We start from the raw sequence: 54,659 nt of genomic DNA, 5'->3' as shown, positions 1-54,659 counted from the left end.
GGTTGTTGTCGTCCATCACGATGATGTAGTCGAAATGTTCGGCATCGCTGGGTTTGATTTTGCTGCTGGTAAAGCCTGACGGGTCGATGCCGTGTTGCTTGAGTGCGCGGCGCGTGCCTTCGTGCATGTCTTCTCCGTCGTGCCAGCCTGATGTGCCTGCGCTGGCTGTAATGACGGCATTACCCATGCCTGCTTCGCGGGCGCGGTGGCGCAGGACGTATTCGGCCATGGGGGAGCGGCAGATGTTGCCGAGGCAGACGAAAAGGATTTTGTGGGTTTTCATATGCGTGAAAATGAGCGGTAAGGTTTGAAAATAAATGCAACACGCTAAACCGTTTTCAGACGGCCTTGGCGTGTTGCATTTTCAATTTAGTTTACATTGCTGAAGAAAGGATTATGGCCTTCCAGTTTCAAAGCTTGGGCATAAGTAGGGATGTTCTCGTTTTCGCCCAATGGGTTGTGCAGCAGGTAGAGGTGCTCGATTCGGCATTCGGCCATCAGGTCGAGGAAGTTTTGCTGAACGATGGCGATATTGTCGGTTGAGGCCAGCTCCCATGTGAAGGTCTGCGGAACGATTTCAAACGCGCTGTCTGTCGCGTTGAAGCTGAACTGGAGCTTGCCGCCCGCTTTTGCTGCGGCAACAACGCCGACACGCGGGCTTTGCATACGGATGGCGCGGATAGCGTTGGTAGCAAAAACGTCCATGGCCATGCGTTGGCGGGTGTGGCTGCCGTCGGTAAGCGCGTCAAGCGGCGTATTGGGCGAGAGCGGGTTGGTAAAGAGAGTAACGCCGTCAAGGGCGAGATGCTCTTGCCAAACCTGCATCAATGGCAGGCCTGCCTGTTGCAGGTTGAGGCCCAAGGCCGTCTGAATGTCTTTATTGCCGTAGCCCAGCGCGTAAACAACATGGACGGATTGACCTTCGGGCAGCGTCAATGGTTTGTATTCGAATTTTTGCAGGAATGCGCCTGCCGCTTCATCGTTTTGTTTGGCTTGGAACCACTCGCCCGGGGTAACGCTGCTCAAGTCGGTAGATTGGACGAGGTAAGGCAGCCATTGCGTGTTTTGCGTGAGGGCGCGCAGGTTAGGGTAGTTTTGCAGGCAGGCGAAGAGGGCTTCGGTAGGCAGCGTGAGCGGCAGGGTTTGTTCTTTTTTGCAACCGGCGACCAAAACGACAGGCAGGGCAAACCATTGGGCTTCGTTATCGTTTTCCGCCTTCAGGACTTCGCCCACGCTTTGAATCAGGCTGGTGTAAGTGCCGACATCGGGCGCCATGGTCATCGCCAATGAAAGGTTGATGTAATGGTTTTGGCTGAGCATGGTGCGGATTTCGGTTTGCAGTTGGCCGGCCGAAAGTTTGCGTGATGCGGAGGAGGAGTTGTGCGCCAGCTGATAGGCATTGAGCAGAAGGTAGTTTTTGATAGGGCTCTGCGGATAAGGGCGGGTATCTGGAAGAACAAAGGTTTTCATGACGGTTTGAAGTGTTGTGTTGTAAGTGTGGCGATTATAGCAATTTAGTCAGTCGGTGTGCTTGTTAATCAATTAAATTCAACTGGCGATAGGGGATACGCTTCATTTTTGCACGGTTTAAGTATCGGCATTTTCTAAGTTGAGGAGGGTAAATACCCGATGTGTTATAATCCATGACCAAACATAATTCAGAAAGGAACAAAATCATGCGCTTGCTTCATACTATGCTGCGTGTCGGCAATCTCGAACGTTCTTTGGATTTCTATCAAAACGTATTGAACATGCAACTGCTGCGCCGCCGTGATTATCCTGAAGGCCGTTTTACTTTGGCTTTTGTCGGTTATGGCGATGAGGCGGACCATACTGTTTTGGAACTGACCCACAACTGGGATACCGAATCTTACGATTTAGGCGATGCTTACGGCCATATCGCGATTGAAGTCGATGATGCTTACGCCGCGTGCGAACGTGTCAAAGAAATGGGCGGTAAAGTGGTACGCGAAGCCGGCCCGATGAAACACGGTACGACTGTGATTGCATTTGTCGAAGATCCGGACGGCTACAAAATTGAATTTATTCAAAAGAAAAGCGGTAGCGATTCGGTGCAATATTCATCTTAATCAGTGGATCATATTTTACCTCAAGTTGAATTTAAACGGATTCCTGGCTTTGATAAATTACCAAAACATGTTTAGAACGAATTAATGAATCATCCTAAGAATTTGCAACCTTTACCAAAATACTTAAATTCTTCAAAAGGATCTAAAATAGAAACTGGTACTTCTGGTTGGGCGCACTATGTTAAGGAAGGGAAAGATATTTCGCCTAACTACAGAAAATTCCTTGCTCGAAGACAAGAAATGATGCGAGATTTAGTTAATAAGAAAATTAAGGAAATAAGCAAAGGGAAATAGATATGAAGTTTTTCAATAAAGATGATTTAGAAAAACATTTTACTTATGTTTTTTATAGTTTTAAAAATATTGAACATGATAAATTAAACATAGACGATATTACTCGAGAGTATGATGGGCTTAATTTTTTAAATTCAGGAGAGGTTAATAGTAAATTAATATCCTCTTTTAAAAATATCATGCCAATGACATGTAAATATTTAACTAAAGGGAAATTCTTTTATGCAATAGAAAAATCAGAAATTCCAGTTATGGATGATATTACACAATTTGGCATCATTATTAATGATGTGGTGTACTATATTAAATATAACCCATATCATGATAGAGGTTTAGAGGAAGTAGCCTTTATTCCTCAGGAAATCCTTGATTCATGGCTATACCTTAGTAGTAGATGGTGTAGTGCAGAAAGTATTGTTCCTAATATTTATAAGAGCAATCTTCCGTCACTTCTCTTGATGCCTCTTCATTCAATTATAGAAGGTTTTGAAGATAGCCATGGCGTTGCTCTTCCTGAATATACTGAATTTTTAGAGCAGAAATTTCATCATGCTTTTAGACAAAGCTATGACGATGATAAATTCAATGATAGCGAAAAATATTTTGAATTAAGATGTTTACTAGATACCCGTTCCAATGACGATTGGAGTAAAACAGGATATCAATTATTTGTGTCTTCACATAATGATGAGCGTAATGTTTATGTGATACCAAGAGCGGATGTGATGGGTATTAAAAAGTTAACGAATCCAGCAGAGGTAATAGATCGTTATGCCGCTCATTTATTCTCACGTGCTGAGGGCGAATTTGACTTTATGCAATATGCAGAAGATTTTTAGTTATTTGTAGCTAAACTGATTGAAAGTGCGGTTAAAAATTATCCCGTTTTTAACCGCACTTTATTTTCAGCAGACATAAGATAATGGAAAAGGCCGTCTGAACATTCAGACGGCCTTTTTTGATCAGCCCAACTGTTTTTGCTTTTCTCTCAACAGGGCGTGTACGTGAAGCGCGGTCGCGTAGCGGTCTTCTCCCGCTTCAATCGGATCGAGGAAATGCAGCTCGACCGTACTGGAAGGCTGGCTGATGACCATGCAGATGGATTGCCAGAGGCTGATGTCGCCGTAGTAGGCAGTGTGCGGATTGGGGCTGCTGCCGTCCGAATTCGGGTAGCGGCAGAGTGCCGGAATAATCGGTACGCCTGCATCATAGGCCGTCTGAAAAAAGCTGGGTTTGAACGGCAGGATTTCACGGCCTTCGGTACTGGTGCCTTCGGGGAAAATGGTGACGGTATCGCCGTTTTTCAGTGCTTCGGTCACGCCTGCAATTTTGGCGGTGTTACCTTTGATGCCGCGGTTGCGCGAGACGTAAACTGTTTGCGCCTGTGTGGCGAGATAACCGACCACCGGCCATTTGGCCACATCGTCTTTAGCTACAAAACGGCCGGGAAATGCGCCGTTGACCGCCATGATGTCCAACCATGAAATATGGTTGCTGATAATTAGCTGACCACGATCTTCTTGCGGTGGCGTGCCGAAAGTTTGCAGTTTCATGCCGCAGGAAGCAAGCACGCGCAGCGACCATAATTGGATTGCGCGCAGTTTGCGTTTGCTGCTGTAAAAGGGAAACAGAAAAAACATTTCGGCCATGCCGTACAAAAGGCAGCCGGCAATACAGAGAAGACGGAAGATAAAACGGATTTTGGCGGTCATTGTGTGTGTTTTTTTTTATAAAGATTAGGCAGGCCGTCTGAAGTTTCAGACGGCCTTTTATTATGAATCGGTTTTAGGGGCAAAACGCTGCAAGTAGCGGTCGGAAAGGTGGCTGATGTCCATCATGATCAGCACATCCGCGCAGTTGAATGCTTCATCGACGCAAGGCTCGCCGCAGAACCACGCGCCTGCTTTGAGATAGCCTTTGATCAGTGCGGGTACAGGCGGATTTTCAGACGGCGTGATGCTGTCCCATTTGAGCGGGTTGAGCGGTTTGACGCGCCATTGTTCCGGAGCGAGGTATTTGTCTTTCAAAGCATGATACAGGCCCGCCGCATCGTTGCCGCCGTCGCGCATTTCGATACTGCCACAACCAATCATAAAGCGCAGGTTTTCGTCTTTCATGAATTTGACCAAACCGGTCCACAACAGCATAACCAAGCCGCCGTTGCGGTAGTCCGGATGGGTACAGGCGCGGCCGAGTTCGACGGTTTGCGGTAGAATGTTTTTCAAAGGCTCAAGATCAAATTCATGCTCGCTATACCAGCCGCCAACTTTTTTTGCGGTTTCTTCGGTAATCAGGCGGTAGCAGCCGATTACCTCGCCGGTTGCATCGTCGAAGGCAAGCAGGTGGTGGCAATGTTCATCATAAGGATCGACATCGCGGCCGTCATCGCTTTCGATTTCCGCACCCAATTCTTGGGCAAAAACCTGATAGCGCAATCTTTGGGCGGCTTCGATTTCAGCTTGGGTTTCTGCAAGGCGTACGCTCAGGCCGATTTTGGGGCCCGTTTGATTGAAACGGCTGGGGGACATGATGTTTCCTGTTTGAAGAAAATGGCTGATTATAGCGGATATACGGACAGATTTATATTGATTTGCTTTGCGGTAGGGCAAATTATGTCGGGTTGTTGGAAAAAGGCTTCAGGCCGTCTGAATTTGGCATGAGAAGCGGTAGAAGCGTAAAATCAACGTTTTTGCCGCTTTTTTATTATGGAAACCTCTTTCCTGCTTGCCGGAAAAATTACCGAGCTGACGCTGATTGTTTTGATGGGCGTGGCCTTGGTGAAGGCAGGGCTGTTGAAATCGGAAAACAGCTACACGCTCTCCGTTATCGCGCTTTACCTGATCAGCCCATCCGTCATGATTCACGCCTTTCAGATGGACAATACGCCGCAGATTATCGAAGGGCTGAAGCTTTCCGTCATGCTGGCGGTGTTTTTCCATGTGGTGTTGATTGTTTTGGGCAGGTTGTTTAAACACTTGTTCAAACTCGATGCGCTCGAACACGCGGCGACGGTGTACAGTAATTCGGGCAACCTGATTATCCCTTTGGTGATGTCGGTCTTTGGTGCGGAATGGGTGATTTACACCAGCGGTTTTATTATGGTGCAGACGTTTTTGTTTTGGACGCATCTGCGCCTGTTGATTTGCGGCCGCGGCAATGTGGCTTGGAAAACCATTTTTACCAATATCAACATTTTATCCATGCTGGTCGGGCTGCTGATGTTTACCTTTCAAATCAAGCTGCCGCATATTGTCGATAATACTTTGGCAACGGTGGGCGGCATGATTGGCCCAGTTGCCATGTTGGTAGCGGGCATGCTTTTGGCTTCTTTGCCGCTGCGCTCGATTATGTGGACGCCGAGGCTTTATCTTGTTGCTTTTTTAAGGCTGATTTTGATTCCAGTATTATTGCTTTTTGCCGTTAAAGTTTGTGGTTTTGCCCATCAGGATGCGCATGCGGATACGGTTGTTTTAATCAGCTTTTTGGCAACGACTTCGCCTGCCGCAGCGACAGTTACCCAAATGGCGGTTGTTTACGGTAAAAATGCCCAAAAAGCCAGCGCGATTTATGGGCTGACGACCTTGCTTTGTGTGGTAACCATGCCGGTGATGATTGCGTTATATCGTTGGATTATTTAAGAAAAGGGCAGGCCGTCTGAAACGTTGGCATTATGTTTCAGACGGCCTGTTTGTTATTTTAAATTTGAAAATAACTTTTATTATCAATTAATTAAACAATTAAAAAACTATACAAAGCTGATTGCTGCGTGTATCCTTACGCCTAACATTCATTCAATATAAATCTTTAAAGGAACACAGCCATGACCGACTTTACCCTTTGGGAAACCGCGCCTTTCAATTCTACGATTGACCATATCCTGCAACGTTATCACAACGTTCACCGCGCCCAGTTTGAAGAGTTGGTACCGCTGGCGCAAAAAGTGGCGCAGGTTCATGCCGATACTTTCCCTGCCGAAGTGGCCGATTTGTTGGCATATATGCAAAACGAGCTGTTGATGCACATGATGAAAGAGGAGCGCATGTTGTTCCCGATGATTAATCAAGGCGTGGGCCGTGGTGCGGCAATGCCCATCAGCGTGATGATGCACGAACATGAAGAACATGACCAAGCCATCGCGCGTCTGGAAGAGTTAACCAACAATTTTGAGCTTCCCGAAGGCGCTTGCGGCAGCTGGACTCGTTTGTACACATTGGCCAAAGAGATGGTGGACGATTTGAAAGACCATATCCACTTAGAAAATGAAATTTTCTTCCCCCGCGTTTTGGCTTCTTAAAATTTGCGGTTAATCAAGGCCGTCTGAATGTTCAGACGGCCTGTTCTTTAATCCCTTGCTAAGTTAGTACAATAGTTCTAAAATTTTAATAAAGAAGAAACAAAATTAGGCAGTAAAGGCACACATCCGTTCTTTTGTTTACTTAAGAAGGAGTTTATGAATGAAACATTCTAAAGTTTTACTATCGGGTATTCTGTTTGCCGCTGTGACTGCGTGCGCCCAAACGACGGGCGGTGACTGGAGCGCTCTGCAGGATGCGAAAACAGGCGTGCAGTCGCGGCCTTATTATGAATTTGGCAGTGTACTGCAGAAGATTTCTTTTAAGAAAACCGGTAATCCGGAAAATGGTCTGAAAAAGCCTGTCTTGACGGTGTATCGTCAGGGCAAGCTGTTGGGCGAAGCATATAATTTGGAAGCCTATCATGGCACCCCCTTGTTGCCAACCCTGTTTTTGGTAAACGGCAAGTCATTAAATATCAATGACGGCAACGATAGAAAACTGTTGGCTTCTGCGAAGAGAATCGATTTTTACGATTTCGGGCGTAGCCGGATCGGCCATGCAGTCTTTACCGCGCCTAACGGCATCTGTCAGGATATGAAACACGGCAAAGGCGTTTCCTATAAGCTGGTTACCAACTATATTGATTTTCCGGATTATCCTTCTCCTGAAAATATCTTGATTATTACTGCGCAAGGCAAATATGAGCAAGACGGTTTCATATTAGATTCTACCGAGTCAAGGGTGACCAGTGCCAATAAAGAATTTGCCAGAAAATATGGCGAAGCCCTGAAATCTAAGAATGGCCCTGAGACCAGACAGGTAAACATGGCTAATGCAGCCAGTGCGGAAAAAGGCAGACTGTTGGCTGATTATGTATGTAGGTGATGAGATCAAAGGCCGTCTGAAATTCAGACGGCCTTTTTTTAATCATGAATGCATCTCTTGTTCAAACGACAGCAGAATGTGTTTCACTTCATCCGCTTCTTTGACGGCGCGGATGCGGTCAAACAATACCTGCGCCTGTTCAAACTCTTTTTTCATCATGCCCAGCCACTGTTTCAAACGGGCAACCGGATATTTGTTGTTGGCTTCTTTGGCAAGGCACAAGTCGAAGAATTGGACTATCCATGAAGAGACTTCGGCAAAGTCGGTATCTTTGACTGTTTCGCCGTTTTCATATTGCTTGATCTGCCGCGCTAAGTCAGGACGGATAACGGCGCCGCGCCCGAGCATCACGCTGTCGCAGCCGCTGATGGTTTTAATATCGAGATAGTCTTGAAGGCTGAACACATCGCCGTTGGCGGTAACGGGAATACTGACTGCATCGCGGATTTTGCGAACCCATTCCCAATGTGCCGGCGGTTCGTAGCCTTCGACTTTGGTGCGCGCATGGACGGTTAACGCGCATACGCCGCCGTTTTCAATCGCGGAAGCGCATTCCAATGCCAGATTTTTGTCTTCATAACCGAGTCGCATCTTTGCCGTCAGCGGAATGTGTTGCGGCAGGCGTTGGCGCAGGGTGTGGACGATGTGGTAAATCAAGTCCGGCTCTTTGAGCAAGACCGCACCGCCTTTGTGTTTATTGACCGTCGGCGCGGGGCAGCCGAAGTTGAGGTCGATTTTGTCCGCACCGAAACGCACGGCTTCCAAAGCATTGACGGCCATGTTTTTCGCATCGCTGCCCAAAAGCTGGACAGTACAGGGCGTGCCGGCCGGCGTGCGGTTGGCATGGGCGATTTCGGGAACATATTTAAGCCAAGTGGCGCGTGAGTGAACCGTGTGCGTAATGCGGATAAATTCGCTGACGCATTCGTCAAATCCGCCAATACGCGTCAACAGGTCGCGCATCACATCGTCCACCAGCCCCTGCATGGGGGCAAGAATAAGCTGCATGAGTCAGGTCGTCTGAAAAAAGGAGGACATATTGTAGCGGTATATCGGTTAAAATACAGCTTCCTTTTTCAGACGGCCTTTTTTATGATGCACACAATTCCGGCAACCGCCGCCATGTTGGTAAAAAATTCAGAACGTTATCTTTCAGAAGTTTTGAGTGCGTTGAAAGACTTTGACGAAGTCCTGTTGTTGGACAACGGCTCGACCGACCGTACTTTTGAAATTGCCAAGGGCTTTTCCAATGTCAGCTATTACAAGCATGACTTTATCGGATTTGGCCCGATGAAAAATCTTGCGGCCAGACTGGCGCAAAATGATTGGATTTTCAGCATAGACAGCGATGAAGTGGCGGATGAGACTTTAATCGAATCGATTCGTACGGCCGTTTTGGAAAATGAGAAGGAACATATTTTTTCGCTTTCCCGTCTGAACCATTACCACGGCAGACTGGTTAAAGGCTGCGGTTGGTATCCGGATATTATTCCGCGCCTTTATCATCGAAGATTTACCCGTTTTTCCGACCGTCAGGTGCATGAGTCTTTAGTGTTGCCTCAGGAAGCCAAAGTCAGACAACTTGATGGCCGTCTGAAACATTATTCTTTTGAAAACGCCGAAGGGCTGATTCAGAAAATGCAGCAGTACAGCTCGCTGTATGCGGAAGAAAACCGCTTCAAGAAAGACAGTTCGCCGTTTAAGGCTTTGCTGCATGGCGGCGTATCGTTTATGAAAAATTACCTGCTCAAGCGCGGTTTTGCCTATGGGGCGGACGGGCTGACGATTTCGGTGTCCAATGCACAAGGTTCGTATTACAAATATGTCAAACTCTACGAGCGCAACCGCACGATAACCGTCTCCCTCATCATCACCACTTACAACCGCCCCGATGCTTTGGAGCTGGTGTTGAAATCGGCTTTATCGCAAACCCGTCTGCCGGATGAGATTATTGTTGCGGATGACGGCTCAAGGCAGGGAACCGCCGAAGTGGTTGATTTTATCCGCCGCAGGACAAGCATTCCTGTTAAGCATTCATGGCAGCCGGATAGGGGTTTTCGTGCCGCCGAATCGCGCAACCGTGCGCTGGCGCAGGCGAAAAGCGATTATATTGTGTTGATTGACGGCGATATGGTTTTGGATCCGTCTTTTATCGCCGATCATTTGAAGATTGCCCGCAAAGGCCGTCTGATACAGGGTTCCCGCGTGATTTTGACCGAAGAAAAAACGCAGGATATTTTAGACGAAGGCGATTTACCTGCCTTGTCTATGTTCAGCTCGGGAATAGAAAAACGGCTTTCCGCTCTGCGCTGCCGTTGTTTAGCCAAATTGGCAGGCCGAAAAGGCAACCGCAAACACAAAGGCATCAAAACCTGCAATATGGGCTTTTTCCGCAGCGATGCGCTTGCCGTCAATGGGTTTGACAATAGCTTTGTCGGTTGGGGCAGGGAAGACAGCGAATTTGTCGCCCGTTGCTATCATAACGGTATGAAACGCCATAATTTGAAATTTGCCGGCATTGCGTATCATCTCTGGCACAATGAGGCAGAACGCGATTCCTTGCCGCAAAACGATGCCTTGTTGGAGGCAACTTTGTCGGAACGCAAAATCCGCTGTGTTCATGGCGTATCGGATTTTATAAAAGATGAAGAAGTAGCCGGAAAATAGCCTTATCATCTTTTTAAGTCATAGAGGCCGTCTGAAAATTTTCAGACGGCCTTTTTTGTATTTTTAAAAGCTTAGCAGTTAAATGAGAATATTATTTATTTGATATAAATCAGTATGTATAGTTCGGTAAAGTATGGTTAGGAAAGAGGGTTTGCTCTATAATTCGAACGTTTGTAATTTTATTTCGGTCAAGGCCGGATTTTGGGAGTTGTGATGTCAACTATGTTTTTTATCCAGTTTGCCGTTGTGCTGCTGTGTATCCTGATTGGTGCGCAGGTTGGCGGTATTGGTTTGGGCGTGCTCGGCGGTATCGGCTTGGCCGTATTGTCTTTTGGTTTCCATCTTCAGCCGACCAGCCCTCCGATTGATGTGATGCTGATGATTATGGCGGTAGTATCTGCCGCCGCGGCCATGCAGGCTAGCGGTGGTTTGGACTATATGATTAAGATTGCCACGCGCGTGTTGCACCGCAACCCGAAATACATCACCTTTATCGCGCCGGCGGTAACGTACACCTTCACCGTGTTGGCAGGTACGGGCCATGTGGCTTACTCGGTCTTACCCGTGATTGCCGAAGTCAGCCGCCGCAATGGCATCCGTCCTTCCCGTCCTTTGACAATGGCGGTTATCGCTTCCCAATTTGCGATTGTCGCCAGCCCGATTGCCGCCGCCGTTGTTGCCTGCGTCTCCATGCTTGAGCCGCAACACATCACGATGGCGGATGTGTTGAAAGTGACCGTTCCGTCCACGATTTTGGGTATCGGTTTGGCTTGCGTGTTCGTAAACAAACTGGGCAAAGAATTGAAAGACGATCCGCATTATCAGGCTTTGTTGAAAGACCCGAACTATGTGAAAGAATACATCGATGTGGAGGAGCAAAAAACCGATGTCGCCATTTCGCCGAAAGCCAAATTGTCGGTCGGTATTTTCTTGACTGCGGCATTGCTGGTGGTTGTGATGGGTGCGCTGCCTGAGCTGCGTCCTGCTTTCGAACACGATGGCGCGATCAAGCCTATGGGTATGGCGCATACGATTGAAATCGTGATGTTGTCTGCTTCTGCACTGATTATTTTGGCGTGTAAACCCAATGGCGATGCGATTACCCGAGGCTCGGTATTCCACGCCGGTATGCGTGCCGTGATTGCAGTGTTTGGCGTGGCTTGGTTGGGCGATACTTTGATGAACGGCCACTTGGCAGAAGTGGAATCGACCGTCAGCCATTTGGTCGAATCTGCACCATGGACTTTTGCCTTTGCCCTGTTTGTCTTGTCGGTATTGGTCAACAGCCAAGGCGCGACAGTGGCAACGCTGTTCCCAATCGCCATCAAACTGGGTATTCCTGCGCCCATCATTATCGGCACATTTGTTGCGGTAAACGGCTATTTCTTCATTCCGAACTACGGTCCGATTATTGCCGCTATCGACTTCGATACAACCGGCTCGACCAAAATCGGCAAATTTATCTTCAACCACAGCTTCATGATTCCGGGCCTGTTGAGCATGGCATTCAGCTTAGCCATCGGTTTGTTGTTGGTTCAGGTGTATTATTGATAGGCTGAAAAAATAAGGCCGTCTGAAATTAAATTTCAGACGGCCTTTTTGATATTGTTATTCGTGAGCTTAATTGCAGTATTTATTAACGTCGTTTTGGTATTGTTTAATTAGGCTGTCGCGATTGGCCAAGCGTGCGCTTTCGGCGACTTGGCGGTTGATTTTGGCGATTTTGCAGTTTTCCAGCTTGTTTTGGCGGTTTTGCTCTTCGATTTTTTTATTGCGCTCTTCGATTTGTTTGTTTTGTTCTGCAACCTGTTCGTTGGGCTGCTCGGCAACCGGCTCAGATGCCGCAACGGCAGGCGCAACGGCAGGTTTGACGTTGTGCGTGCGGATGTTGACCACACCGGAACGCTTCGGTTGCAGACGGTTTGGCGTATCGGAATAGCTGTTGCCCGATGTGCTTTTCCAAGTGTAAACCTCGGCCGCGCCGGTCAGAGCGGCGGAAGAGAGAAGGGCTGCTGTCAGACAGGTTTTGAGTACGGAAGATTTCATGGGTTTCCCTTATGTAAATGATGTTCTCATCCAATCTATTTTACTTGAAACTGCAATGCGTTGGCATATTTTTGTACCGCAGATCAAATCATGTAAAAAAATAACGTTAAAACGTGTATTGCCAATGTTAGCATCAAGCCGGTGTGATATAATGCCGTGCATCTTGCACAAACTGAAAGACCGAGCATCATGCGTATTGTAGAAAAAGCCTATACTTTCGACGACGTTTTGTTGGTTCCAGCGCACTCAAACGTGCTGCCTCGAGATGTCAAACTTCAAACCAAACTCACCCGCGATATCACGCTCAACCTCCCTCTACTTTCTGCTGCAATGGATACCGTTACCGAAGCGCGTCTGGCCATTTCTATGGCTCAAGAAGGCGGCATCGGCATTATCCATAAAAACATGACGCCGGAGTTGCAAGCGCGTGCTGTTTCCAAAGTGAAGCGCCATGAGAGCGGCGTGGTGAAAGATCCCGTTACCGTTGCGCCGACCGCATTGATCCGCGAAGTCTTGGAAATGCGCGCACAACGCAAACACAAAATGTCCGGTCTGCCTGTTGTTGAAAACGGCAAAGTGGTCGGTATCGTGACCAACCGCGACCTGCGTTTTGAAAACCGTGTCGATCTGCCGGTTTCTGCCATCATGACCCCCCGCGATCGTTTGGTTACCGTTCCTGAAGGTACCAGCATCGATGAAGCCCGCGAAATCATGCATGCGCACAAAGTTGAGCGTGTTTTGGTATTGAACGACCAAGATGAACTCAAAGGTCTGATTACAGTTAAAGATATTCTGAAAACAACCGAATTCCCTAATGCCAACAAAGATGCCGAAGGCCGCCTGCGCGTCGGTGCCGCGGTAGGTACCGGCGGCGATACCGAAGAGCGCGTCAAAGCATTGGTGGAAGCCGGTGTGGACGTGATTGTGGTCGATACTGCCCACGGCCATAGCCAAGGCGTTATCGATCGCGTGCGCTGGGTCAAAGAAACTTATCCGCACATCCAAGTCATCGGCGGCAACATCGCGACTGCCAAAGCCGCCTTGGATTTGGTCGCTGCAGGTGCGGATGCCGTTAAAGTCGGTATCGGCCCGGGCTCGATTTGTACGACCCGTATCGTGGCCGGCGTGGGCGTGCCTCAACTGACTGCGATTCACAATGTTTCCGAAGCCTTGAAAGGTACCGGCGTTCCCCTGATTGCCGACGGCGGTATCCGCTTCTCCGGCGATATTGCCAAAGCTCTGGCAGCAGGTGCATACAGCGTCATGCTCGGCGGTATGTTTGCCGGTACGGAAGAAGCACCGGGCGAAATCGAACTCTACCAAGGCCGCTCTTACAAGTCTTACCGCGGCATGGGTTCGTTGGGTGCGATGAGCCAAGGTTCTGCCGACCGCTATTTCCAAGACAAAACCGACAGCACAGACAAATATGTTCCTGAAGGCATCGAAGGCCGCGTGCCTTACAAAGGCCCGATTGTGAACATCATCCACCAGCTGACCGGCGGTCTGCGCTCCAGCATGGGTTACTTGGGTTGCGCCAATATTGCTGAAATGCACGAGAAAGCAGAATTTGTGGAAATCACTTCTGCCGGTATGAGCGAATCTCACGTTCACGACGTACAAATCACTAAAGAAGCACCTAACTACCATCGTTAAACCAGTATAAAAAGGTCGTCTGAAAATATTTCAGACGGCCTTTCTGTTTTTATAAGGTTTTAAAAATGAAGCAAATATTGCTTGCAGCTGTTTGGTCTGATGTTTCAGGTTGGGTATTTGCAGAACTTGCCGAATAAATTGGGAAGACAAACGTTTCATGCGCTGAAATGACATGTATCAACCAGTACGTTTTGAGCTGAGCGATTAAACCGAGTTTCAGACGGCCTTTTAAAAATCGTATTACAATAAGCCAAAATTAAAAACACATTCCATTATGTCCAAAAAAATCCTGATTATTACCCCAAGCTGGATTGGCGACTGCGTCATGACCCAACCGCTTTATCGCCGTTTGCATGAGCTGCATCCCGGCTGCACCATTGATGCTTTTGCACCCAAATGGTCGATGGCCGTATTTGAGCGTATGCCTGAAATCAACCGTGTGATGGAAAATCCGTTTGGACATGGTGCGTTGGAATTGAAAAAACGCTGGCGTATCGGGCGTGAATTGGGAAAAGAAGGCTATGATCAAGTGATTGTTTTGCCCGGTTCGCTCAAATCCGCCATTATTGCCTTGGCTACGGGCATTAAGCAGCGTACGGGCTACGTCGGCGAGTCGCGCTATTTTTTACTGAACGATATCCGCAAGTTGGATAAGGCAGCATTGCCTCTGATGGTTGACCGCTATACTGCGCTGGCGCATCCGACCCAAGCGGATTTTAACGGGCATTCAGATAATCCCTGTTTCACGATTGATCCCGAAAGCCGTCAAGCCGCTTTGGCAAAACATGGTTTGACGACGGATAAACCGATTTTGGCATTTTGTCCCGGTGCGGAATATGGCCCGGCCAAGCGTTGGCCTGCGCGTCATTTTGCCGAACTCGGCCGCCGATATTTGGCCGAGGGTTGGCAGGTTTGGCTGTTTGGTTCGCAAAAAGATTTTGATATTGCAGATGAAATCAACCGACTTTCAGACGGCCTGTGTACCAATCTTTGCGGCAAAACCAATCTTCCGGAGGCGATTGATCTGTTGTCTTGCGCCGATACGGTCGTGTGCAACGACAGCGGTCTGATGCACCTTGCGGCCGCGCTTGATCGGAAATTGGTTGCGGTTTACGGCTCATCCAGCCCTGACCATACGCCGCCTCTAAGCCAAAAGGCAAAAATCGTCAGCTTGAATTTGGATTGCTCGCCTTGTTTCAAACGCGAATGTCCGTTGGGGCATACGGATTGTTTGAACAAACTGACGCCGGATATTGTGCAAAAAGCGGCGGAAGAGCTGGCTCGTTCTTAGATGGAAAGCAGCAAAGGGCGGATTTGAATCTGCCCTTTTAATTTTTATTACTTCGATTTATTAACAAAAGGCCGTCTGAAAATCATATTTCAGACGGCCTTTTTTTGTCAGTTGGAATCAATACATCTGATTATTTTTGATGCAGATTATAAACGTATTCCACTTCTTCGCGGCTGCCCATGAATACGGCAACACGTTGGTGCAGGCCAGTAGGTTGGATGTCGAGCATGGCTTCGATGGCGTTGTTTGATGCGCCGCCGGCCTGTTCCATAAGCAGGCTCATCGGGTTGGCTTCGTACATCAGGCGCAGTTTGCCCGGTTTGGATGGATCGCGTTTGTCTTGCGGATACATGAATACGCCGCCGCGCATCAGGATGCGATGGATTTCGGCAACCATGCTGGCTACCCAGCGCATATTGTAGTTTTTGCCGCGTACGCCGGTTTCGCCTGCCAGCAATTCGTCAATGTATTGTTGAACAGGGGCAAACCAGTGTCTTTGGTTGGACATATTGATGGCGAATTCTTTAGTGGATTCAGGAACGCGCGGATTTTCTTTGGTCAACAGGAATTGGTTGGCATCGTCCAGAGTGAAGACAAATACGCCGTGACCGACAGTCAGTACCAGTTGGGTTTGCGGACCGTATAAAACATAACCTGCAGCCACTTGGTCGCGGCCTTTTTGTAGGAAGGACTCGGTAGTCAATGCGCCTTCAGGTTTTGCCAAAATGGAGAAAATGGTGCCGACGGAGATGTTGACGTCGATATTGGAAGAGCCGTCCAGCGGATCAAACAATACCAAATAGTCGCCGTTTTCGTGTGTGGCGACATAGGTGTCTTCTTCTTCGCTGGCAAGGCCTGCGATGTTAGCATTGGCTTTTAAAACATCAATCATGATGTTGTTGGCGATGACGTCAAGTTTCTTTTGGTCTTCGCCTTGGATGTTGCCGGTACCTGCCATGCCCAAAACGCCGGAAAGCGCGCCGAGGCGGACTTTGGCGTTGATGTCCAAACAGGCGGCGACCACGGATTCCAATACGCTCGCCAGCTCTTGCGGCAGTTTGTGTTCGGGTAGGTGTTGGGCTAAGAATTGGTTCAATGTATTCATGGTTTCACTCTTTTTCTAAGTTTGAATCGAATATTTTTCAATTTCAGGCCGTCTGAAAACGGCGTGTTCATTTGGTTTTGCTGTCGGCCATGCCTAAAACTTCTTTAGTGCAGGCGATGCTGGTGTCTTTGATGCGTTTTTTCAGCTCGTCGCTCATGGAGTCGCTACCGCCCAAAAGCGATGTCGCTTCTTCAGGATTGATTTGGTCGACTGTTTTTTCGCCGATGCAGCGGCAGATTTTTTCAGTGGTCGCGGAATCAAACGGGCTTTTTCCTGCGGCTTTTTCTACGCAGGCTTCGGTTGCCGAGCGGACAAATTCGGTGCGGAAACTTTGGGTAAATTCTTCTTTAAATTCGTTTTTTACTGATTCGCTGCACGCGCAAAGCAGGAGCGTGCAGGCTAGGGGTGTGCGTATATTCATGAGGGACGGTCGTTAATTGTTATGTTGTGAATTGTAGTGGAAAAAGGCTTAAGTATAAAGGGTTAAGGTTGTCTGAACAGGTCTGGCGGAAAAATCGAAGCGCTTGGGTATAGGTTCAGACGGCAGCGTTTATTTCGTTTTGCTTTCCAATACATAATGCGCGCCGGTATCTTGCGCCAAAATTTTGGAAAGTTCGGGCAGATTGTTTTGCAACTGTTCGGCAAGCATATAGGGCGGATTGATGACGAACATGCCGCTGCCGTGCATACCAAAGCCGTCACTGCGCGGCGTATGGACATGGAGCTCGGCGTGCAGATAATTGTCGAGAGCGATTTTTTTGAGTTCGTCCGGCAGTTTGCGGCTTTCTTCGCGGCTCAGGCAGGGATACCAAACCATGTAGCAGCCGGTTTCAAAGCGTTTTAAAGCATCTTTCAAAACTTGGACGACACGGCGGTAGTCTTGTTTTTCTTCGTAGGGCGGATCAATCAAGACTGCAGCACGGCGGGGCGGAGGAGGCAATAATGAAATCAAGCCCTGATACCCGTCCGCTTGGCTGACCTGTGCTTTACGCGCAGGACGGACTTCGCGCATATTGTTTTGCAAATGGACAAAATCGGCAGGATGCAGCTCAAAGAGGCGCATTTTATCGCTATCGCGCGTGAGTGCCTGTGCCAGCCAAGGCGAGCCGCAGTAAAGGTTGTCTTGCGGCAGTATTTGTTTCAGACGGCCCACAAATTCGTCCAATTCGGCAGGCAGCTTGTCAGCTTGTTCCAAGAGCGCAATGCCTTGTTTGTATTCGCCGACTTTTTGCGCTTCATCGCCACTCAAATCATACAAACCGGCACCGCTGTGCGTATCGATATACCAATACGGCTTGTCTTTGCGGTTGAAATATTCGAGGACGAGGAAGAGGGTAAAGTGCTTGAGCATATCGGCATGGTTGCCGGCATGGAAGGCGTGGCGGTAGCTGAGCATGATCGGGCTGCGGAAATAAAAATCCGATTATACCCCAAACCATCGCCATCACTGCTTTCAGACGGCCTTTGTGCCTGGAAAATGCTACAATATCCGCCTTATCGTACCATCGGAAAGAAGACATCATGTTTACAGGCATCGTACAAGGTATGGGCAAAATTACAGACATCGCCCAACCTTCGCCCGACTTTCGTACCCACACAGTCGAGCTGCCCCCCGAAATCGCCGACAATCTGCAAACCGGCGCCTCTGTCGCCAATAATGGCTGCTGCCTGACCATTACTCGAATCGACGGCAACAAAGTCAGCTTTGATTTGATGGACGAAACCTTACGCAAAACCAATCTCGGCAGCTTGAAAGTCGGCGACAGTGTCAATTTGGAACGCGCGGCGCGGTTTGGCGACGAAATCGGCGGCCATGTGATGAGCGGCCATGTGATGGTGGTTGCCCGAATTTCCCGAATTGAATCCAGCGAGTTTAACCGTACAGTTTGGTTTGAGCTGCCGGAAAACCTCAAGCCCTACATCCTGACCAAAGGCTTTGTCGGTTTGGACGGTTGCAGCCTGACCATAGGCGAAGTCAGTGACAGCGAATTTTGCGTACACCTGATTCCGGAGACTTTGGAGCGTACCCTGTTTGGCAGCCGCAAAGAAGGCGATCTCATCAATATTGAAATCGATCCGCAAACCCAAGCCGTTGTCGATACCGTTATGCGAGTATTGGCGCAAAAGGCCGTCTGAAAAAAAGAAAGCCGAAATGAAATTATCTAATTTTTTGAAAAAAGCAAATTCCGTTTTAAACCGTCTGGATTTAATCCTGCCTGACGAAGCCGGTAAAACCGACTGGCGCGCTTTGGCCTACCGTTGGCACAGTGTGGGCAAAAAAGGCATTTTGGAAAGCCTGCCGCGTCCGCATACGTTTCCTTTGAGCAGATTAGCGGCAGTCGGTTCGCAAACCGACAGGCTGAAACGCAATACCGAGCAATTTTTGGCAGGCCGTCCGGCAAATAATGTCTTGATGACCGGCGCACGCGGTACGGGTAAATCTTCCTTGGTTAAAGCGTTGTTGCACGAATACGCCGAGCGCGGCCTGCGACTGATTGAGGTGGATAAAAGCGATTTAATCAGTTTGCCGGCTTTGTTGACGCTGTTGTCCGAACGTCCCGAGAAATTTATCGTTTTCTGCGATGATTTGTCGTTTGAAACCGGCGATGAAACCTATAAAGCCTTGAAAACTGCTTTAGACGGCGGACTGTCGCAACGTTGCACCAATGTTTTGGTTTATGCCACTTCCAACCGACGTCATTTAATTCCCGAATACATGGATGAAAACGGCGGTACTACGGGTACTCGCGGCGAAATCCATCAGAAAGAGGCCGTCGAGGAAAAAATTTCCCTTTCCGACCGCTTCGGCTTATGGCTGAGTTTTTATCCTTTCGATCAAAACGATTATTTGACCGCCGTAGCCAACTGGTTGGACGATTTCAATGTGCCTTTTGACGATACGGCGCGGCGCGCTGCGTTGCAATGGGCGCAAATGCGCGGCAGCCGTTCGGGTCGCTCGGCATGGCAGTTTGCCTGCGACTGGGCGGGTCGGTTGCCGGAAGAAAGAGTGCTGGATTAAGGCTGAAAAAGTAAAGGCCGTCTGAATATGGTTTCAGACGGCCTTTTTGTATTTTTATTTATCCATCAGCGCAAGCATGAAGACAACCATTGTTGGCGTTGGCGCGGATTGAGCAGATGATAGAGGCGGTATTGGATTTCCATTTCATCCACCGCATAGTCCATGCTGGAGAGATAGCGGTTTTCAACATAATCGCGAGCGGCGTTTGAGTCGAATGAGTCGCCGGAGAGGATTTTGATAATGGTTTGACGGCGGTTGCGGTCGGAGCGTACGGTTTTACGGTAGGCTTTATCGTTGATTTGTTTGAAGTCGGTGCGCAGGCGGCGCAGGGCGGCGTGTTGGTCGGCGGATAAATTAAGCTGTCGGATGTCGCAATTTGGGTGGAAGTCGTCCAAAGTGGCCAGAAACGGACCGGCATGTGCAGGCAGACTGGAACAGAGTAGGGCGAGTGCTAAGAAAATAAAAGTCGGATAGCGGGAAAGTGCAACAGACACGGTGTTTTCCTAATGTTTCATCAGGTTTGGAAATATAACCGATAAGCGTGTGAAAGGCAGTATCAATGCAGTTAACTTTTGTTAATGATGTTAGATTTTTTTGCATATGTATGTAATCTAATAATTTATTTTCAAAGCCTTACTATGTGATTATAAGTTTCATTAATGTATATGAAATGTAAATTCACAAAAATGACGGTAGAGACGTTGTCGGCAGCATACAACATAGGGTTAAAAATGAGATAATGACAAAGGAACACACTTTAGGAGAATAAACATGACCGACTACCGTATTGCCCCCAGTATTTTGTCCGCCGATTTTGCCCGTTTGGGCGAAGAGGTTGCCGAAGTTATCCGCGCCGGCGCGGATTTGATTCATTTTGACGTGATGGACAATCATTATGTGCCGAATCTGACTTTCGGCCCTATGGTTTGCGCGGCTTTGAAACCGTATGCAACCGTGCCGGTCGATGTACATTTGATGGTTGAGCCGGTGGACGATTTGATTCATGCATTTGCCAAAGCCGGTGCCAATATCATTACTTTCCATCCCGAAGCCAGCCGCCATGTCGACCGCAGCTTGGGTTTGATTAAAGAATACGGCTGTCAGGCTGGTTTGGTATTGAATCCTGCTACGCCGGTCAATATTCTGGAAAACGTTTTGGACAAACTGGATATGGTGTTGCTGATGTCGGTCAACCCGGGCTTCGGCGGACAAAGCTTTATTCCGAATACGCTGGTGAAAATCCGCAAAGTGCGCGAGATGTTGGACGAGTATGAACGGCAAAGCGGCCGCCATATCGCATTGGAAGTCGATGGCGGCGTGAAGACAGACAATATTGCTGAAATTGCAGCGGCAGGTGCGGATACGTTTGTGGCCGGATCGGCGATTTTTGGCAAACCGGATTACAAAGCCGTTATTGATGAAATGCGTCAGCAGTTAGCGCAAGTCGGATAATTAAGTTGGGATATTCTTGGTTTTCTAACTTTGGAATCATCAATGTTTAATATTAAAGGCCGTCTGAAATGATTTTCAGACGGCCTTTTTTTAGCCTAAACCCTTACAGCGGCCATTTCAATGCTGGATTGCTTTCAATGACTGCTTTGAATTGGTTTTGAATACGCTCAATCGCTTCTTGCGTATCCGCTTCAAAGCGCAATACCAAAATCGGCGTGGTATTGGAAGCACGCATCAGGCCGAAGCCGTCAGGGAATTCAACGCGCAAGCCGTCGATGGTGATGATTTCGGTTGCACCTTCAAACTTGGCATTGGCAGCCAGCTCTTCAATCACTTTGTGGCCGTTGCTGCCTTCCGGCAAGTCGATGTTGAGTTCCGGAGTGGAAATGCTTTGCGGCAGGCTGTTCAACACTTCGGACGGATTGTCGAAGGCAGACAGGATTTCCAAGAGGCGTGCGCCGGCATACATACCGTCGTCGAAGCCGTACCAGCGTTCTTTAAAGAAAACGTGGCCGCTCATTTCGCCGGCAACCAGTGCGCCGGTTTTTTTCATGGTGGATTTGATGAAGCTGTGGCCGGTTTTTTCCATCACAGGTTCGCCGCCGTGTTCTTTAATCCAAGGGGTAAGCAGACGGGTGGATTTAACGTCGAAAATCACTTTGGCTTTGGGATTGCGGCTCAACACGTCTTGTGCAAAAAGCATCAGTTGGCGGTCTGGATAGATGATGTTGCCGTCTTTGGTGACCACGCCCAAGCGGTCGGCATCGCCGTCAAATGCCAAGCCGATTTCGGCATCGCTGTTTTTAAGCTCAACGATGAGGTCTTGCAGGTTTTTCGGTTTGGAAGGATCAGGGTGGTGATTAGGGAAATTGCCGTCCACTTCGCAGAAAAGTTCGGTCACTTCATTGCCCAAACCTTTGTAGAGTTTGCCTGCGAATGCGCCGCCGACACCGTTGCCCGCGTCAATCACGATTTTCATCGGGCGTTTGAGCTTGATGTGGCCGACGATGTTGTTGTGGTATTCGCCGGAGATGTCTTTTTCGGTTACGCTGCCTTGTTTGTCGGCGGCAACAAAACCGTCTTTCTCAACAATAGCTAAAAGTTCTTGAATGGCTTCGCCTGCAAGCGTGTCACCGCCGAGCATCATTTTGAAACCGTTGTAATCGGGCGGATTGTGGCTGCCGGTAATCATCACGCCGCTGCCGCCACATTCGTTGATGGCTGCGAAGTAGAGCATAGGGGTGGCAACCATACCGACGTTGAGGACATCGATGCCGCTGTCTGTGAAACCGCGTTGAATTTGTGCCATCAGGCCGGGGCCGCTCAAACGGCCGTCGCGGCCGAGTGCAATGCGGGTAATGCCTTTTTCGGAGGCTTTGGTGGCAATGGCTTTGCCGATTAAGTAGGCAGCTTCGTCGGTCAGGGTTTTACCGACGATGCCTCGGATGTCGTAGGCTTTGAAAATGTCACGGGCGATATTTGCCATGTGGATTTCCTTTGAATTTAAGGGGAAATAATGGGGCTTATTTTAACACGGCTAAAAGGCCGTCTGAAAAATTCAGACGGCCTTTTGTCGTTACATCAAAGAACAGTGTTGCTTGGACGAATCAATTGTTGAAAGTGTTGCACTGGTTGATGTCGCCGCTATCTAAACCGCGCTTGAGCCAAGTCATGCGTTCTTCGGACGAGCCGTGGGTAAAGCTGTCGGGAACGACATAGCCCTGAGCCTGTTTCTGCAAACGGTCGTCGCCGACGGATTCGGCGGCAAGCATCGCTTTTTGAATGTCTTCGGCTTTGAAGATATTGTTGTTGACGGCGTAGTGTCCCCAAATACCGGCGAAACAGTCGGCCTGCAATTCGAGTTTGACGGAAAGGGCATTGGCCTCTTTCTTGCCGACCTGCTGCTGCATTTTGTGGACTTTAGGTAGAATGCCGAGCAGGTTTTGAACGTGATGGCCGACTTCGTGGGCAATAACGTAGGCAAACGCAGCATCGCTGGCGGATTCGAGCTTGGTGCGCATGTCTTCGTAGAAGCTCAAATCCAAATAAACTTTTTGGTCGCCCGGGCAGTAAAACGGACCCATGGCAGATTGGCCTGTACCGCAGGCGGTGGATGTACCGCCTTCATACAACACCATGGTTGTCGGTGTGTAGCGTTGGCCGTGTTGTTGGAAATATTTGCTCCATGCTTTTTCCGTCTCGGCAAGGACGACACGGGACATTTCGTTCAATTCGGCTTCTTGTTGGCTGTCGAGTCGGGTAGCTTGCTGGGTAGGAATGCCCATTGAAGATGAGCCGCCAACCAAACCGCTCAAATCCACGCCGTAATATGCACCGACCAAAACCACGATAATGCCGAGTATGCCCGGCGTTTTGCCGCCACCGCCGCCGCCACGGCTTCCGCGGCGATCTTCGACGTTTTGGCTTTGTTCACGACCTTTCCAATCCATAATGTGTATCCTGTGTAGTTTTCATGCGGCGGATTATACTATGGAATGTCAAATGTGTTTGATCGAATTGTGAATATTGCTGGAGGCCGTCTGAAAATGCGGCATCGGGAAAGTGAAAACGGCAGTATCTTTCAGACGGCCTTGGTGTTTGTTAGAATGAACCAACCTACTATTGGGAGATATAAGATGAAAGTCAGCAGTAAAGCTATTGTCAACGGCGAATTTGAAGACAAATACGGCAAGCGCGGCAGCCAGTTCAGCCCGAGCGGTATGCCTTCTTATTCGATTCCTTTTGAGATTGAAGATGCGCCTGAAGGAACAAAATCGTTTGCCGTGGTGTTGGAAGACAAAGATGCTATTTCAGCATCCGGCTTCGTATGGACGCATTGGTTGATTTCGGATTTGAAACGCACTTCCGTGGCAGAAAATGAAAGTATTTCTGCAACAGATTTCACACAGGGCGCGAATACTTGGGCGAGCGCGTTGGGTAAATTTGAAATTGAAGAGGCTTCTTTTTACGGCGGTATGGCGCCACCGAACAACCGTCATCGTTATGAACTGATTGTGTACGCGCTGGATACCGTTTTGGATTTACCGCGTGGTTTCCGCTTTAATGAGCTGCATTTTGCCATGCAGGGTCATGTGTTGGATTCGGCATGCGTGGTCGGTACTTATGATGTGTGACGGTATGCGTTATTATTGAAAAACAGCCTGTCCGTTTTTAATTCGGACAGGCTGTTTTTATGGGAAATCAAATCAATTAAACCACTTCGGCTTTAGTGATAATGACAGGTTCGCTCGGTACATCGTCGTGGTAGCCGTGGCGTTTGGTAGAAACGCCTTCGATGGCATCGACAACGTCAAAACCGTCAACGACTTTACCGAATACGGCATAGCCCCAGTCTTGGACAACGGTTTTGCCGTACAATTCTTTAGAACGGAAGTTCAGGAAAGCGTTGTCGGCAGTGTTGATGAAGAATTGCGCGCTGGCAGAATGAGGATCGGAAGTACGCGCCATGGCGATGGTGTATTTTTCGTTAGGCAAACCGTTGGACGCTTCGTTTTGAATCGGATCGCGGGTTTCTTTTTCGTTCATGTTTTCATCCATGCCGCCGCCTTGAATCATGAAGCCTTTGATGACGCGGTGGAAGATTACGCCGTCGTAGAAGCCGTCTTTAACGTATTGCTCGAAGTTTTTAGCTGTAACGGGGGCTTTGTCGAAATCGAGTTCGATTTTGATATCGCCTTTGTTGGTGTGCAGGATAATCATGGGTTTCCTTTCGTTAGAATCCGGTTTTGAATCATTCGTTAAATTGTGTCTGAACGACAAACTTCAAGGCCGTCTGAAAAATATTCTTTCAGACGGCCTGGGATATGGTTTTACGGGTTTACGGCATCAGGACGAAATAAGCCCACAGCGCAACCAATACGATACAGAGGACGTTCAGCAATAAGCCAACGTTCATCATTTCGCGTTGCTTAATCAAGCCTGTACCGAACACAATCGCGTTAGGCGGCGTGGCAACCGGCAGCATGAAGGCACAAGATGCGCCAATGCCGATGACGAATACCAAGACTTGTTCGGGCAGACCCATTTGTGCGGCGATGCTGGCGAAAATAGGTACAAGCAAGGCGGCGGAAGCCGTGTTACTGGTGAACTCGGTCAGGAAGATGATGAAGGCGGCAACCACGAAAATCACCAGCAATGCAGGAGAATGGGAGAACGTGGAAGCAACTTGCTGACCCAGAGCTTCAGATGCGCCGGAAGATTGCAGCAATGCGCTCAAGCTGATACCGCCACCGAAGAGCATCAATACACCCCAGTCGGTATTGCGGGCAACTTCTTTCCATTGCGCCACGCCGAATACGACGACGGCAACGGCGGCAATCAGGGCAATAACGGTATCAGGGTTGGAAATACCAAATGCGGCTTTGATTTTGGAGCTGAATACCCAAGCGATGGCGGCTGCCAAGAAAATCAACAGCGCGATAACGCGGTGCAAAGTCCAAGGGATAGATTCGGCTTTAACTTCTACACGCTCGTTCAAATTAGGTTTGAGGATGACGTACATGGAGAACAGCATCAGCGGCAGAATCAACAGCATCATCGGCAGGCCGAGCTTCATCCAGCCGACGAAGTCCAAGTTCAGCGCTTTGGCGGCAATCATGTTCGGCGGAGAACCGACCACGGTGCCCAAGCCGCCGATACTGGCGCAGTAGGCGATACCGAGCAGGACGAAAACGTAGGTTTTGCGTTCTTTTTCTTGATCGAGGTGGCTCATCATACCCATTGCCAAAGGCAGCATCATCGCGGCAGTTGCAGTGTTACTGATCCACATAGACAGGAAGGCGGTAACGGCAAACAGCATCAACACGGCAACTTTCATATTGCCACGGGACAGGCGCAACAGGCTGACAGCGATTTTACGGTCGAGACGCTGCATGTGCAGGGCGGTTGCAAGCGCGAAGCCGCCGAAGAAGATGTAAATCGTCGGGTCGGAGAAACCGGCCATCGCTTTTTTGATGTCCATATCCGGGAAACCGAGTACAACGGCAAGGATAGGGATCATCAGTGCGGTAACGGTAATGTGTACGGCTTCGGTAAACCAAAGTGCCGCAACGAAAATCAACAGCGCGATACCTTTGTTGGCATCGGGGCTGTAGGGAAGGATGTAATAAATGCCGAAGCAGACAACAGCAGAGATAATGGTCGTCAGCAGTCCTTTAAAGTCGGTAATCGGCTTCTGCGCACTGAGAAGCTCGACGTTCTCAGGATGCTGAGTCTTATCCTTGGCGTTTAAGTCCATGATGTATTCCTCTGAAACATGATTGGTTTTTCTTTTCAGCCGTACGTTCAGACGGCCTAATAGGCGACAGTATATTTGTAATTTGATGTAGTGTAAACAAATTGTAAATTGTTTTTTAGAAATGAAATGAAAACCGGATAAGCAGCAAGAAAACTGCTTATCCGGCGGAATGAAGATCCATCGTGAGTTAATAAGAATCAGGACAAATCGGTAAAACTGCCAAAATTACGGCAGGGTCAGTAATACCATCCTGATTTATATGGATTTAAACATTTTGCGTCAGATTGTCTTGTTCCTTAAACAATAAACCGCAAACGGCCAGACCTGCCGCTGCCAGCAAGGCTCCAGCAATGCCGATATTGGAAAGGCCGAACCAAGTGGTCACATAATGCCCCAAAAGCGCACCGCCGCCGATACCGACGTTGTACAAACCTGAATAAATTGAGTTGGCCACATCTGTTGCATCCGAGGCGAATGCCAAGACTTTCGACACCATGCCCAAGCTGACGATGACGATGGCCACGCCCCAAATAAACACCAGCGCGTATACCGCATAAGGGAAAGCGGCAAACGGCAGAAGCAGCAGGGCGGATAGCAGGATGACCGCCACCGCGCCGAGCATAAACAAACGTTGCGCTTTGGCAAACCATTTGCCGAATAGATAAGATGCGGCAAATCCTGCCAAACCGTACAGGCTTAAGACTATTGTTACTTGTTCTGCCTTAAATCCGCCAACTTGCAACACAAAAGGCTCGATATAGCTGTATGCCGTGAAATGTGCCGTAATAATCAACACCGTCATTGCATAGAGCAGCATCAGGTTGCGGCGTTTGAACAAACTCGGCAGACTGCTTAAAGAGCCGGTATTTTGGCTTGGTAAAGCAGGCAGGTTTTTGGCCAACACCAGCATTACGCCGGCAGCACAGACCCCGATCAGCAGGAAGCTGAGCTGCCAGCCGAAGTATTGCCCGACCACGCGCCCCAGCGGAATACCCAAAACCATCGCCAAAACCGTACCCGTACTGAGCAAGCCCAGAGCCTGATTGGTTTTGCCCGTGGGCGCAAGCCGTACCGCCAAAGAAGCCGTAATCGACCAAAAGACCGCGTGTGTCAGCGCAATCCCGATACGGCTGACCAAGAGGATGTTGAAGTTCCAAGAAAAGAACGACAGCGCGTGAAACAGCGCAAACAGTGCAAACAGCATCAGCAATAATTTGCGCCGTTCGATGTTTTTCGTCATCAGCATCAGCGGCAGCGATAGGAGCGCAACAATCCATGCATACACCGTAATCATCATGCCCACTTCCGTTGCCGGTTTGCCAAAGCTCTGACCGATGTCGCTCAAAAGCGCAATCGGAATGTATTCGGTGGTATTGAAAATAAATGCACCCACCGCCAGCGCGCATACGCTAACCCATTGTTTGAATGTTGAAGTCATTATTATGTCCGTTTGATGAAGCAAAGGGCGTTATTGTACGCCTATCTGCATTTTTCAGACGGCCTTAATGAAGAATTTGCAAGCTGTTTGTGTAAGGAGTAAAGTATTTGGCAACTATATTTGTTTGAATGAAAGGAAATACAAATGCAAACTGTTACCCTCAATATCGACGGCATGACCTGCGGCGGCTGCGTGAAAAGCGTAACCCGTCTTTTGGAAGGCGTAGAAGGCGTGGAAAAAGCAGAAGTCAGCTTGGAAAACAAAAATGCAGTGATTACTTTTGATGAAAGCAAGACAGATACCGATGCGCTGATTGATGCCGTAGAAGACGGCGGATACGATGTGGCTTTGTAACCGATAAGCGTATTTTGAAAAGGCCGTCTGAAACGCTTCAGACGGCCTCTGTCTCTTGATAACTTACTTTTTGCCATTATTTGGATTACACCGCCACACGGGTAAACAAAAGTTTTCGCGCATATCTGAAGCAAAGCGGCGGCAAGTGGCTGCCGTATTACGACGAGGCCTGTACCAAACCGTTAGCGGCCGACTAAGGCTACCTGAAACTTTTCAGGTAGCCTGTTTCTATTCTGCCCAAGCCGCCTAACTCTCCTCCAGCCCGGCCAAAATCGAACAATCCGGGAAGTCGTCTCCCGCGCAGGCATCGTGCCAACGTTGCAGCTCGGCCACCATGCCCTGCAAGCGTTCGATTTTGGCTTCCAGCTCGGCGATGTGCCGCGCGGTGAGCGTTTTCACTTCGCGGCTGGTGCGCTGCGGGTTGTGTTGCAGGCTCAAAAGCTGCCCGATCTGCGGCAGCGAAAAGCCCACTTCCCGCGCATGGCGGATAAAGCGCAGCCGGACAAGGTCGGCCTGTCCGTAGCGGCGGTAGCCCGCTTCGCTGCGCGCGGCCGGGGCGATTAGGCCGTGCTTTTCGTAGTCGCGGATTTGTTTGGCGGAAAGGCCGCTCTCGGCCGCGGCCTGGCTGATGTTCATCATGATGCTTGACCTTTACTTCGGGTAAAGCTTTATAGTGGCGGCACTTAGCGGGAAAGCAAGAGCAGACCCATCATTTCAGGTTACCTGAAAGCTTTGGCTGCAACGGGCTTTAAAACCTCAGCCTCATTCCAACAGAAAGGAAACCCTATGCAAACCATCACATTAAACATCGAAGGCATGACCTGCGGCGGTTGCGTGAAAAGCGTTACCAGCATCCTCGAAGGCGTAAACGGCGTGGACAAGGCCGAAGTGAGCCTGGAAAACAAGAACGCCGTCGTGGAATTCGACCCCGCCCAAACCAACCCCGCCGCGCTGATAGAAGCGGTGGAAGACGGCGGCTTTGATGCGGCTTTGTAAATCGAATCGCAACAAATCGACTGCAACACCCCAAAGGCTACCTGAAAACCCTGCTCCGCTTTTTTCAGGTAGCCCAACCACATTCAGAAGGAAGAAACCATGCAACAAAAAGTCCGTTTCCAAATCGAAGGCATGACCTGTCAGGCCTGCGCTTCGCGCATTGAAAAAGTGTTGAACAAAAAAGATTTTGTCGAATCGGCAGGGGTAAACTTTGCCAGCGAGGAGGCGCAGGTTACGTTTGACGACAGCAAAACTTCCGCTGCCGACATCGCCAAAATCATTGAGAAAACCGGTTACGGCGCAAAGGAAAAAACGGAAGATACATTGCCGCAACCTGAAGCAGAACACCATATCGGCTGGAGGCTGTGGCTTTTGCTGGCCATTAATATTCCGTTTTTAATCGGCATGGCAGGCATGATGATCGGGCGGCACGATTGGATGATTCCGCCTGTATGGCAGTTTGTGCTGGCAAGCGTGGTGCAGCTTTGGCTGGCCATCCCGTTTTACAAAAGCGCGTGGGCAAGCATTAAGGGCGGGTTGGCGAACATGGACGTGCTGGTTACCATCGGCACGGTATCGATTTACCTGTATTCCGTTTATATGCTGTTTTTCAGCCCGCACGCGGCGCACGGCATGGCACACGTGTATTTTGAAGTAGGCGTGATGGTGATCGGTTTTGTGTCGCTGGGCAAATTTTTGGAACACCGCACCAAAAAATCCAGCCTGAACAGCTTGGGCTTGCTGCTCAAGCTCACGCCGACCCAAGTCAACGTGCAACGCGATGGCGAATGGAAACAACTGCCCATCGACCAAGTACAAATCGGCGACCTTATCCGCGCCAACCACGGCGAACGTATTGCTGCCGACGGCATCATCGAAAGCGGCAGCGGCTGGGCGGATGAGAGCCATCTTACCGGCGAATCCAACCCCGAAGAGAAAAAGGCGGGCGGCAAAGTGTTGGCAGGCGCGCTGATGACCGAAGGCAGCGTGGTGTACCGCGCCACTCAGCTAGGCAGCCAAACCTTGCTCGGCGACATGATGAACGCGCTTTCTGAAGCACAAGGCAGCAAAGCACCGATTGCGCGTGTGGCCGATAAAGCGGCGGCGGTGTTCGTGCCTGCCGTCGTGGGCATCGCGCTTTTGACTTTTATCGCCACTTGGCTGGTAAAAGGTGATTGGACGGTTGCGCTGATGCACGCCGTTGCCGTTTTGGTGATTGCCTGTCCGTGCGCGCTCGGTCTGGCAACCCCTGCCGCGATTATGGTCGGCATGGGCAAAGCGGTGAAACACGGTATTTGGTTTAAAGACGCGGCGGCAATGGAAGAAGCCGCCCACGTCGATGCCGTCGTGCTGGACAAAACCGGCACGCTGACCGAAGGCAAGCCGCAGGTTGCCGCCGTTTATTGCGTTCCCGACAGCGGCTTTGACGAAGACGCTTTGTACCGCATCGCCGCCGCCGTCGAACAAAACGCCGCTCACCCGCTCGCCCGCGCCATCGTCTCTGCCGCCCAAGCGCGCGGTTTGGACATTCCCACCGCACAAGACGCCCAAACCGTTGTCGGCGCAGGCATTACCGCCGAAGTCGAAGGCGTGGGTTTGGTGAAAGCGGGCAAAGCCGAATTTGCCGAACTGGCCTTGCCGAAGTTTTCAGACGGCGTTTGGGACATTGCAAGCATTGTCGCAGTCTCAGTCGATAACAAACCCGTCGGCGCATTCGCACTTGCCGACGCGCTGAAAACCGACACCGCCGAAGCCATAGGCCGTCTGAAAAAACACGGCATCGATGTTTACATCATGAGCGGCGACAATCAAGGCACGGTCGAATACGTCGCCAAACAACTGGGCATCGCACACGCCTTCGGCAACATGAGTCCGCGCGACAAAGCCGCCGAAGTGCAGAAACTCAAAGCCGCCGGCAAAACCGTAGCGATGGTCGGCGACGGCATCAACGACGCACCCGCGCTCGCCGCCGCCAACGTCAGCTTCGCCATGAAAGGCGGCGCGGACGTTGCCGAACACACCGCGTCCGCCACGCTGATGCAGCATTCGGTCAACCAGCTCGCCGATGCCCTGCTGGTGTCGCAGGCAACGTTGAAAAACATCAAGCAAAACCTGTTTTTCGCCTTCTTCTACAATATCTTGGGCATCCCGCTTGCCGCGCTCGGCTTCCTAAACCCTGTTATCGCAGGCGCGGCAATGGCAGCAAGCTCGGTTTCCGTGTTAAGCAACGCCTTGCGCCTGAAACGGGTGAAGATTGAGTGATAATATAAAGGCCGTCTGAAGATTGTTTTTTCAGACGGCCTGTCATTTAAGTATTTTTGAAGGACTAATCAGATGAAAACACTTCGTTTATTGTTTGGCTTGGCATTGGTTGCTACTGGATTTAGCGTGCAGGCTGGGGATTACAGCGAGAAGCAGCACGATAAGCTGATACGAGAATGCAATCGGAACAATCTGGAGAGTTGTGTCACTGCGGCCATTTGGACGCGCGATTATCTTGAAGCGCCTGCTCATGCTTATCCGTTTCTGAAAAAAGCCTGCGATGGCGGCAATATGCGCGGCTGCAATGTTTTGGGTAATCTGTATCTCAATCCGTCCAGCGGTTTGGGCATGGATTATGCCGCCGCGGTCAAACTCTACGAACGGGCTTGTAAAGGCGGTTATGAAAATGCCTGTACCAATCTTGAAGAAACTAAAGCGGAGATGGCGCAAGGCACTACATCAGACCGCGACAGCCGTTTAAACCAACTGAGCGAATCTTGTGCTTTGGAAAACGAAGCTGCTTGTCAGGCGTTAATGCTGGAAATGCAACGTTGAGCGTTACGCTGAGGCCGTCTGAAGACTGTTTCTTCAGACGGCCTTTAATCCATATTTTCTGATTTTGAGACTCACGCGGGAGTTTGTTGTATGGACATGATGTTGTTTACTAATATTGTATTGATTGTTTTATGTATTTTTACCATGTTGCTGGTGTGGTCGCGCAACTGGAAACGTAAGCAGGCTTATTTTGAGAAAATCAAAAGCAATCCGGAAAACCTCAAGTGGGTTGGGCAGAATCTGACCGGCCAGGAATGGAAGGATTGGAAAGCCGTGAGCGACCGTTTTGGGCTGCCTATGCTGCAGGCTAAGCAATTAATTGATTTTTATAAAAACAGTCAGCGTTAATTGATGATTTGACGATAGAACTTGACTGAAGTTAAGGCCGTCTGAAATAGCACTCTTATAATAATATAAGTGATATTTCAGACGGCCTTGATGTTGGTTCAAATAAAGGGAGGAGAACAAAAATGACCGTTTACTTAATCGGCGATTCAGTGCGGCTTGCTTCGGAGCCTTACACGCGCGCCGCTTTGCCTGAGGCGGAAATTGTTTCTCCATCGGAAAACTGCCGCTCGTCGCATGATGTATTAGAGCATATCGGGCAATGGACAGAGGACGCAACTGCGGGAGATGTTATCCACATCAACTGCGGTTTGCACGATATCCGCCACAATCAGGGCTGTAACGGGCCGGTGGCCGATATAGAAACCTACCGCAGCAACCTGATTCAAATTTTTGATTATTTGAAACAGACAGGGGCAAAAATTATTTGGGCGAGCAGTACGCCGTTTTTGGAAAGTGTACACAATATCGTCAAACCCTCGCGCCGTTATCTGGACGACTTGAAGGCCTATAACCGTGTGGCGGAGGATTTGGCAAGGCAATATGGTTTTGCTGTCAATGATTTATACAGTTTGATGTTTGGGCAGGATTTGACTGATGTGATGCTGTGCGACGGGCTTCATTTCAATGAGTTCGGCAGTAATATAATAGGTAAGGCAGTAGCAGAGGCGATATTGAAACAGATGGATTAACCTGACTTAATTTGTTTTGTCATGTTTTGGCTTTCAGACGGCCTTTAAAGTTGAAGTGAAGCCCCGATATATGGTAATATAGCACTAATCCTATCAACATTTAATCCAGGAGTATGGCCATGAGCGGCGAATTAGATAAAATCAGCGGTAAAGTAAAAGAAGTGGCAGGAGATGTATCCAGCAATACCAAACTTGAAGCTGAGGGCTTGGTTCAACAAGGCGTTGGCAAAGTAAAAGAAGCAGCATCAGATATTGAAAGCAAAGCCAGTGACGCTTTAGAAGAAGGTAAAGCAAAAGGTTCGCAATTGTTTGAAGAAGCTAAAGAAAAAGCAACTGCTTTAGCCGATGAAGCCAAAGAGAAAGTAGCACACTTGGCTGAAGAAGCCAAAGAAAAAGCTGAAGGCTTGATTAATGATATTAAAAGCAAATTTTAATATTTAAAGAATAAAAGGCCGTCTGAAAGATTTTTCAGACGGCCTTTGTTTATGGTTTTAAAGATTAGGCAAATTGTTTGCCAAATTCGATAAATTCGTCTTTTTTAGCTTTGGCTTTGCCGGAGTCGATGGCTTCTTGAGCGGCTTTGACGCCATCTGCCAGCGAAGCGACCACATTTCCTGCATAGAGCGCGGCGGCGGCATTAAGGACGACGATATCGCGTGCGGCACCTGCTTTGCCGTCCAGCACTTCGTTCATTTTTTGCAGGGATTCTTGCGCGTTTTCTACTTTGATTTCGTCCAAATTTCGGCGGATTTCCATGCCGAAATCGGCTGGGCTGATGTCGTATTCGGTGATTTTGCCGTCTTTCAGTTCGGCAACGCGGGTTTTGCCGGTCAGCGTGATTTCATCCAAACCGCCTTCGCCGCACACAATCAAAACATGTTTAGAGCCAAGCTGTTGCAATACGCGGGAAAGAATGCCGCACAAGTCGATGTGGAACACGCCCAACAGTTGGTTTGCCGCACCGGCCGGATTGGTCAGAGGGCCCAAGATATTGAAGATGCTGCGGAAACCGAGCGAGCGGCGGACTGGGGCAACATAGCGCATGGCGCTGTGGTGGTTGGGCGCGAACATAAAGCCGATGCCGGTTTGCTGAATGCTTTGGGCAACCTGTTCGGGGTTGAGGTTGAGGTTGGCACCCATTTGTTCCATGACATCGGCTGCGCCGCTGGATGAAGAAACGGAGCGTCCGCCGTGTTTGGCGACTTTAGCGCCTGCTGCCGCCGCGACAAACATGGAAGTCGTGGAAATATTGAAGGTTTTGGCACCATCGCCGCCCGTGCCGACAATATCGACCAAGTCATCGGCGTTTTCCAGTGGCACTTTGGTGGCAAATTCGCGCATCACGCTGGCTGCGGCGGTAATCTCGGAAACGGTTTCAACTTTAATCCGCAGGCCGGTCAGAATGGCGGCGATTTGCTCGGGTGGAACTTGGCCGCTCATGATTTGGCGCATGAGGTCGGTCATTTCATCGTAGAAAAGTTCGTTGTTGCTGATGAGGCGTTCAATCGCTTGTTGAGGGGTAATCATGATTTTTCCTTTGTTCGTGTCCGATGTGATTCAGGCCGTCTGAAAATGCGGTTTGAACACTGTCAAACATATTTCAGACGGCCTTTCATTAAGATTTTTGCGGACGATAGTCTTTGAATTCTTCCAAGAAGTTTTTCAGCATATCGTGGCCGTGTTCGGTCAGCAGGGCTTCGGGGTGGAACTGTACGCCTTCGACGGCATATTCCTTATGGCGTACGCCCATGATTTCGCCGTCTTCCGTCCATGCGGTAATTTCGAGGCAGTCGGGCAGGGTGGCGCGGTTGATGGCCAGGCTGTGGTAGCGCGTGCAGTTGACCGGATTGGGCAGGTCTTTAAACATGCCTGTGCCGTGATGGAAAACGGGGGAGACTTTGCCGTGCATCATCGTTTGCGCGCGCACGACATTGCCTCCGAACGCTTCACCCATGGTTTGATGGCCGAGGCACACGCCCATGACGGGCAGCCTGCCGGCAAAGTGCTGCATGGCTGCAACAGAAATGCCTGCTTCTTTAGGGGAACAAGGGCCGGGGCCGATGACCAGATATTGAGGTTTCAGGGCTTCGATTTCTTCGATGGTGATTTCATCGTTGCAGCGAACCAAAACTTCCTGCCCCAACTCGGCAAAGTATTGGACGATGTTGTAGGTGAAGCTGTCGTAATTATCAATGAATAAAAGCATTTGCAAACCTTTAATGACATTTTGGCAGACAGGGTAAGGCCTGCCAAAAGTGTAAAAATCGTTTATGTTTGCATAATATCACAATCTTTACCTAAAGGCCGTCTGAAACGGCGGATAAGACAAAACAGCTAAAAAATGCTATGCTTTACGCTTTGAACCTAATCTGTTTGAAGTGATGAAAAAGTATCTTATCCCGACTGCCGCCGTCGTTGTCGCCGCTGCGCTCGGCACGCCTTATTATCTTGGTGTCAAAGCGGAAGAAAGCCTGACCGAGCAACAAAAGCTGTTGCAGGAATCCGGTTTCCTGACCGTTGAGTCCCACCAATACGATCGCGGCTGGTTCAGTTCAACCGAGACGACCGTCATCCGCCTCAAACCGACCCTGCTTCAAAATACCCAAAAATACCTGCCGGACAATTTGAAAACCGTCCTGCAAGAGCCGATTACGGTCATCAACCACGTGACACACGGCCCGTTTGCCGGCGGTTTCGGTACGCGTGCACACGTGGAAACCGAGTTCCAATACCATCCGGAAACCAAAAAAGTTTTGGATCGCTTCTTCGGCCAGCAAACGCCGTTGACCATGACCAATACGGTTTATCTTTCCGGAGATGGCAAACTCAGCCTCAATATCCCCGCCTTCGACTATGAAGAGCTTTCCGGTATCAAGCTCAACTGGAAAGGTTTTAGCGGCAATACCGATTACAGCCAAGGCTTCAAAAGCTATCGCCACGATTACCTTGCGCCGTCTTTACAAGTCAAATTGGCCGACAAAGGCGATGTATCTTTGGAAAACCTGCGCTTTCAATCTGAAACGGAAGACGGCCTGACCAAGCTTTCCTTGGGCAAGAGCAGCATTACGCTGGATAAATTCCTGCTGCAATGGAAAGAAAACATCGATTACAACGTTAAGTTGAACGAACTGGTCAACCTTGTGACCAACCTGCAAATCGGTGCTTTCATCAATCCGACCGGCACGATTGCTCCGTCTAAAATCGAAGTCAGCAAACTGCGTTTCGATACGCAGACCGGAGAAGTCGATAAATTCATCAACAGCGAAGGCCGCTTCCAATTTGAGAGCCTGACCTATGGCGACGACAAATACGGCCCTCTGGATATCAATGTCGCTGCCGAGCATTTGGATGCCGCATCACTTCTGGCATTGAAAAACAAAATTGCCGAAGTATCCGTGAAAAAAATGAGCGAAGAAGAAATTCAGGCTTCCTTGATTCAGACGGCCAAAAACGAGGCTTCAGGCCTGTTTACCAATAATCCGGTTTTAAACGTCAAAACCTTTAAATTCACCATGCCTCATGGTGATGTAGATGTCAGTGGCAAACTCGCGTTTAAAGGTTTGGCAGCCAAAGACCTCAACAATTTGGGCGATATGCTGAAGAAAACCGAAGCCGACTTCAACATGAGCGTACCGCAAAAATTGTTGGAGCAGCTCGCCGTCAACCAAGCAAGCAGCCTGTTTAGCGTCAATACCGAAGATGAAGCCGCAGGCCGCGCCAGCATCGACGATATCAACGAGACCTTGCGCCTGATGGTAGACAGCACCATCAAAAGCATGGCAAGTGAGAAATATCTGACCTTAGAAGACGATAATGTCAAAACCCATCTGACTTTGCAAAACAGCGAGTTGAAATTAAACGGAAAAGTCCTTCAAAGCGATCCGGAACCCGAGTTTGACGAAGCAGATTTTCCCAATAACTAATCTTCAATCACACAAACAGCGGTTTTAACTTCCCGGAAGTTAAAACCGCAAATCAACCCACAATCAAAAAGGAAACCCATGTTTCGTACCATGCTCGGCGGCAAAATCCACCGTGCCACCGTTACCGAAGCCGACCTCAACTACGTCGGCAGCATTACCGTTGACCAAGACCTGCTGGATGCGGCAGGTATTTGCGTTAACGAAAAAGTCGCCATCGTCAACAATAACAACGGCGAACGCCTTGAAACCTACACCATCCCCGGCGAACGCGGAAGCGGTGTCGTTTGCCTCAATGGCGCGGCCGCACGTTTGGTTCAAAAAGGCGACATCGTGATTATCATGTCTTACGTTATGTTGTCCGAGCCTGAAATTGCAGCGCATGAGCCGAAAGTCGTCCTCGTCGATGAGAACAATAAAATCCGCGACGTGATTTCTTATGAGCCGCCGCACACCGTGTTGTAATATTCAAACAAAGGCCGTCTGAAACGTTTCAGACGGCCTGTTTCCCAAATTCAATTTATCTGAAAGGCTTTGCCGTGAATATCCAAATCAACAACATCACCGTCAGCAACGATGCGCCCTTTACCCTTTTCGGCGGCATCAATGTCCTTGAAGACCTCGACTCTACGCTGAAAGCCTGTGAGCAATACGTTAAAGTCACCGATAAACTCGGCATCCCTTACGTTTTCAAAGCCTCTTTCGACAAGGCAAACCGCTCTTCCATCCACTCTTTCCGCGGTGTGGGTTTGGACGAAGGCATGAAGATTTTTCAAGCGGTGAAACGCGAGTTTAACGTTCCCGTGATTACCGACGTTCACGAGCCTTACCAATGCCAACCGGTTGCAGAAGTCTGTGATGTCATCCAGCTGCCTGCCTTCTTGGCGCGCCAAACCGATTTGGTGGTGGCAATGGCGAAAACCGGCAATGTCATCAACATCAAAAAGCCGCAATTCCTCAGCCCGTCTCAAATGAAGAATATTGTTGAGAAATTCCAAGAAGCAGGCAACGAACAAATTATTTTGTGCGAACGCGGCGCAAACTTCGGCTACGACAATTTGGTGGTCGATATGCTCGGCTTTGGGGTGATGAAAAAAACGTGTAACAACCTGCCCGTTATTTTTGACGTAACCCATTCCCTGCAAACGCGCGAATCCGGTGCTGCCGCATCTGGCGGCCGTCGCGCCCAAGTATTGGACTTGGCGCTTGCCGGCATGGCAACCCGATTGGCCGGTTTGTTCCTTGAGTCCCATGCCAATCCCGATCAAGCCAAATGCGATGGCCCAAGCGCATTGCCGCTTGCGCAATTGGAAGACTTCCTGACCCGTGTTAAAGCAATTGATGAAACCGTGAAATCGTTTGCGCCTATGGATATTCATTAAGGGCAAATAAGTTAAAAGGCCGTCTGAAAGCATTTTCAGACGGCCTTTTTATTGGCATTACTGTCCGCGTAAAAACAACGCATCCAATTCTTTTAAAGTCAGTTTGACCCAAGTCGGACGGCCGTGGTTGCACTGGTTGCTGCGCGGTGTGTTTTCCATATCGCGCAGGAGCGCATTCATTTCCGGCAGGGTAAGCTGGCGGCCGGCGCGGACGGAGCCGTGGCAGGACATGGTGGCGAGGATGTGGTTTTCGTGCTCTTTGATGGTTTGGCTGCTGCCGACTTGGGCGAGTTCGCCCAATACGTCTTTGGCCAGCGAAACGACGTCGGCTTTACCGAGCATGGCGGGAACTGCGCGGACGGCAAGGGTATTGCCACCCATATCGGACAGTTCCAGGCCAAAGCCTGCCAGCGTTTCGGCATGATCGGCAAGGGCGGCGCATTCTTCGTGGGACGCGGCAAAGGTTACGGGAATAAGCAGGTGCTGGCTTTGCAGGTTGCCGTTTTCCTGACGTTGGCGTTTCATTTTCTCGTAGTTGACGCGTTCGGCGGCAGCGTGCATATCGATGAGCAACAGGCTGTCTTCGGCTTGGGCAAGGATGTAGATGCCTAATAATTGGGCAATGGCAAAGCCGAGCGGCGGCAGTTCGGATTGGGAGGGAAGTCCGTCTGAAAGTGGCGTATCTGTTTTTTGGGTAGGCATTTCAGACGGCATATTGCCGAAACGTGCCTGCTCGAATTGGCTCAATTCAAGGTCGATGTCGTCGGTTTTTTTGTAAAGCTCGGCGTAAGTATTCATGGCCGCGCGGCTTTCGCGCAGGGACAGGCTGCGTTGTTGCGGCACACGCGCGGCTTGGTAAGGCATAGGCGTGGTTTTGCCTGATGAACCAAAGGCATTGCGTGTATCGGGTTTGTTGCCTGTCGGGTAGTTTGATGTGCTATCAAATAGATTTTCGCTGTCGTTTTCAGACTGCCTTGGTGCAGGAATAACGCCGGTAATGTCATGCAGCACTTCGCCTGCGTTGCTGACGCTTTCGGTCAAGTCGGCGCGCGTGTCGGCAAGGGCTTTGTTGAGCGTGTGGAACACAAGTTGATGCACCTGCTGGCTGTCGCGGAAGCGGATTTCGGTTTTGGTCGGGTGGACGTTGACATCCACGGCTTCGGGCGGCAGGTCAAGAAAGAGGACGAAAGCAGGCGTTAGCGCGTTGTGCAATACGTCGCGGTATGCCTGTTTGACGGCATGGAGCATGACTTTGTCGCGCACGAAGCGATGGTTGACGAAGCAGTATTGTTTGTCAGTTTTGCCTTTGGCAAAAGTCGGCTTGGCAATTGCACCATAGAGCCGCAATGCGCCATTGCCGCTGTCAATTTCCAATGAGGCCGTCTGAAAATCATCGCCGACAATGGCGGCAATACGTTCATGCAGGCTTTGTGCAGGAAGCTTGAACACTTGTTTGCCGTCGCGTTTGAGTGAGAAGGCAATGTGCGGATGCGCCAGCGCGAGGCGTTCGAGCATGGTGGCGCAGTGAGCGTATTCGGTGTTTTCGGATTTGAGGAACTTGCGTCGCGCGGGGGTGTTGAAGAAGAGTTCGGCGGCTTCAATGGTGGTGCCGACGGGGTGGGCGGCTGCCGTAGGAGTACTGAGTTTGCCGTCTTCGGCTTTGACTTGGGTCGCGTGCGAACTGTCTTCTTGACGGCTGGTCAGGGTCAGGCGGCTGACGGAGGCGATGCTTGCCAAGCCTTCACCTCGAAAGCCCATGCTGGCAACGTGTTCCAAATCGTTTAATGTTTTGATTTTGCTGGTGGCGTGGCGGTGGAGTGCAAGCTCGATGTCGTCCGGATGGATACCGCTGCCGTTGTCGCTGACGCGAATCAGGCGGATGCCGCCGCCGGCCAGTTCGACATCAATCGCCGTTGCGCCTGCATCGATACTGTTTTCAACAATTTCTTTTAAGGCGTTGGCAGGGCGTTCGACCACTTCGCCGGCGGCGATTTGGTTGACAAGATGGTCGGGCAGGGCGGCAATTCGGGACATCGGTTTCTTTCAAAAAAGCAACGGCGGAAGGGGAATTTACAGGTATTTGCGCATCAATTCGCATTCGACGCGGACGGTTTTGTTCAGCTGCAACACGGCAGTACCGAGCGACTCGTAACGATTGAGGCGATAAAAAGGTACGGAATTGAGAGAGGCATACAGTTTGAGAAAGCTGAGGCCTGCATTTCGTGCCATTTCTTCGGCGCGGCTGAGCAGGGCCGTGCCCAAGCCGAGATTGTGGAAGAGCGGGTGGACGTATAAGGCGTCCAGTTGCGCTTCTTTGAAATCGACTTGGAAGAAGCCTTGAATCAGCCCTTTGTATTCGACCACCCACAAGGCTTTGTTTTTGTCGGAGATAGTTTCCAAATAGCTGTTGATGTCGAGCAGACTTTCCCATGCGTGCATAATGGTTTCGTCGTAACTGCGGATGCAGGCGTATTGAACGGCATGCAGATGGGCGTTGTGTATGGCTTGGCAGTCTTTTTCAGTTGCCGGACGGAGGATGGTCAGAAGGCTCATGGCGGATGGTCGGAAAAATTGATTTCAGACGGCCTTTGGCAATCAAAGGCCGTCTGAAAAAGTGGGTAAGGTTACAGGCTTTGATGTAAGGTTTGTGCGGTTTGGAACGCATTGTCCGCATCATTGGCCAAGACGGTAAAGTGGCCCATTTTTCGGCCTTTGCGCGCGGCTTTTTTACCGTAAAGATGCAGATGTGCATTCGGGTTGCTTTGCAGCGGCAGCCATTCGGGTTCGCTACCGTCTTCCTTCCAAACGTTGCCCAAAATATTTGCCATACAGCAAGAGCTCAGCAATTTAGTGTCAGCCGGAGGCAGGTTGCACATCAGGCGGACCTGTTGCTGGAATTGGTCTGCCGCGCAGGCGTCGATGGTATGGTGGCCGGAGTTGTGCGGACGCGGCGCGATTTCGTTGACGACCAATTCATGCGTGTCGCCGACAACAAACATTTCTACTGCCAATACGCCGACGTAGTTCAATTCATCGGCCAATCGCTGCGCCATTTGCCGCGCCTGTTGCTGAATGTCGGCACTCAGTCGCGCAGGGACGATGGAGTAAGCCAAGATGCCGCTTTCGTGAATATTTTCGGCAGGGTCGAAAGTTTGCACGTTGTCATTGTTCAGACGGCATACGATAACGGAAATTTCGCCACGCAAGTCCACCATTTTTTCCAAAACGCAATCCACGCCGCCGTGTTCGGCAAACGCAGCTTTGAGTTCATCCAATGTTTTTACGCGGATTTGGCCTTTGCCGTCGTAGCCCAAAGTGGCGGTTTTCAGGATGCCGGGCAGAAATTGTACGCTTTCTTCAGTAATGTCTTCGGCTTTGCAAACTGCTTGATACGGCGCGGTTTGCAGACCTGCTTTGCGTATCCATGCCTTTTCCTGAATACGGTTTTGCGCGATGGCAACGCAGTCGCCGCTGGGGGAAACGTTGGTGTGTTTGGCGAGAAAACGCATCGCATCGGCATTGACGTTTTCAAACTCGGTCGTAACAGCCGCGCATTTTGCCAATTCTTCCAAAGCTGCTTCATCGTCAAACGGCGCGCACAAATGGCGGTCGGCAAATTCCGCCGCCGGCGCGTTCGGGTCGGGATCGAGTACGGTTACTTTGTAGCCCATGGTTTTGGCAGCAACAGTAAACATTCTGCCTAATTGTCCGCCGCCAAGAATGCCGAGCATAGCAGGAGGGAGGATGGGGGATGTGTTCATGGATAATCGCTTTATGAAGAAATTAGGTAGGGTGTTTGGAGGCCGTCTGAAAATGGTTTTACAGCTTCAGACGGCCTGATGTTTTAAAGTTTGCCGATAAATTGCGGCGGAACGTTTTCAGTTAACCATACGCCGTTGTCCGCCAAATAAAATTGATGTCCTGCCGCAAGCATGGCGACAGTGTCGATGGTCAATACAACCGGCTTGCCGTGTCGAGAGCCGACGTTGACGGCTGTTGCGGCATCGGCAGACAGATGGACAAAATGGCGCGAGGCAGAATGCAGTCCTTGTTCCAATATAGATGGAACAGACCGCTCAGCCGTACCGTGATACAAAATTTGAGGAGGCGTTGCCACTTTGTGTTCGACCTGAACTTGTGCCGTCGAATGACCTTGCGCAGCACGGATGCGTTTGCCGTCTTCAGAAAGGGTAAACCGTTTTTTATCGTTGTTTTCGACCACTTCCAACAATACTTCGTAGGTCAGCGGATTGCCCGTAAAGCCGCGCTCAGGATGATTTACCTGCGTCAGCAGGGTATCAATATCCACCCAGCCGTCTTTATCCAAAGTAATACCAATTTGCTCGGGATGATGGCGTAAGATAAAGCTGAGGAATTTGCTGATGGATTTTAGTTGTTTTTCGTTTAATATCATAATCTTGTTGTTCAGTCATTTCAGAGCGCAGGCCGTCTGAAAATTATTTATCCAACCCTTCCTGCACCATTTGCGCTGCGCGTATTACTGCGCGGGCTTTGTTCTGCGTTTCCTGCCATTCGGAGGTTGGGTCGGAGTCGGCAACTACGCCTGCGCCGCTTTGGACGAAGAGGGTATTGTTTTTAATCACGGCAGTGCGGATGGCAATGGCCAAGTCCATGTCGTTGTTGAAACTCCATACGCCGACTGCGCCGCCGTAGATGCCGCGTTTGCTCGGTTCGACTTCTTCGATGATTTCCATGGCGCGGACTTTTGGAGCGCCGGAAAGTGTGCCTGCCGGGAAGGTGGCGGCGAGGATGTCCATGTTGGTCATGCCGTCTTTCAGACGGCCTTCGACGTTGGAGACGATGTGCATCACATGGGAGTATTTTTCAATCACCATTTTGTCGGTGACTTTGACTTCGCCGGTTTTACTGATGCGGCCGACGTCGTTACGTCCTAAGTCAATCAACATGACGTGTTCGGCAATCTCTTTGGCATCGCTCAGCAGGTCTTGCTCGTTGGCAAGGTCTTCGGCTGGTGTTTTACCGCGCAGACGTGTGCCGGCGATAGGGCGGACGATGACATCGTCGCGTTCGCGGCGGACGAGGATTTCGGGCGAAGAGCCGACAATATGGAAATCGCCGAAATCGTAGTAGAACATATACGGCGATGGGTTCAGCGTACGCAGGGCGCGGTAGAGGGCAAGCGGATTGTCGGTAAATTCCATGCTCATGCGTTGGCTGGGAACAACCTGCATGCAGTCGCCTGCAGAGATGTAGTCTTTGATTTTGTTGACGCAGGCTTTGAAAGGTTCTTCTCCAAATTCGCTGACTGCTTGCGTCTGCTTGCTGCCGAGGGAAAGCGGGATGGCGCAACTTTGGCGTAGCTGGGTACGGATGTCTTCAAGACGTTCGCGCGCGTGTTCGTAGCCGTTGGCTTGAGAGGGATCGGCATAAACAATCAGGTAGATTTTGCCGCTTAGATTATCCACTACTGCAAGCTCTTGCGAGAGCATCAGGAGGATGTCGGGCGTACCGAGGGGATCGGCTTTGGCCGTATGTTTCAGGCGGTGGGCAAAATGTTCGAAATTGTAGATGGTTTCATAACCGAAATAGCCGACCAGGCCGCCGGTAAAGCGCGGCAGGCTTGGGATTTCTGGCGTTTTGAAGCGGTTGTGGAAGGCTTCGATAAAGGGCAGGGGATTGCCGTCGTGTTGTTCGACGATTTCGCCGTTTTGATATACATCGACATGTTTGCCGCTGGTTTTGAGATAGTGGCTGCAAGGCAGGCCGATAAAGGAATAGCGGCCGAAGCGTTCGCCACCGACAACGGATTCGAGCAGGTAGGTGAAAGGCTTGTTGGCAAGTTTGAGGTAGATTGAGAGCGGTGTGTCCAAGTCGGCAAGCAGCTCTTGAACGAGTGGAATGCGGTTGTAACCTTGTGCGGCTTGGGCTTGGTATTCTTGTTTGCTGATCATCTTGATAAGTCTTTCAGACGGCCTGTTTTAGGGTGTTAAATCGTGTGAAGAGTATAGCATTTTATTGGGATTGTTGACAGTCTGAGCGTTATGTCAGATATGGAAAACGCCGTCTGAAAAAGACGGCGCGAGGTATCAGGCAATGGTGTTGGAGATTTTGTTTTTCCGGCTTTGTTTCCACTTGAAGACATAAGCGGCAACAACGGGAATCAGGGCGATAATGGATTTGAATGTCCAGCCTGAATACCATGTGCCTTCGGGAACATCGCTTGCAAGCCAAGTGAAGTACGGCCACCAGCAGGCAACCAGGCTGCCGAGGAACAGTGGCCAAATATGACGGCTTAAGTTGCGTTGCCATAAAAGGAAACAGATGGCCGCCCAAACGAAAGTCAGTACGGTAATCAGGAGAATGGTGTAGGCATCTGAAATCAGGATGGCGGCAAAATAGTAGCTGAGTGCGACCCATAATAGGGCAAGTATCAAGACGATGATTTCTTCCGGGCGTTTAAACATATTTTCTCTCTTTTGTAAGACTGGCAATGCGTTAATACTATACCCTAAATAAGAAGCAATGATAAGAGTCTTTTCAGACGGCCTTGTAGTCGGGTTTGCTATAATGAGTGCAATCAATTTTTTAGAAAGGACAAATCATGACGGCAAACTTTCAAGAAATGCTGAAGGCTTTGGGCAAACAGGCGAAACAGGAAGCCGCGGAGCGGGAAGCCGAAGCGAAGGCTAAAAAGCAGGTAGAGGATGTGGATTTCAGCAAGGCAGTTGGTAAGGTTACGCCGTTAAAAAATGCCGGCAACTATTATGAACAGCCCCGTGATAAATCTCCGATCAAGCCGCGGCCTAAAGAAATGGCGACTTTGGAGCAGGAAGATTATTTTTATGTGGGCAGCGGCGGCTGGGAAGAACCGCCGGCTTCGTTCAGTAAAAATGGGCAGGGTAAAAATGATTTGATGCGTTTGCGAAACGGCCATTATCCTGTTGTGGCTGATGTAGATTTGCACGGCTATACGCAGGAAGAAGCGCAGCAGGTATTGAACGAGTTTATTGAGTTTACGAAAAAACGCGGCGTTTGCGGCGAGATTGTTCATGGCAGCGGCTTGGGTTCCGCAGGCTATAAACCGGTTTTAAAAAATATGACGCGCCGCTGGTTGATGCAGCATCCTGATGTGCTGGCTTATGTTGAGCCTCGACAAGGCAATGATGGCGCAGTCAGGATTTTGTTAAAACGCCAACGCCGAGACGATGATTGGAAACAGTAAAATAAAAAAAGCAGTGTCGATAAAATGACACTGCTTTTTTATGGTTGTCAGACTAAGAAGATTTCTTTTTGGAAACTGATTCGCAACCTTTGCCATTGGTCATTGTAGTTTTGGAATCTTTAGCAGAATTAATATCAGTGCATTTGTAAGCATTGCCCAAACTATCCATCCAAACAGAAAGGGTATAGCCTGTTTTGGTGGGTATGGCTTTCAAACGATAGGCTCGGCTTGTACTGGTATCAGTCATTTCGGCAGAGTATTCATATTTGTCTGCCAAATCTTTATGACCTTTATATGAGGAAATAAAGTCATCCAACTGAGTTTTAATCTCATCAGTTTTCCACTTTGGATTTTTAACCATCTGGGTTTTAAAAGCAGAATTGATGGCGACTAACTCGGCATGCGCTTGTGATTGGTAGCCGCGTTCAATGTAGCGGTTGTAAGACGGAATGGCAATGACGCTCAGGATGGCTAAGATGGCGATGGCAATCATCATCTCAACCAGCGTAAAGCCTAGTTGTTTGGTAGAGGTGGTATTCATTATATTATTCGCTGGCAACGTAAGACTGAAGGACGACTTGGGTATTGGCATTCTTACCCCATGCCTTGGCGGTAACTCGGTAGGTAATTCGACCCTCTGTTGTTTTACCCAAATATTCGATGATGTAGCGTGGATTATTTACGATGCCACTTTTTTTATCTAAAGGATATTCCGTACCATTGGCGTCAATACACAGGCTTTTGTCGCATTTGCGCTTCCAAGCATCTACGGTTGGGTTGCCTTCTTCAGTAAAATCGCCATTGGATTTGACGTTTGGTGTGGAACATAAACCTTTTTCACATTTTGCGGTAAAAGTAGTCTTTTTACCTTCAATATCAAAAATTTGATTTTCACCTTCACGCAGTGCCGCTTCGGCTAGGGTGGTTGCCAGTTTACGGTCGGCATCATTGGTGCTGATGCGCTGTTCGGTATTGTAGGATTGGGTGGCTGTGACCACGAGTAGGGCGATGACGACCATCATCATTAAGACGATAAACAAAGCATAGCCCTGCTGCCGCTCAGGTTTGATTAGAGTGATCGGTCGGCGCATACGTTTCCTCCGCGGATGGTGGCATTAATATTATAGATATCGACTTTATTGTCTTGTTCTTTTGATGGGTCAATACTGCCGTTATTCAGTACGATTTGGATAGAAGCCGGAGACTTGGCCTCAGCTGAGATATCCAATGCGTTTTTGTAATCAAATGATTCTGTATTCAATCCGCTGGCAGATGTATTTTCAGAATCAGGACATTCTGCATAGATATAGTGGATATCCATGGTTGTAATGCCTTTAATCAACAGCTGCGGATTACTCCATGAGCCATCATTTGATAATTGGAAACGGAATAAACCGCTCTCTTCGCCAAGTTCACCGACAGCGTAGGCAATCATTTCATGTTTCATAATGGCAATACTGCCGTCTTGATCAGAGTCGGTAATTTTTAAAGCCAATTTTGCCGCAGCCAAATCTTTAATTTCTGTGTGAGGTTTGGCAATACCGAAGCAGCTGCTGGCAATGGCAGTTTTTGCACCTGAGTCTGCTTTGTCGATACCGTATTGGAACAGCAAGGCTTTGCCAGTTTGAACAAAGCCGGTATAGCTTAATTTATTGATTTCTTTAACTGGTAACAGCTTATTAACACCGGCTGTTTTCAAGGCATATTCATCCGAGCTTTTGTCTTCTATCACTGCAGAGGCAGGAGAATTCGACATATTGAAGCAGCCGAAATTGCCTGCCATACGCGCATCACGGACAATCATATTGGCGGCATTGCGCAAATCTTGTTGGATACTGATACGGGTGTTGGCAGATTTGTTTAATCCGCGTGCAGTAAAGTAGGTGGAGCTAACAGCCATTAAGACGATCATGCTGAGCAGGCTGGCAACCAGAAATTCAAGAATACTGAAACCTCGCATCGCGGTTTTATTGGGAATATGGTTGAGTAAGCGTTTATTGTTCATTGTTAGTCTCTTACGCGTGATTGGTAGGTATAGACAACGTGATGCCCCGATGTGTTGAGATTTTTTGCGCTATTTTCTTCTTCAACATCTTGTAACCATAAAACTTTCACGATGGTTGTATCGCCTTTGCCATCGCATTTTGCGTTAAACCCATTTTCGTAAGTCGGCTCTGCACCGGAAGAATCTTTGCAGATGGTCGAGAAGACTTGGGCTTCGGGAAGGGCTTTGGCTAAATCAGCTTTAAACTGTGCAATTTGAGCCTGTGCAAGTTGGGCTTTGGTCATTTTGGCTTCAAATTTTGCAGTTTGTTTAGAGTCGGATTTTAGGTAGGCATCATAGGATTTTTTATAACGAGAGGTTTTTTCCCCTGCAGTATCGGTTTCTTCAGAAAGCGTCGGATTAATGAGCATGCCTTCAATCAGATTTTGCGTAATTTGGGCGACTGTGGTTTGATTTTCAGACTCACGTACGTTGGATACGGTACGCAATTGAACAGCCAGCAGGGCGAGTACGCCGATTGCAAGGACAAACATGGCAATCAAAACTTCAATCAGGGTCATACCTGATTGAAGTTTTGAGGTAAAGCTTGTTGAGCTCGTTTTCAGACGGCCTTTAAATGATCTGAGATGAGTAGGATTAGTAATGTTCATAAGATACCGTTGTTATTATTTGGAAGTGTATTCGCACATTTTGCGCTCATCATTTTTAGCACAGATTTCGACATGCCCATTGCCATTAATTAAAAGTACGGTAGCACGGGCTTTCTTGGTTTCAGCATCGGTGGCAGATTTATCTGTCAGGCTGATTTTGATGTGGCCGTCTGAAAATTGATAATCCTTGCCATTAGTTGAATGGCCAAATGTACCATTGGGCAGGAATCTCCACCAGACTTCTTTTGAAGCTGAAGCAGAAAGAGCAGAACGGTCGTTGCCGATAGGGATATAGTTGAAGCGGTATTCTACTTTGTCGGTATCCCCATTAAGAATAATGGAGCGGATGGATAAATCGACGGTATCGTTTTGATAGCGTAAGTCTTCGTTTTTATCGGCGTAGGCCAACATACCATTACCGGCATATTTGGAATCGCAACCATTATTGGGCGAGCCATCGGATTTGATTTTGACCGGGCAGATGTAAACGGGAAGATTGAGACGGACGGCCTCATTACGCGCGAAGCGCAGCAGATTGGCAATTTGCTCTGCTTGCGATGCCGCACGTCTGGAGGCAATCCATTGATTCATATTAGGAAGTGCGATGACGGCCATTACTGCTGCAATAGTAATGACGATCAGCAACTCAATTAGGGTGAAGCCTTTTTGTGTCTGATACATGAGTGATTTTTGGTAGTAATGTGTTGGGTAACTGACGTTTTCTCTTTTGCATTTGCTCGTGGCAATGCTTTTGCTTTTATTAGATTTATTTTAAACGATTTTGTAATGCGTGACTAATGAAATATGAAATTCGGTTAGTTTTTCGGACAATCTGTCTCAATCTTCCATCAACATAGATTCTGGAACATAGGCAGCATTATCAAATTTGGTAAATTGGCCCATCCAAGTGAGGAATACCTTCCCGACAGGGCCGTTACGGTGTTTGCCGATAATACATTCTGCCAAGCCTTTTGCGGGTGAATCTGAGTTGTAGTATTCGTCGCGATACATGAACATAATCAAGTCGGCATCTTGTTCGATTGCGCCGGATTCACGCAAGTCGGACATCATCGGCCGTTTGTCGGTACGTTGTTCAACCGTACGGCTCAACTGCGACAGGGCAATGACGGGAACTTGCAATTCTTTAGCCAATGCTTTGAGGGAGCGCGAAATTTCACCAAGCTCGGAAGCACGGTTGTCAGAACGGCCGGAGCCAGACATTAATTGCAGATAGTCGATGACGATCAAGCCCAATTTACCGTTGAACTGGCGTGCAAGACGACGGGCGCGAGCGCGGAGTTCGAGCGCAGTCAAACCCGGAGTTTCATCGATATACATGGGTGCATCGGAGAGTTTAACGACCGCTTCGTTCAGACGGCCCCAATGTTCGTCTTGCAATCTGCCGGTTTTTAAAACGCTTTGATCCAAACGTCCGACTGAACCCAGCATACGCATGACCAGCTGCGCACCGCCCATCTCCATCGAAAATACGGCGACAGGTAATTTTTTTTCTACGGCAACGTGTTCCGCAATATTGATAGAAAAGGCAGTTTTACCCATGGAAGGACGGCCTGCGACGATGATCAAATCACCCGGTTGGAGGCCTGATGTTTTTTTGTCGAGGTCGATAAAACCTGTCGATATGCCGGTTACTTCATCAGGATTGTCGCGTGAATAAAGCATATCGATGCGCTCGACTACTTCTTTCAAAAGGTCGGGCATCTCAAGGAAGCCTTGTTTGGATTTGGCGGTACTTTCGGCGATTTGGAATACTTTGTTTTCCGCCTCGTCCAAAAGCTGGCCTGCATCGCGCCCTTGCGGATTGTATGCATTGCGTGCAATTTCCGTGCCGACTTCGGCAAGCTGGCGCATGATGGAACGTTCGCGCACGATTTCGGCGTAGCGGCGGATATTGGCAGCAGACGGCGTGTTTTGCGCCAGCGTAATCAGATAGTTGAATCCGCCTGCCGCTTCCAATTCTTCATTGCGTTCCAAACTTTCTTGAACGGTAATGACGTCGGCAGGACGGCTTTCATTAATCAGGTTGGCAATCGCACGAAAAATCAGGCGGTGTTCGTGGCGGTAGAAATCCTCGCCGGAAACGACATCGGCAATACGGTCCCAAGCAGAATTTTCCAGCATCAGGCCGCCTAAGACGGATTGCTCCGCTTCTGTGGAATGTGGCGGCAGTGACAATGCGCTGATTTCACGGTCTTCAGACGGCATATCGGAATAATTGCTCATGAGGGGCATCTCTGGCTGGAAAATTGTAATCCACTATTATAGCGCAGTGTAAGTTCAATTGGTTTGTTTAGGCTAAAGCAGGTAAAATAGCAATGTTGTCGATTTGACAACACACTACCAAAATATAAATATCAATAATTAGGAGCATAAAAATGGAACACAAGCTGCCACAATTGCCTTATGAACTGGATGCGTTGTCCCCTCATCTGACCAAAGAAACTTTGGAGTTTCACTACGGCAAACACCATCAAACTTACATCACCAATTTGAACAATCAAATCAAAGGTACTGAGTTTGAAGAAATGCCTTTGGAAGAAATCGTGAAAAAATCTTCCGGCGGTATGTTCAACAACGCTGCCCAAACTTGGAACCACACTTTCTACTGGCTGGGCTTTACCCCTAAAGGTCAAGGCAAACCTGCTGGCGAATTGGCTGCGGCCATCGACGCCAAATGGGGCAGTTTCGAGAAATTCCAAGAAGCGTTCAATGCTTGCGCGGCCGGTACTTTCGGCTCCGGTTGGGCATGGTTGGTGAAAACACCTGCCGGTGAATTGGATCTGGTTTCTACTTCCAATGCAGGTACTCCGCTGACTACTGAAAACACTCCGCTGTTGACTTGCGACGTATGGGAACACGCCTACTACATCGACTACCGCAACAGTCGTCCTAACTACCTGAAAGGTTTCTGGGAAATCGTTAACTGGGATGAAGTTGCCAAACGCTTCGCCGCATAAAACGATATGAATGAAAAGGCCGTCTGAAAAATTTTCAGACGGCCTTTTTGTCGATATGGGCGTGATGAAATGGTTTAGATGAATGTTTTTTCTGTCTGATGCGCAAAATTATCATGGAGCAGAAAAAAAGGATAAACGGGAGATTATGCTAAAATATTGTCAACAATTTTTTGATTCCGCATGATATGGAATCAGCGTTTGACACATATAGACAAGAGGATTTTATGAAATTTCTAGACCGTGAGGCGACCATTGCCAAACCTGGCTTTAATCGTTGGCTGGTACCGCCCGCCGCTTTGGCCGTGCATCTTGCCATCGGGCAGATATACGCTTATTCCGTGTTCAATGCGCCGCTGACCAAGCTTATCGGTATCACTGAGTCGGCTGCAGGAGATTGGAAGTTGACCACGGTTGGTTGGATTTTTAGCATTGCCTTGGCGATGTTGGGCGCGTCAGCGGCTATGTTCGGTACTTGGATGGAACGTGTTGGGCCGCGTAAAGCAATGTTTGTTGCTGCCTGCTGCTTTAGCTTGGGCTTTTTTGTGTCGGCGATCGGCGTTCATACGCACAATCTGTTTTTGCTTTATTTGGGCAACGGTGTGATCGGCGGAGTTGGTTTGGGCTTGGGTTATATCGGGCCTGTATCGACACTGATGAAATGGTTTCCCGATAAACCGGGTATGGCGACAGGTTTGGCGATTATGGGTTTTGGCGGCGGCGCGATGTTGGCCTCGCCTTTATCTGTGTCGCTGATGAGTTTTTTCTCCAGTGAAACTTCGGTTGGCGTAGTACAGACGTTTGTTGTTTTGGGCGTTTTTTATTTGGTATTGATGATGTTTGGTGCATTTACCATCCGCATACCTGCCGATGGCTGGAAACCTAAAGGTTATGTTGCGCCGAAAATCAAAAATAAATTGGTCAGCAGTAATCACGTCAATGTTTCCGAAGCCATGAAGACGCCACAATTTTGGCTCTTGTTTTGGGTGTTATGCTTGAATGTAACGGCCGGTATCGGCGTTTTGGGTCAGGCTTCTGTCATGATTCAGGAGCTGTTTTCTGAAACTTCTGTCGGTAAACAGGCTGCCATTGGCGCGGGTGCGGCGGCGGGTTTTGTGAGTCTGTTGAGCCTGTTTAATATGGGCGGCCGCTTTTTGTGGTCCAGCGTGTCCGACAAAATCGGGCGTAAAAATACTTATACTATTTTCTTTGTGCTCGGTTCGCTGTTGTATTTCGCCATTCCGTCGATTGGCGAGAGCGGTAACAAGGCTTTGTTTGTTATTGGGTTCTGCGTCATTATTTCCATGTATGGCGGCGGTTTCGCAGCGATTCCGGCGTATTTGAAGGATTTGTTTGGCACTTATCAAGTCGGTGCAATCCACGGCAGGATTTTGCTGGCGTGGTCAACTGCGGCCGTTATTGGCCCGGTGTTGGTCAACTATATCCGCCAAAGCCAAATTGAAAGCGGTGTTCCGGCTGCCGAGGCTTATAGCATCACCATGTACATTATGGCAGGTTTGTTGATTGTCGGTTTGTTGTGTAATTTGAGTGTCCGTTCGGTTCACGAAAAGCATCACGAAAAAGACATTAAGGTCGCGGCACATAGCGGCAACCCCGATGATGAAACCGCTGTATCTGATGCCTATCTGATCAGCAAGAAAGTATCAGCAGGCGGTATCGGCGTATGGTGGCGCTGGGCTTTGGTCTGCATTCCTTTGGGCTATGGTGTCATTATGGTGTTTGTTAAAGCATTAAGTTTGTTTAATTGACTGTTGAAAATTAGAGGCCGTCTGAAAGTTTCAGACGGCCTTTTCAAATGTTAAACAATTAATCTTTTGATACGCTGATGGTATGTTTGATGTGTTTTAAATTCGCAACGATGGTAAAAGTCATCATCACCAGTAATGCCCATGAACTCCATTTGCTGATGTGTACCGATGCCCACGCGCCGATTTGGTTGGGATAGCGCCAAACGCCGAATAGGGTTCCCAAATTTTCCGCCAGCCAAATAAAAAATCCGATCAGGACGAAAGCGAGCAGGAGCGGCATTTTGCGAGTGGTGTCATAGGGCGTGTACAAGACCGTTGTCCGGGCGTATAGGCCGAGAGCAAAAGCAGCGAGATACCAGCGATAGTCGCCGATATAGTGATGGGTGAAGAAATTGATATAAATCGCCAGTGCGCACAAAGTGCCCAGCCAATATGGCGGATGGCTTTTGATTTTAAGGTCAAACAGCCTCCATGCTTGAATGATATAGCTGCCGACCGCAGCATACATAAAGCCCGCAAACAGCGGTACGCCGCCAATTTTGGTATAAGCCTCATCCGGATAGCTCCAAGATTGGATATCGCCTGATGTCTTGAACCACTCTAAAGCAAAGCCCACCAAGTGAAACAGCGTAATCGATTTCACTTCATCCCAAGTTTCCAGCTTGAAATACAGCATGGCTGCTTGTACGGAGACGGCAAAAATCAGCAGCAGGTCGTAGCGTGAAATTCCCAACCAGCCTGTTTTCGGAATAAGAAACATGGCAATGAAAAACAAGCCTGCAAATAAGCAGGCTCGCGCTTCTTTCAAACCGAAAAACCAAAATTCAACGATAAAGCGTCGCCAACCATGCAAATCCTTGCGTTTGGGATGCTCAGTCAGCCAAGTATCCAGTTTGCCCAACATATTTTCAGACGGCCTCTTAATCTTGAAAATGTTTTAGGCAGATTGAATCGGAATAATGCGGTTTTGCTTACGTTTTGCGCCACCCTCGCAGTAGTTGGTTTTGACATAATCTTCAACGATTTGTAAAAACTCAGCAGCGATATTGTCGCCTTTGAGGGTAACTTTCCGTTCGCCGTCTACATAAACCGGCGCAACCGGAGTTTCGCCTGTACCTGGCAGGCTGATACCGATATCGGCAAGCTTGCTTTCGCCCGGACCATTTACCACGCAACCCATTACAGCGACGTTCAATGATTCAACGCCTGGATATTCAGTGCGCCAAACAGCCATTTTTTGGCGTAAATAATTTTGTACGTCTTGAGCCAACTCTTGGAATACGGTACTGGTGGTACGGCCGCAACCCGGGCAGGCTGTAACCATTGGCGTAAAGGAGCGCAAGCCCATGGTTTGCAGGATTTCCTGACCGACAATGACTTCTTGTGTACGTGGGGAGCCGGGTTCGGGCGTTAGGGAAATTCGAATGGTGTCGCCGATGCCTTCTTGCAACAATACGGACAAAGCTGCGGTGGAAGCCACAATGCCCTTGCTGCCCATGCCTGCCTCAGTCAGACCGAGATGGAGCGGGTAACGGCAACGGCTACCTAATTCGCGGTAAACCTGAATCAAGTCTTGTACGGCGCTGACCTTGCACGACAAAATAATTTTGTCTTCAGGCAAGCCCAAAGCCACAGCTTTTTCTGCCGATTCCAGCGCAGAAACAATCAAAGCCTCTTTCATGATTTCTTCAGGCGGTTTCGGTGTGGCAGAAGCTAGGTTAGCATCCATCATGCGCTTGGCAAGGCTTTGATCAAGCGAACCCCAGTTTACACCGATGCGTACGGCTTTATTGTTTTCTGCGGCAGTACGGATCATAAAGGCAAATTTTTCATCGCCTTTTGCGCCTTTACCGACATTGCCCGGATTAATCCGATATTTGGCCAAGGCTTTGCCGCACTCAGGAAATTCAGCCAATAAGCGTTCGCCATTAAAATGGAAATCACCAATCAGGGGAGTGGTGTAGCCCATATCGTCTAAGCGGCTGCGGATTTCGGCTACTTTGGAAGCCGCTTCAGGAGTATTGACCGTGATGCGGACCATTTCAGAGCCGGCATCGC

59 protein-coding genes (2 of these 59 only partly in view) are annotated in these 54,659 nt (G+C 49.1%); 27 read left to right on the top strand and 32 right to left on the bottom strand.

Annotated features, from left to right (window positions below; translation table 11 throughout):
* Together ACTHS8_RS03560 and ACTHS8_RS03555 are read right to left on the bottom strand one after the other, a co-directional pair.
* On the bottom strand, positions 1–283 hold the 5' portion of the coding sequence (locus tag ACTHS8_RS03560; protein WP_003685247.1) for a low molecular weight protein-tyrosine-phosphatase. Its footprint begins 182 nt before the window's first position; 283 of the gene's 465 nt are visible here — the first part of the coding sequence; the start codon lies at positions 281–283; the stop codon falls past the left edge of the window.
* Between the two features lie 86 nt (positions 284–369).
* On the bottom strand, positions 370–1,470 hold the full coding sequence (locus tag ACTHS8_RS03555; protein WP_063075459.1) for a hypothetical protein: 1,101 nt from the start codon (positions 1,468–1,470) through the stop codon (positions 370–372).
* A gap of 206 nt (positions 1,471–1,676) precedes the next feature.
* On the opposite strand from ACTHS8_RS03555, the gene gloA reads away from it, so the two are divergent.
* The 3 genes from gloA to ACTHS8_RS03540 all read left to right on the top strand — a co-directional run bounded on the left by gloA (position 1,677) and on the right by ACTHS8_RS03540 (position 3,223).
* A complete protein-coding gene (gene gloA, locus ACTHS8_RS03550) occupies positions 1,677–2,090 on the top strand; it encodes a lactoylglutathione lyase (protein ID WP_003685011.1) in 414 nt (137 codons plus the stop codon).
* A gap of 84 nt (positions 2,091–2,174) precedes the next feature.
* Positions 2,175–2,384, top strand: a complete 210-nt coding sequence (locus ACTHS8_RS03545; protein WP_063075460.1) for a hypothetical protein — start codon at positions 2,175–2,177, stop codon at positions 2,382–2,384.
* 2 nt (positions 2,385–2,386) lie between these two features.
* Positions 2,387–3,223, top strand: coding sequence for a hypothetical protein (locus tag ACTHS8_RS03540; RefSeq protein ID WP_440372991.1), 837 nt, complete (start codon positions 2,387–2,389; stop codon positions 3,221–3,223).
* A gap of 123 nt (positions 3,224–3,346) precedes the next feature.
* On the opposite strand, the gene ACTHS8_RS03535 is transcribed toward ACTHS8_RS03540, so the two are convergent.
* Positions 3,347–4,096 carry a lysophospholipid acyltransferase family protein gene (locus ACTHS8_RS03535; protein ID WP_440372990.1) on the bottom strand — a complete coding sequence of 250 codons (750 nt, stop codon included), beginning with the start codon at positions 4,094–4,096 and terminating at the stop codon, positions 3,347–3,349.
* A gap of 60 nt (positions 4,097–4,156) precedes the next feature.
* Positions 4,157–4,912 carry a GNAT family N-acetyltransferase gene (locus ACTHS8_RS03530; protein ID WP_070632807.1) on the bottom strand — a complete coding sequence of 252 codons (756 nt, stop codon included), beginning with the start codon at positions 4,910–4,912 and terminating at the stop codon, positions 4,157–4,159.
* Positions 4,913–5,089: 177 nt separating this feature from the next.
* Between ACTHS8_RS03530 and ACTHS8_RS03525 the strand changes: the two genes are divergently transcribed.
* The 3 genes from ACTHS8_RS03525 to ACTHS8_RS03515 all read left to right on the top strand — a co-directional run bounded on the left by ACTHS8_RS03525 (position 5,090) and on the right by ACTHS8_RS03515 (position 7,564).
* A complete protein-coding gene (locus ACTHS8_RS03525) occupies positions 5,090–6,022 on the top strand; it encodes an AEC family transporter (protein ID WP_440372989.1) in 933 nt (310 codons plus the stop codon).
* Positions 6,023–6,204: 182 nt separating this feature from the next.
* Positions 6,205–6,678 (top strand): iron-sulfur cluster repair protein DnrN, encoded by a 474-nt coding sequence (gene dnrN / locus ACTHS8_RS03520; protein ID WP_003681045.1) that lies wholly within the window; start codon positions 6,205–6,207, stop codon positions 6,676–6,678.
* Positions 6,679–6,838: 160 nt separating this feature from the next.
* Complete coding sequence (locus ACTHS8_RS03515; RefSeq protein ID WP_440372988.1) at positions 6,839–7,564, top strand: hypothetical protein; 726 nt, start codon at positions 6,839–6,841, stop codon at positions 7,562–7,564.
* A 42-nt stretch (positions 7,565–7,606) separates the two neighbouring features.
* On the opposite strand, the gene ACTHS8_RS03510 is transcribed toward ACTHS8_RS03515, so the two are convergent.
* Entirely contained in the window at positions 7,607–8,572 is a 966-nt protein-coding gene (locus ACTHS8_RS03510) for a tRNA dihydrouridine synthase (protein ID WP_440372987.1), read from the bottom strand.
* 84 nt (positions 8,573–8,656) lie between these two features.
* Here ACTHS8_RS03510 and ACTHS8_RS03505 point away from each other — a divergent pair, with 84 nt between their 5' ends.
* Together ACTHS8_RS03505 and ACTHS8_RS03500 are read left to right on the top strand one after the other, a co-directional pair.
* A complete protein-coding gene (locus ACTHS8_RS03505) occupies positions 8,657–10,231 on the top strand; it encodes a glycosyltransferase family 2 protein (protein ID WP_440372986.1) in 1,575 nt (524 codons plus the stop codon).
* A 222-nt stretch (positions 10,232–10,453) separates the two neighbouring features.
* Positions 10,454–11,782 (top strand): anaerobic C4-dicarboxylate transporter family protein, encoded by a 1,329-nt coding sequence (locus ACTHS8_RS03500; protein WP_440373063.1) that lies wholly within the window; start codon positions 10,454–10,456, stop codon positions 11,780–11,782.
* 69 nt (positions 11,783–11,851) lie between these two features.
* Here the strand turns inward: ACTHS8_RS03500 and ACTHS8_RS03495 are convergent, their stop codons facing one another.
* Positions 11,852–12,277 (bottom strand): DUF4124 domain-containing protein, encoded by a 426-nt coding sequence (locus ACTHS8_RS03495; RefSeq protein WP_440372985.1) that lies wholly within the window; start codon positions 12,275–12,277, stop codon positions 11,852–11,854.
* 189 nt (positions 12,278–12,466) lie between these two features.
* On the opposite strand from ACTHS8_RS03495, the gene guaB reads away from it, so the two are divergent.
* Complete coding sequence (guaB, locus tag ACTHS8_RS03490) at positions 12,467–13,930, top strand: IMP dehydrogenase (protein ID WP_440372984.1); 1,464 nt, start codon at positions 12,467–12,469, stop codon at positions 13,928–13,930.
* A 274-nt stretch (positions 13,931–14,204) separates the two neighbouring features.
* Positions 14,205–15,221, top strand: a complete 1,017-nt coding sequence (gene waaF, locus ACTHS8_RS03485; RefSeq protein ID WP_440372983.1) for a lipopolysaccharide heptosyltransferase II — start codon at positions 14,205–14,207, stop codon at positions 15,219–15,221.
* 130 nt (positions 15,222–15,351) lie between these two features.
* Here waaF and ACTHS8_RS03480 read toward each other — a convergent pair whose 3' ends face one another.
* The 3 genes from ACTHS8_RS03480 to ACTHS8_RS03470 all read right to left on the bottom strand — a co-directional run bounded on the left by ACTHS8_RS03480 (position 15,352) and on the right by ACTHS8_RS03470 (position 17,722).
* Positions 15,352–16,326, bottom strand: a complete 975-nt coding sequence (locus ACTHS8_RS03480) for a class 1 fructose-bisphosphatase (RefSeq protein ID WP_440372982.1) — start codon at positions 16,324–16,326, stop codon at positions 15,352–15,354.
* Between the two features lie 67 nt (positions 16,327–16,393).
* Entirely contained in the window at positions 16,394–16,747 is a 354-nt protein-coding gene (locus ACTHS8_RS03475; protein ID WP_101755551.1) for a hypothetical protein, read from the bottom strand.
* Between the two features lie 129 nt (positions 16,748–16,876).
* Entirely contained in the window at positions 16,877–17,722 is an 846-nt protein-coding gene (locus ACTHS8_RS03470; RefSeq protein WP_440372981.1) for a 23S rRNA (adenine(2030)-N(6))-methyltransferase RlmJ, read from the bottom strand.
* 125 nt (positions 17,723–17,847) lie between these two features.
* Here ACTHS8_RS03470 and ACTHS8_RS03465 point away from each other — a divergent pair, with 125 nt between their 5' ends.
* Together ACTHS8_RS03465 and ACTHS8_RS03460 are read left to right on the top strand one after the other, a co-directional pair.
* Positions 17,848–18,462 carry a riboflavin synthase subunit alpha gene (locus ACTHS8_RS03465; RefSeq protein ID WP_440372980.1) on the top strand — a complete coding sequence of 205 codons (615 nt, stop codon included), beginning with the start codon at positions 17,848–17,850 and terminating at the stop codon, positions 18,460–18,462.
* Positions 18,463–18,478: 16 nt separating this feature from the next.
* Complete coding sequence (locus ACTHS8_RS03460; protein WP_440372979.1) at positions 18,479–19,345, top strand: ATP-binding protein; 867 nt, start codon at positions 18,479–18,481, stop codon at positions 19,343–19,345.
* Positions 19,346–19,410: 65 nt separating this feature from the next.
* Here ACTHS8_RS03460 and ACTHS8_RS03455 read toward each other — a convergent pair whose 3' ends face one another.
* Positions 19,411–19,839: a Spy/CpxP family protein refolding chaperone gene (locus ACTHS8_RS03455; RefSeq protein WP_049336552.1), complete on the bottom strand. Its 429-nt coding sequence runs from the start codon at positions 19,837–19,839 to the stop codon at positions 19,411–19,413.
* Between the two features lie 277 nt (positions 19,840–20,116).
* On the opposite strand from ACTHS8_RS03455, the gene rpe reads away from it, so the two are divergent.
* The gene (gene rpe, locus ACTHS8_RS03450) at positions 20,117–20,797 is read left to right on the top strand and encodes a ribulose-phosphate 3-epimerase (protein ID WP_003678905.1); all 681 of its coding nucleotides are present in this window, start codon (positions 20,117–20,119) and stop codon (positions 20,795–20,797) included.
* Between the two features lie 103 nt (positions 20,798–20,900).
* On the opposite strand, the gene ACTHS8_RS03445 is transcribed toward rpe, so the two are convergent.
* Positions 20,901–22,283, bottom strand: a complete 1,383-nt coding sequence (locus tag ACTHS8_RS03445) for a phosphomannomutase/phosphoglucomutase (protein ID WP_440372978.1) — start codon at positions 22,281–22,283, stop codon at positions 20,901–20,903.
* Between the two features lie 121 nt (positions 22,284–22,404).
* The gene (gene ypfJ, locus ACTHS8_RS03440; protein ID WP_440372977.1) at positions 22,405–23,247 is read right to left on the bottom strand and encodes a KPN_02809 family neutral zinc metallopeptidase; all 843 of its coding nucleotides are present in this window, start codon (positions 23,245–23,247) and stop codon (positions 22,405–22,407) included.
* Positions 23,248–23,433: 186 nt separating this feature from the next.
* On the opposite strand from ypfJ, the gene ACTHS8_RS03435 reads away from it, so the two are divergent.
* Positions 23,434–23,931 carry a YbhB/YbcL family Raf kinase inhibitor-like protein gene (locus ACTHS8_RS03435; protein ID WP_002232090.1) on the top strand — a complete coding sequence of 166 codons (498 nt, stop codon included), beginning with the start codon at positions 23,434–23,436 and terminating at the stop codon, positions 23,929–23,931.
* 76 nt (positions 23,932–24,007) lie between these two features.
* On the opposite strand, the gene ACTHS8_RS03430 is transcribed toward ACTHS8_RS03435, so the two are convergent.
* From ACTHS8_RS03430 to ACTHS8_RS03420, 3 genes are all read right to left on the bottom strand, one after another.
* Entirely contained in the window at positions 24,008–24,517 is a 510-nt protein-coding gene (locus tag ACTHS8_RS03430; protein WP_004519830.1) for a peptidylprolyl isomerase, read from the bottom strand.
* A gap of 118 nt (positions 24,518–24,635) precedes the next feature.
* On the bottom strand, positions 24,636–26,054 hold the full coding sequence (locus ACTHS8_RS03425; RefSeq protein WP_070695531.1) for an SLC13 family permease: 1,419 nt from the start codon (positions 26,052–26,054) through the stop codon (positions 24,636–24,638).
* Positions 26,055–26,319: 265 nt separating this feature from the next.
* Positions 26,320–27,492 carry a sugar transporter gene (locus tag ACTHS8_RS03420; RefSeq protein ID WP_070583388.1) on the bottom strand — a complete coding sequence of 391 codons (1,173 nt, stop codon included), beginning with the start codon at positions 27,490–27,492 and terminating at the stop codon, positions 26,320–26,322.
* A 144-nt stretch (positions 27,493–27,636) separates the two neighbouring features.
* Here ACTHS8_RS03420 and ACTHS8_RS03415 point away from each other — a divergent pair, with 144 nt between their 5' ends.
* Positions 27,637–27,846 carry a heavy-metal-associated domain-containing protein gene (locus tag ACTHS8_RS03415; protein ID WP_004519826.1) on the top strand — a complete coding sequence of 70 codons (210 nt, stop codon included), beginning with the start codon at positions 27,637–27,639 and terminating at the stop codon, positions 27,844–27,846.
* Positions 27,847–28,092: 246 nt separating this feature from the next.
* Here ACTHS8_RS03415 and cueR read toward each other — a convergent pair whose 3' ends face one another.
* A complete protein-coding gene (gene cueR, locus ACTHS8_RS03410) occupies positions 28,093–28,485 on the bottom strand; it encodes a Cu(I)-responsive transcriptional regulator (RefSeq protein ID WP_004519824.1) in 393 nt (130 codons plus the stop codon).
* A gap of 147 nt (positions 28,486–28,632) precedes the next feature.
* On the opposite strand from cueR, the gene ACTHS8_RS03405 reads away from it, so the two are divergent.
* From ACTHS8_RS03405 to ACTHS8_RS03380, 6 genes are all read left to right on the top strand, one after another.
* Positions 28,633–28,842, top strand: coding sequence for a heavy-metal-associated domain-containing protein (locus ACTHS8_RS03405; protein ID WP_003674677.1), 210 nt, complete (start codon positions 28,633–28,635; stop codon positions 28,840–28,842).
* 99 nt (positions 28,843–28,941) lie between these two features.
* The gene (locus ACTHS8_RS03400) at positions 28,942–31,104 is read left to right on the top strand and encodes a heavy metal translocating P-type ATPase (RefSeq protein WP_440372976.1); all 2,163 of its coding nucleotides are present in this window, start codon (positions 28,942–28,944) and stop codon (positions 31,102–31,104) included.
* Positions 31,105–31,176: 72 nt separating this feature from the next.
* Positions 31,177–31,659 carry a sel1 repeat family protein gene (locus tag ACTHS8_RS03395; RefSeq protein WP_314593337.1) on the top strand — a complete coding sequence of 161 codons (483 nt, stop codon included), beginning with the start codon at positions 31,177–31,179 and terminating at the stop codon, positions 31,657–31,659.
* Between the two features lie 90 nt (positions 31,660–31,749).
* A complete protein-coding gene (locus ACTHS8_RS03390) occupies positions 31,750–32,007 on the top strand; it encodes a thiol-activated cytolysin C-terminal domain-containing protein (protein WP_003747080.1) in 258 nt (85 codons plus the stop codon).
* Between the two features lie 122 nt (positions 32,008–32,129).
* Positions 32,130–32,696: an SGNH/GDSL hydrolase family protein gene (locus tag ACTHS8_RS03385; RefSeq protein WP_440372975.1), complete on the top strand. Its 567-nt coding sequence runs from the start codon at positions 32,130–32,132 to the stop codon at positions 32,694–32,696.
* Positions 32,697–32,815: 119 nt separating this feature from the next.
* Positions 32,816–33,130: a CsbD family protein gene (locus ACTHS8_RS03380; RefSeq protein ID WP_254323011.1), complete on the top strand. Its 315-nt coding sequence runs from the start codon at positions 32,816–32,818 to the stop codon at positions 33,128–33,130.
* Positions 33,131–33,194: 64 nt separating this feature from the next.
* On the opposite strand, the gene trpD is transcribed toward ACTHS8_RS03380, so the two are convergent.
* Positions 33,195–34,223 carry an anthranilate phosphoribosyltransferase gene (gene trpD, locus ACTHS8_RS03375; protein ID WP_440372974.1) on the bottom strand — a complete coding sequence of 343 codons (1,029 nt, stop codon included), beginning with the start codon at positions 34,221–34,223 and terminating at the stop codon, positions 33,195–33,197.
* An 88-nt stretch (positions 34,224–34,311) separates the two neighbouring features.
* A complete protein-coding gene (locus ACTHS8_RS03370; protein ID WP_440372973.1) occupies positions 34,312–34,902 on the bottom strand; it encodes an aminodeoxychorismate/anthranilate synthase component II in 591 nt (196 codons plus the stop codon).
* 175 nt (positions 34,903–35,077) lie between these two features.
* On the opposite strand from ACTHS8_RS03370, the gene ACTHS8_RS03365 reads away from it, so the two are divergent.
* From ACTHS8_RS03365 to kdsA, 3 genes are all read left to right on the top strand, one after another.
* Positions 35,078–36,619, top strand: a complete 1,542-nt coding sequence (locus ACTHS8_RS03365; RefSeq protein WP_440372972.1) for a YdgA family protein — start codon at positions 35,078–35,080, stop codon at positions 36,617–36,619.
* 78 nt (positions 36,620–36,697) lie between these two features.
* The gene (panD, locus tag ACTHS8_RS03360) at positions 36,698–37,081 is read left to right on the top strand and encodes an aspartate 1-decarboxylase (RefSeq protein ID WP_003678944.1); all 384 of its coding nucleotides are present in this window, start codon (positions 36,698–36,700) and stop codon (positions 37,079–37,081) included.
* 74 nt (positions 37,082–37,155) lie between these two features.
* Positions 37,156–37,998: a 3-deoxy-8-phosphooctulonate synthase gene (gene kdsA, locus ACTHS8_RS03355; protein ID WP_440372971.1), complete on the top strand. Its 843-nt coding sequence runs from the start codon at positions 37,156–37,158 to the stop codon at positions 37,996–37,998.
* A gap of 57 nt (positions 37,999–38,055) precedes the next feature.
* Here kdsA and mutL read toward each other — a convergent pair whose 3' ends face one another.
* From mutL to ACTHS8_RS03325, 6 genes are all read right to left on the bottom strand, one after another.
* On the bottom strand, positions 38,056–40,032 hold the full coding sequence (gene mutL, locus ACTHS8_RS03350) for a DNA mismatch repair endonuclease MutL (RefSeq protein ID WP_440372970.1): 1,977 nt from the start codon (positions 40,030–40,032) through the stop codon (positions 38,056–38,058).
* A gap of 36 nt (positions 40,033–40,068) precedes the next feature.
* The gene (locus ACTHS8_RS03345) at positions 40,069–40,551 is read right to left on the bottom strand and encodes a GNAT family N-acetyltransferase (protein WP_003747064.1); all 483 of its coding nucleotides are present in this window, start codon (positions 40,549–40,551) and stop codon (positions 40,069–40,071) included.
* A gap of 71 nt (positions 40,552–40,622) precedes the next feature.
* Positions 40,623–41,759: a 5-(carboxyamino)imidazole ribonucleotide synthase gene (locus tag ACTHS8_RS03340; protein WP_440372969.1), complete on the bottom strand. Its 1,137-nt coding sequence runs from the start codon at positions 41,757–41,759 to the stop codon at positions 40,623–40,625.
* Positions 41,760–41,842: 83 nt separating this feature from the next.
* On the bottom strand, positions 41,843–42,412 hold the full coding sequence (locus tag ACTHS8_RS03335; RefSeq protein WP_440372968.1) for an RNA 2'-phosphotransferase: 570 nt from the start codon (positions 42,410–42,412) through the stop codon (positions 41,843–41,845).
* Positions 42,413–42,455: 43 nt separating this feature from the next.
* The gene (trpE, locus tag ACTHS8_RS03330; RefSeq protein WP_440372967.1) at positions 42,456–43,931 is read right to left on the bottom strand and encodes an anthranilate synthase component I; all 1,476 of its coding nucleotides are present in this window, start codon (positions 43,929–43,931) and stop codon (positions 42,456–42,458) included.
* Positions 43,932–44,066: 135 nt separating this feature from the next.
* On the bottom strand, positions 44,067–44,444 hold the full coding sequence (locus tag ACTHS8_RS03325; RefSeq protein ID WP_250579626.1) for a hypothetical protein: 378 nt from the start codon (positions 44,442–44,444) through the stop codon (positions 44,067–44,069).
* Positions 44,445–44,581: 137 nt separating this feature from the next.
* On the opposite strand from ACTHS8_RS03325, the gene ACTHS8_RS03320 reads away from it, so the two are divergent.
* Complete coding sequence (locus tag ACTHS8_RS03320) at positions 44,582–45,202, top strand: Smr/MutS family protein (RefSeq protein ID WP_440372966.1); 621 nt, start codon at positions 44,582–44,584, stop codon at positions 45,200–45,202.
* 52 nt (positions 45,203–45,254) lie between these two features.
* Here ACTHS8_RS03320 and ACTHS8_RS03315 read toward each other — a convergent pair whose 3' ends face one another.
* From ACTHS8_RS03315 to dnaB, 6 genes are all read right to left on the bottom strand, one after another.
* On the bottom strand, positions 45,255–45,743 hold the full coding sequence (locus tag ACTHS8_RS03315; RefSeq protein WP_311457967.1) for a PilX family type IV pilin: 489 nt from the start codon (positions 45,741–45,743) through the stop codon (positions 45,255–45,257).
* 4 nt (positions 45,744–45,747) lie between these two features.
* On the bottom strand, positions 45,748–46,293 hold the full coding sequence (locus ACTHS8_RS03310; protein ID WP_250589841.1) for a pilus assembly PilX family protein: 546 nt from the start codon (positions 46,291–46,293) through the stop codon (positions 45,748–45,750).
* On the bottom strand, positions 46,272–47,207 hold the full coding sequence (locus tag ACTHS8_RS03305) for a PilW family protein (protein ID WP_440372965.1): 936 nt from the start codon (positions 47,205–47,207) through the stop codon (positions 46,272–46,274). Before ACTHS8_RS03305 ends, ACTHS8_RS03310 begins: the two co-directional genes overlap by 22 nt.
* 2 nt (positions 47,208–47,209) lie before the next feature.
* On the bottom strand, positions 47,210–47,857 hold the full coding sequence (gene pilV / locus ACTHS8_RS03300; protein WP_440372964.1) for a type IV pilus modification protein PilV: 648 nt from the start codon (positions 47,855–47,857) through the stop codon (positions 47,210–47,212).
* Between the two features lie 15 nt (positions 47,858–47,872).
* A complete protein-coding gene (locus ACTHS8_RS03295; protein WP_440372963.1) occupies positions 47,873–48,538 on the bottom strand; it encodes a GspH/FimT family pseudopilin in 666 nt (221 codons plus the stop codon).
* A 156-nt stretch (positions 48,539–48,694) separates the two neighbouring features.
* Positions 48,695–50,101: a replicative DNA helicase gene (dnaB, locus tag ACTHS8_RS03290; protein WP_440372962.1), complete on the bottom strand. Its 1,407-nt coding sequence runs from the start codon at positions 50,099–50,101 to the stop codon at positions 48,695–48,697.
* 152 nt (positions 50,102–50,253) lie between these two features.
* Between dnaB and ACTHS8_RS03285 the strand changes: the two genes are divergently transcribed.
* Complete coding sequence (locus tag ACTHS8_RS03285) at positions 50,254–50,835, top strand: superoxide dismutase (RefSeq protein WP_003683473.1); 582 nt, start codon at positions 50,254–50,256, stop codon at positions 50,833–50,835.
* 224 nt (positions 50,836–51,059) lie between these two features.
* Positions 51,060–52,601: an L-lactate MFS transporter gene (locus ACTHS8_RS03280; protein WP_188209531.1), complete on the top strand. Its 1,542-nt coding sequence runs from the start codon at positions 51,060–51,062 to the stop codon at positions 52,599–52,601.
* A gap of 58 nt (positions 52,602–52,659) precedes the next feature.
* Here ACTHS8_RS03280 and ACTHS8_RS03275 read toward each other — a convergent pair whose 3' ends face one another.
* Together ACTHS8_RS03275 and ispG are read right to left on the bottom strand one after the other, a co-directional pair.
* Positions 52,660–53,505, bottom strand: coding sequence for a DUF817 domain-containing protein (locus tag ACTHS8_RS03275; protein WP_070734801.1), 846 nt, complete (start codon positions 53,503–53,505; stop codon positions 52,660–52,662).
* A 33-nt stretch (positions 53,506–53,538) separates the two neighbouring features.
* A protein-coding gene (ispG, locus tag ACTHS8_RS03270) for a flavodoxin-dependent (E)-4-hydroxy-3-methylbut-2-enyl-diphosphate synthase (RefSeq protein ID WP_440372961.1) crosses the window boundary here: on the bottom strand, positions 53,539–54,659 show its 3' portion. 145 nt of this gene lie beyond the right edge of the window; only the last 1,121 of its 1,266 coding nucleotides appear in the window; the start codon falls outside the window, past its right edge — the gene reads right to left on this strand; it ends in the stop codon at positions 53,539–53,541.

It is taken from the genome of Neisseria sp. P0016.S008 (assembly GCF_051957775.1).
In the GTDB taxonomy this organism is placed as follows: domain Bacteria; phylum Pseudomonadota; class Gammaproteobacteria; order Burkholderiales; family Neisseriaceae; genus Neisseria; species Neisseria flavescens_B.
The sequence above is the reverse complement of the archived record's forward strand: the minus strand, read 5'-3'. Positions and strand labels throughout refer to the sequence as shown.

Bases quoted from the DNA above. Each gene is read 5' to 3' on its own strand.
- ACTHS8_RS03555 (WP_063075459.1), bottom strand. From the start codon at position 1,470: ATGAAAACCTTTGTTCTTCCAGATACCCGCCCTTATCCGCAGAGCCCT.
- gloA (WP_003685011.1), top strand. From the start codon at position 1,677: ATGCGCTTGCTTCATACTATGCTGCGTGTCGGCAATCTCGAACGTTCT.
- ACTHS8_RS03545 (WP_063075460.1), top strand. From the start codon at position 2,175: ATGAATCATCCTAAGAATTTGCAACCTTTACCAAAATACTTAAATTCT.
- ACTHS8_RS03540 (WP_440372991.1), top strand. From the start codon at position 2,387: ATGAAGTTTTTCAATAAAGATGATTTAGAAAAACATTTTACTTATGTT.
- ACTHS8_RS03535 (WP_440372990.1), bottom strand. From the start codon at position 4,096: ATGACCGCCAAAATCCGTTTTATCTTCCGTCTTCTCTGTATTGCCGGC.
- ACTHS8_RS03530 (WP_070632807.1), bottom strand. From the start codon at position 4,912: ATGTCCCCCAGCCGTTTCAATCAAACGGGCCCCAAAATCGGCCTGAGC.
- ACTHS8_RS03525 (WP_440372989.1), top strand. From the start codon at position 5,090: ATGGAAACCTCTTTCCTGCTTGCCGGAAAAATTACCGAGCTGACGCTG.
- dnrN (WP_003681045.1), top strand. From the start codon at position 6,205: ATGACCGACTTTACCCTTTGGGAAACCGCGCCTTTCAATTCTACGATT.
- ACTHS8_RS03515 (WP_440372988.1), top strand. From the start codon at position 6,839: ATGAAACATTCTAAAGTTTTACTATCGGGTATTCTGTTTGCCGCTGTG.
- ACTHS8_RS03510 (WP_440372987.1), bottom strand. From the start codon at position 8,572: ATGCAGCTTATTCTTGCCCCCATGCAGGGGCTGGTGGACGATGTGATG.
- ACTHS8_RS03505 (WP_440372986.1), top strand. From the start codon at position 8,657: ATGATGCACACAATTCCGGCAACCGCCGCCATGTTGGTAAAAAATTCA.
- ACTHS8_RS03500 (WP_440373063.1), top strand. From the start codon at position 10,454: ATGTTTTTTATCCAGTTTGCCGTTGTGCTGCTGTGTATCCTGATTGGT.
- ACTHS8_RS03495 (WP_440372985.1), bottom strand. From the start codon at position 12,277: ATGAAATCTTCCGTACTCAAAACCTGTCTGACAGCAGCCCTTCTCTCT.
- guaB (WP_440372984.1), top strand. From the start codon at position 12,467: ATGCGTATTGTAGAAAAAGCCTATACTTTCGACGACGTTTTGTTGGTT.
- waaF (WP_440372983.1), top strand. From the start codon at position 14,205: ATGTCCAAAAAAATCCTGATTATTACCCCAAGCTGGATTGGCGACTGC.
- ACTHS8_RS03480 (WP_440372982.1), bottom strand. From the start codon at position 16,326: ATGAATACATTGAACCAATTCTTAGCCCAACACCTACCCGAACACAAA.
- ACTHS8_RS03475 (WP_101755551.1), bottom strand. From the start codon at position 16,747: ATGAATATACGCACACCCCTAGCCTGCACGCTCCTGCTTTGCGCGTGC.
- ACTHS8_RS03470 (WP_440372981.1), bottom strand. From the start codon at position 17,722: ATGCTCAGCTACCGCCACGCCTTCCATGCCGGCAACCATGCCGATATG.
- ACTHS8_RS03465 (WP_440372980.1), top strand. From the start codon at position 17,848: ATGTTTACAGGCATCGTACAAGGTATGGGCAAAATTACAGACATCGCC.
- ACTHS8_RS03460 (WP_440372979.1), top strand. From the start codon at position 18,479: ATGAAATTATCTAATTTTTTGAAAAAAGCAAATTCCGTTTTAAACCGT.
- rpe (WP_003678905.1), top strand. From the start codon at position 20,117: ATGACCGACTACCGTATTGCCCCCAGTATTTTGTCCGCCGATTTTGCC.
- ACTHS8_RS03445 (WP_440372978.1), bottom strand. From the start codon at position 22,283: ATGGCAAATATCGCCCGTGACATTTTCAAAGCCTACGACATCCGAGGC.
- ypfJ (WP_440372977.1), bottom strand. From the start codon at position 23,247: ATGGATTGGAAAGGTCGTGAACAAAGCCAAAACGTCGAAGATCGCCGC.
- ACTHS8_RS03435 (WP_002232090.1), top strand. From the start codon at position 23,434: ATGAAAGTCAGCAGTAAAGCTATTGTCAACGGCGAATTTGAAGACAAA.
- ACTHS8_RS03430 (WP_004519830.1), bottom strand. From the start codon at position 24,517: ATGATTATCCTGCACACCAACAAAGGCGATATCAAAATCGAACTCGAT.
- ACTHS8_RS03425 (WP_070695531.1), bottom strand. From the start codon at position 26,054: ATGGACTTAAACGCCAAGGATAAGACTCAGCATCCTGAGAACGTCGAG.
- ACTHS8_RS03420 (WP_070583388.1), bottom strand. From the start codon at position 27,492: ATGACTTCAACATTCAAACAATGGGTTAGCGTATGCGCGCTGGCGGTG.
- ACTHS8_RS03415 (WP_004519826.1), top strand. From the start codon at position 27,637: ATGCAAACTGTTACCCTCAATATCGACGGCATGACCTGCGGCGGCTGC.
- cueR (WP_004519824.1), bottom strand. From the start codon at position 28,485: ATGATGAACATCAGCCAGGCCGCGGCCGAGAGCGGCCTTTCCGCCAAA.
- ACTHS8_RS03405 (WP_003674677.1), top strand. From the start codon at position 28,633: ATGCAAACCATCACATTAAACATCGAAGGCATGACCTGCGGCGGTTGC.
- ACTHS8_RS03400 (WP_440372976.1), top strand. From the start codon at position 28,942: ATGCAACAAAAAGTCCGTTTCCAAATCGAAGGCATGACCTGTCAGGCC.
- ACTHS8_RS03395 (WP_314593337.1), top strand. From the start codon at position 31,177: ATGAAAACACTTCGTTTATTGTTTGGCTTGGCATTGGTTGCTACTGGA.
- ACTHS8_RS03390 (WP_003747080.1), top strand. From the start codon at position 31,750: ATGGACATGATGTTGTTTACTAATATTGTATTGATTGTTTTATGTATT.
- ACTHS8_RS03385 (WP_440372975.1), top strand. From the start codon at position 32,130: ATGACCGTTTACTTAATCGGCGATTCAGTGCGGCTTGCTTCGGAGCCT.
- ACTHS8_RS03380 (WP_254323011.1), top strand. From the start codon at position 32,816: ATGAGCGGCGAATTAGATAAAATCAGCGGTAAAGTAAAAGAAGTGGCA.
- trpD (WP_440372974.1), bottom strand. From the start codon at position 34,223: ATGATTACCCCTCAACAAGCGATTGAACGCCTCATCAGCAACAACGAA.
- ACTHS8_RS03370 (WP_440372973.1), bottom strand. From the start codon at position 34,902: ATGCTTTTATTCATTGATAATTACGACAGCTTCACCTACAACATCGTC.
- ACTHS8_RS03365 (WP_440372972.1), top strand. From the start codon at position 35,078: ATGAAAAAGTATCTTATCCCGACTGCCGCCGTCGTTGTCGCCGCTGCG.
- panD (WP_003678944.1), top strand. From the start codon at position 36,698: ATGTTTCGTACCATGCTCGGCGGCAAAATCCACCGTGCCACCGTTACC.
- mutL (WP_440372970.1), bottom strand. From the start codon at position 40,032: ATGTCCCGAATTGCCGCCCTGCCCGACCATCTTGTCAACCAAATCGCC.
- ACTHS8_RS03345 (WP_003747064.1), bottom strand. From the start codon at position 40,551: ATGAGCCTTCTGACCATCCTCCGTCCGGCAACTGAAAAAGACTGCCAA.
- ACTHS8_RS03340 (WP_440372969.1), bottom strand. From the start codon at position 41,759: ATGAACACATCCCCCATCCTCCCTCCTGCTATGCTCGGCATTCTTGGC.
- ACTHS8_RS03335 (WP_440372968.1), bottom strand. From the start codon at position 42,412: ATGATATTAAACGAAAAACAACTAAAATCCATCAGCAAATTCCTCAGC.
- trpE (WP_440372967.1), bottom strand. From the start codon at position 43,931: ATGATCAGCAAACAAGAATACCAAGCCCAAGCCGCACAAGGTTACAAC.
- ACTHS8_RS03325 (WP_250579626.1), bottom strand. From the start codon at position 44,444: ATGTTTAAACGCCCGGAAGAAATCATCGTCTTGATACTTGCCCTATTA.
- ACTHS8_RS03320 (WP_440372966.1), top strand. From the start codon at position 44,582: ATGACGGCAAACTTTCAAGAAATGCTGAAGGCTTTGGGCAAACAGGCG.
- ACTHS8_RS03315 (WP_311457967.1), bottom strand. From the start codon at position 45,743: ATGAATACCACCTCTACCAAACAACTAGGCTTTACGCTGGTTGAGATG.
- ACTHS8_RS03310 (WP_250589841.1), bottom strand. From the start codon at position 46,293: ATGCGCCGACCGATCACTCTAATCAAACCTGAGCGGCAGCAGGGCTAT.
- ACTHS8_RS03305 (WP_440372965.1), bottom strand. From the start codon at position 47,207: ATGAACAATAAACGCTTACTCAACCATATTCCCAATAAAACCGCGATG.
- pilV (WP_440372964.1), bottom strand. From the start codon at position 47,857: ATGAACATTACTAATCCTACTCATCTCAGATCATTTAAAGGCCGTCTG.
- ACTHS8_RS03295 (WP_440372963.1), bottom strand. From the start codon at position 48,538: ATGTATCAGACACAAAAAGGCTTCACCCTAATTGAGTTGCTGATCGTC.
- dnaB (WP_440372962.1), bottom strand. From the start codon at position 50,101: ATGAGCAATTATTCCGATATGCCGTCTGAAGACCGTGAAATCAGCGCA.
- ACTHS8_RS03285 (WP_003683473.1), top strand. From the start codon at position 50,254: ATGGAACACAAGCTGCCACAATTGCCTTATGAACTGGATGCGTTGTCC.
- ACTHS8_RS03280 (WP_188209531.1), top strand. From the start codon at position 51,060: ATGAAATTTCTAGACCGTGAGGCGACCATTGCCAAACCTGGCTTTAAT.
- ACTHS8_RS03275 (WP_070734801.1), bottom strand. From the start codon at position 53,505: ATGTTGGGCAAACTGGATACTTGGCTGACTGAGCATCCCAAACGCAAG.